The 55,316-nt window shown below is 64.4% G+C and carries 56 protein-coding genes and 1 riboswitch (1 of these 57 running past the window's edge); of the genes, 27 read left to right on the top strand and 29 right to left on the bottom strand.

Features of this window, described 5'->3' with window-relative positions; translation table 11 throughout:
- A protein-coding gene (locus FJ414_RS15210) for a threonine/serine dehydratase (RefSeq protein WP_140645191.1) crosses the window boundary here: on the top strand, positions 1–359 show its 3' end. Its footprint begins 583 nt before the window's first position; the window shows 359 of its 942 coding nt (coding positions 584–942); the start codon falls outside the window, past its left edge; its stop codon occupies positions 357–359.
- 114 nt (positions 360–473) lie between these two features.
- Positions 474–3,083, top strand: a complete 2,610-nt coding sequence (locus FJ414_RS15205; RefSeq protein ID WP_140645190.1) for a TIGR02302 family protein — start codon at positions 474–476, stop codon at positions 3,081–3,083.
- A gap of 136 nt (positions 3,084–3,219) precedes the next feature.
- Here FJ414_RS15205 and FJ414_RS15200 read toward each other — a convergent pair whose 3' ends face one another.
- On the bottom strand, positions 3,220–4,098 hold the full coding sequence (locus tag FJ414_RS15200) for a LysR family transcriptional regulator (protein WP_140645189.1): 879 nt from the start codon (positions 4,096–4,098) through the stop codon (positions 3,220–3,222).
- Between the two features lie 368 nt (positions 4,099–4,466).
- Between FJ414_RS15200 and FJ414_RS15195 the strand changes: the two genes are divergently transcribed.
- On the top strand, positions 4,467–5,420 hold the full coding sequence (locus FJ414_RS15195) for a DMT family transporter (protein WP_140645188.1): 954 nt from the start codon (positions 4,467–4,469) through the stop codon (positions 5,418–5,420).
- Here the strand turns inward: FJ414_RS15195 and FJ414_RS15190 are convergent.
- The 3 genes from FJ414_RS15190 to FJ414_RS15180 all read right to left on the bottom strand — a co-directional run bounded on the left by FJ414_RS15190 (position 5,403) and on the right by FJ414_RS15180 (position 7,187).
- Positions 5,403–5,774 (bottom strand): response regulator, encoded by a 372-nt coding sequence (locus FJ414_RS15190; RefSeq protein ID WP_140645187.1) that lies wholly within the window; start codon positions 5,772–5,774, stop codon positions 5,403–5,405. The two genes, FJ414_RS15195 and FJ414_RS15190, sit on opposite strands and share 18 nt — an antisense overlap.
- 83 nt (positions 5,775–5,857) lie before the next feature.
- Positions 5,858–6,400 (bottom strand): hypoxanthine phosphoribosyltransferase, encoded by a 543-nt coding sequence (gene hpt / locus FJ414_RS15185; protein ID WP_027167478.1) that lies wholly within the window; start codon positions 6,398–6,400, stop codon positions 5,858–5,860.
- Between the two features lie 157 nt (positions 6,401–6,557).
- Positions 6,558–7,187 (bottom strand): hypothetical protein, encoded by a 630-nt coding sequence (locus FJ414_RS15180; RefSeq protein ID WP_140645186.1) that lies wholly within the window; start codon positions 7,185–7,187, stop codon positions 6,558–6,560.
- Between the two features lie 180 nt (positions 7,188–7,367).
- On the opposite strand from FJ414_RS15180, the gene ftsE reads away from it, so the two are divergent.
- The 3 genes from ftsE (at position 7,368) to FJ414_RS15165 (ending at position 9,898) form a co-directional block, all read left to right on the top strand.
- Positions 7,368–8,027 carry a cell division ATP-binding protein FtsE gene (ftsE, locus tag FJ414_RS15175; RefSeq protein ID WP_140645185.1) on the top strand — a complete coding sequence of 220 codons (660 nt, stop codon included), beginning with the start codon at positions 7,368–7,370 and terminating at the stop codon, positions 8,025–8,027.
- Positions 8,020–9,012 carry an ABC transporter permease gene (locus FJ414_RS15170; RefSeq protein ID WP_140645184.1) on the top strand — a complete coding sequence of 331 codons (993 nt, stop codon included), beginning with the start codon at positions 8,020–8,022 and terminating at the stop codon, positions 9,010–9,012. The genes ftsE and FJ414_RS15170 overlap by 8 nt, the downstream gene beginning before the upstream one ends.
- Positions 9,013–9,169: 157 nt before the next feature.
- Positions 9,170–9,898, top strand: coding sequence for a YdcF family protein (locus tag FJ414_RS15165; protein WP_140645183.1), 729 nt, complete (start codon positions 9,170–9,172; stop codon positions 9,896–9,898).
- Here the strand turns inward: FJ414_RS15165 and FJ414_RS15160 are convergent.
- A complete protein-coding gene (locus FJ414_RS15160) occupies positions 9,895–10,515 on the bottom strand; it encodes a pyridoxamine 5'-phosphate oxidase family protein (RefSeq protein WP_140645182.1) in 621 nt (206 codons plus the stop codon). The genes FJ414_RS15165 and FJ414_RS15160 overlap by 4 nt on opposite strands.
- A gap of 101 nt (positions 10,516–10,616) precedes the next feature.
- Between FJ414_RS15160 and FJ414_RS15155 the strand changes: the two genes are divergently transcribed.
- Together FJ414_RS15155 and FJ414_RS15150 are read left to right on the top strand one after the other, a co-directional pair.
- Positions 10,617–11,519, top strand: coding sequence for a LysR family transcriptional regulator (locus FJ414_RS15155; RefSeq protein WP_140645181.1), 903 nt, complete (start codon positions 10,617–10,619; stop codon positions 11,517–11,519).
- 162 nt (positions 11,520–11,681) lie between these two features.
- Complete coding sequence (locus FJ414_RS15150; protein ID WP_140645180.1) at positions 11,682–12,476, top strand: 1-acyl-sn-glycerol-3-phosphate acyltransferase; 795 nt, start codon at positions 11,682–11,684, stop codon at positions 12,474–12,476.
- A 4-nt stretch (positions 12,477–12,480) separates the two neighbouring features.
- Here FJ414_RS15150 and FJ414_RS15145 read toward each other — a convergent pair whose 3' ends face one another.
- The 3 genes from FJ414_RS15145 to FJ414_RS15135 all read right to left on the bottom strand — a co-directional run bounded on the left by FJ414_RS15145 (position 12,481) and on the right by FJ414_RS15135 (position 14,764).
- Entirely contained in the window at positions 12,481–13,101 is a 621-nt protein-coding gene (locus FJ414_RS15145; RefSeq protein WP_140645179.1) for a LysE family translocator, read from the bottom strand.
- Positions 13,102–13,177: 76 nt separating this feature from the next.
- Positions 13,178–14,125: an aldo/keto reductase gene (locus FJ414_RS15140; RefSeq protein ID WP_140645178.1), complete on the bottom strand. Its 948-nt coding sequence runs from the start codon at positions 14,123–14,125 to the stop codon at positions 13,178–13,180.
- A gap of 117 nt (positions 14,126–14,242) precedes the next feature.
- Entirely contained in the window at positions 14,243–14,764 is a 522-nt protein-coding gene (locus FJ414_RS15135; RefSeq protein ID WP_140645177.1) for a gamma-glutamylcyclotransferase, read from the bottom strand.
- A 125-nt stretch (positions 14,765–14,889) separates the two neighbouring features.
- On the opposite strand from FJ414_RS15135, the gene FJ414_RS15130 reads away from it, so the two are divergent.
- Entirely contained in the window at positions 14,890–15,888 is a 999-nt protein-coding gene (locus FJ414_RS15130; protein WP_140645176.1) for a DUF2125 domain-containing protein, read from the top strand.
- A 7-nt stretch (positions 15,889–15,895) separates the two neighbouring features.
- Positions 15,896–16,840 carry a sugar kinase gene (locus tag FJ414_RS15125; RefSeq protein ID WP_140645175.1) on the top strand — a complete coding sequence of 315 codons (945 nt, stop codon included), beginning with the start codon at positions 15,896–15,898 and terminating at the stop codon, positions 16,838–16,840.
- Between the two features lie 120 nt (positions 16,841–16,960).
- On the opposite strand, the gene FJ414_RS15120 is transcribed toward FJ414_RS15125, so the two are convergent.
- From FJ414_RS15120 to FJ414_RS15090, 8 genes are all read right to left on the bottom strand, one after another.
- The gene (locus tag FJ414_RS15120) at positions 16,961–17,896 is read right to left on the bottom strand and encodes a prephenate/arogenate dehydrogenase family protein (RefSeq protein ID WP_181181626.1); all 936 of its coding nucleotides are present in this window, start codon (positions 17,894–17,896) and stop codon (positions 16,961–16,963) included.
- A gap of 6 nt (positions 17,897–17,902) precedes the next feature.
- Positions 17,903–19,006: a histidinol-phosphate transaminase gene (gene hisC / locus FJ414_RS15115; protein ID WP_140645173.1), complete on the bottom strand. Its 1,104-nt coding sequence runs from the start codon at positions 19,004–19,006 to the stop codon at positions 17,903–17,905.
- A 142-nt stretch (positions 19,007–19,148) separates the two neighbouring features.
- Positions 19,149–19,979, bottom strand: coding sequence for a 3-methyl-2-oxobutanoate hydroxymethyltransferase (locus FJ414_RS15110; protein WP_140645172.1), 831 nt, complete (start codon positions 19,977–19,979; stop codon positions 19,149–19,151).
- Positions 19,980–19,981: 2 nt separating this feature from the next.
- Positions 19,982–20,443 (bottom strand): D-ribose pyranase, encoded by a 462-nt coding sequence (gene rbsD / locus FJ414_RS15105; RefSeq protein ID WP_140645171.1) that lies wholly within the window; start codon positions 20,441–20,443, stop codon positions 19,982–19,984.
- Positions 20,440–21,390, bottom strand: a complete 951-nt coding sequence (locus FJ414_RS15100) for a ribokinase (protein WP_246672407.1) — start codon at positions 21,388–21,390, stop codon at positions 20,440–20,442. Before FJ414_RS15100 ends, rbsD begins: the two co-directional genes overlap by 4 nt.
- Before the next feature lie 13 nt (positions 21,391–21,403).
- Positions 21,404–22,324 carry an ATP-binding cassette domain-containing protein gene (locus tag FJ414_RS31805; protein ID WP_246672406.1) on the bottom strand — a complete coding sequence of 307 codons (921 nt, stop codon included), beginning with the start codon at positions 22,322–22,324 and terminating at the stop codon, positions 21,404–21,406.
- Positions 22,221–22,802 carry an ATP-binding cassette domain-containing protein gene (locus FJ414_RS31800; protein ID WP_246672405.1) on the bottom strand — a complete coding sequence of 194 codons (582 nt, stop codon included), beginning with the start codon at positions 22,800–22,802 and terminating at the stop codon, positions 22,221–22,223. The genes FJ414_RS31805 and FJ414_RS31800 overlap by 104 nt, the downstream gene beginning before the upstream one ends.
- A 179-nt stretch (positions 22,803–22,981) precedes the next feature.
- Positions 22,982–23,662 carry a sugar ABC transporter substrate-binding protein gene (locus tag FJ414_RS15090; protein ID WP_246672404.1) on the bottom strand — a complete coding sequence of 227 codons (681 nt, stop codon included), beginning with the start codon at positions 23,660–23,662 and terminating at the stop codon, positions 22,982–22,984.
- Between FJ414_RS15090 and FJ414_RS31795 the strand changes: the two genes are divergently transcribed.
- A complete protein-coding gene (locus FJ414_RS31795) occupies positions 23,655–23,957 on the top strand; it encodes a hypothetical protein (protein WP_246672403.1) in 303 nt (100 codons plus the stop codon). The two genes, FJ414_RS15090 and FJ414_RS31795, sit on opposite strands and share 8 nt — an antisense overlap.
- 146 nt (positions 23,958–24,103) lie before the next feature.
- On the opposite strand, the gene FJ414_RS15085 is transcribed toward FJ414_RS31795, so the two are convergent.
- Both FJ414_RS15085 and FJ414_RS15080 read right to left on the bottom strand, forming a co-directional pair.
- Positions 24,104–25,126 (bottom strand): ABC transporter permease, encoded by a 1,023-nt coding sequence (locus FJ414_RS15085; RefSeq protein ID WP_140645169.1) that lies wholly within the window; start codon positions 25,124–25,126, stop codon positions 24,104–24,106.
- A gap of 134 nt (positions 25,127–25,260) precedes the next feature.
- Positions 25,261–26,016 (bottom strand): phytanoyl-CoA dioxygenase family protein, encoded by a 756-nt coding sequence (locus FJ414_RS15080; RefSeq protein WP_226892106.1) that lies wholly within the window; start codon positions 26,014–26,016, stop codon positions 25,261–25,263.
- A 188-nt stretch (positions 26,017–26,204) separates the two neighbouring features.
- On the opposite strand from FJ414_RS15080, the gene FJ414_RS15075 reads away from it, so the two are divergent.
- From FJ414_RS15075 to FJ414_RS15060, 4 genes are all read left to right on the top strand, one after another.
- Complete coding sequence (locus tag FJ414_RS15075; protein WP_140645167.1) at positions 26,205–27,059, top strand: AraC family transcriptional regulator; 855 nt, start codon at positions 26,205–26,207, stop codon at positions 27,057–27,059.
- Between the two features lie 170 nt (positions 27,060–27,229).
- Positions 27,230–27,307, top strand: a riboswitch (SAM riboswitch).
- A gap of 96 nt (positions 27,308–27,403) precedes the next feature.
- Positions 27,404–28,573 (top strand): homoserine O-acetyltransferase, encoded by a 1,170-nt coding sequence (locus FJ414_RS15070; RefSeq protein WP_140645166.1) that lies wholly within the window; start codon positions 27,404–27,406, stop codon positions 28,571–28,573.
- Positions 28,574–28,652: 79 nt separating this feature from the next.
- Positions 28,653–29,267: a methionine biosynthesis protein MetW gene (metW, locus tag FJ414_RS15065; RefSeq protein WP_140645165.1), complete on the top strand. Its 615-nt coding sequence runs from the start codon at positions 28,653–28,655 to the stop codon at positions 29,265–29,267.
- 53 nt (positions 29,268–29,320) lie between these two features.
- Positions 29,321–30,313, top strand: coding sequence for a glycosyltransferase (locus tag FJ414_RS15060; protein ID WP_140645164.1), 993 nt, complete (start codon positions 29,321–29,323; stop codon positions 30,311–30,313).
- 129 nt (positions 30,314–30,442) lie between these two features.
- Here the strand turns inward: FJ414_RS15060 and FJ414_RS15055 are convergent, their stop codons facing one another.
- Entirely contained in the window at positions 30,443–30,685 is a 243-nt protein-coding gene (locus FJ414_RS15055; RefSeq protein WP_348640003.1) for a DUF1330 domain-containing protein, read from the bottom strand.
- Between the two features lie 418 nt (positions 30,686–31,103).
- Here FJ414_RS15055 and FJ414_RS15050 point away from each other — a divergent pair, with 418 nt between their 5' ends.
- A complete protein-coding gene (locus tag FJ414_RS15050) occupies positions 31,104–32,033 on the top strand; it encodes a glycosyltransferase family A protein (RefSeq protein WP_140645163.1) in 930 nt (309 codons plus the stop codon).
- A gap of 105 nt (positions 32,034–32,138) precedes the next feature.
- Here the strand turns inward: FJ414_RS15050 and FJ414_RS15045 are convergent, their stop codons facing one another.
- Positions 32,139–33,980: an ABC transporter ATP-binding protein/permease gene (locus tag FJ414_RS15045; RefSeq protein ID WP_140645162.1), complete on the bottom strand. Its 1,842-nt coding sequence runs from the start codon at positions 33,978–33,980 to the stop codon at positions 32,139–32,141.
- Between the two features lie 118 nt (positions 33,981–34,098).
- On the bottom strand, positions 34,099–34,875 hold the full coding sequence (locus FJ414_RS15040; RefSeq protein WP_140645161.1) for a methyltransferase domain-containing protein: 777 nt from the start codon (positions 34,873–34,875) through the stop codon (positions 34,099–34,101).
- A 152-nt stretch (positions 34,876–35,027) separates the two neighbouring features.
- Here FJ414_RS15040 and gloB point away from each other — a divergent pair, with 152 nt between their 5' ends.
- Both gloB and FJ414_RS15030 read left to right on the top strand, forming a co-directional pair.
- Positions 35,028–35,795, top strand: coding sequence for a hydroxyacylglutathione hydrolase (gloB, locus tag FJ414_RS15035; protein WP_140645160.1), 768 nt, complete (start codon positions 35,028–35,030; stop codon positions 35,793–35,795).
- A 65-nt stretch (positions 35,796–35,860) separates the two neighbouring features.
- The gene (locus FJ414_RS15030; RefSeq protein ID WP_140645159.1) at positions 35,861–36,295 is read left to right on the top strand and encodes a cupin domain-containing protein; all 435 of its coding nucleotides are present in this window, start codon (positions 35,861–35,863) and stop codon (positions 36,293–36,295) included.
- Positions 36,296–36,308: 13 nt separating this feature from the next.
- Here FJ414_RS15030 and FJ414_RS15025 read toward each other — a convergent pair whose 3' ends face one another.
- The 3 genes from FJ414_RS15025 to FJ414_RS15015 are packed head-to-tail and all read right to left on the bottom strand — an operon-like array spanning position 36,309 to position 38,689.
- Entirely contained in the window at positions 36,309–36,980 is a 672-nt protein-coding gene (locus FJ414_RS15025) for a lysoplasmalogenase family protein (protein ID WP_140645158.1), read from the bottom strand.
- Positions 36,977–37,864 (bottom strand): DMT family transporter, encoded by an 888-nt coding sequence (locus FJ414_RS15020; protein WP_140645157.1) that lies wholly within the window; start codon positions 37,862–37,864, stop codon positions 36,977–36,979. Before FJ414_RS15020 ends, FJ414_RS15025 begins: the two co-directional genes overlap by 4 nt.
- Positions 37,865–37,897: 33 nt before the next feature.
- Complete coding sequence (locus FJ414_RS15015; RefSeq protein WP_140645156.1) at positions 37,898–38,689, bottom strand: DUF3108 domain-containing protein; 792 nt, start codon at positions 38,687–38,689, stop codon at positions 37,898–37,900.
- A gap of 257 nt (positions 38,690–38,946) precedes the next feature.
- Here FJ414_RS15015 and rpmB point away from each other — a divergent pair, with 257 nt between their 5' ends.
- From rpmB to FJ414_RS14990, 5 genes are all read left to right on the top strand, one after another.
- Positions 38,947–39,243 carry a 50S ribosomal protein L28 gene (gene rpmB, locus FJ414_RS15010; RefSeq protein ID WP_027167505.1) on the top strand — a complete coding sequence of 99 codons (297 nt, stop codon included), beginning with the start codon at positions 38,947–38,949 and terminating at the stop codon, positions 39,241–39,243.
- A 111-nt stretch (positions 39,244–39,354) separates the two neighbouring features.
- Positions 39,355–40,041: a queuosine precursor transporter gene (locus FJ414_RS15005; RefSeq protein WP_140645155.1), complete on the top strand. Its 687-nt coding sequence runs from the start codon at positions 39,355–39,357 to the stop codon at positions 40,039–40,041.
- Positions 40,042–40,162: 121 nt separating this feature from the next.
- Complete coding sequence (locus FJ414_RS15000; RefSeq protein WP_140645154.1) at positions 40,163–40,837, top strand: hypothetical protein; 675 nt, start codon at positions 40,163–40,165, stop codon at positions 40,835–40,837.
- 133 nt (positions 40,838–40,970) lie between these two features.
- Positions 40,971–42,746 carry a GtrA family protein gene (locus tag FJ414_RS14995; RefSeq protein WP_140645153.1) on the top strand — a complete coding sequence of 592 codons (1,776 nt, stop codon included), beginning with the start codon at positions 40,971–40,973 and terminating at the stop codon, positions 42,744–42,746.
- A 221-nt stretch (positions 42,747–42,967) separates the two neighbouring features.
- A complete protein-coding gene (locus FJ414_RS14990; RefSeq protein ID WP_140645152.1) occupies positions 42,968–43,777 on the top strand; it encodes a hypothetical protein in 810 nt (269 codons plus the stop codon).
- 136 nt (positions 43,778–43,913) lie between these two features.
- Here the strand turns inward: FJ414_RS14990 and FJ414_RS14985 are convergent, their stop codons facing one another.
- From FJ414_RS14985 to FJ414_RS14970, 4 genes are all read right to left on the bottom strand, one after another.
- Positions 43,914–44,930 carry an esterase-like activity of phytase family protein gene (locus FJ414_RS14985; RefSeq protein ID WP_140645151.1) on the bottom strand — a complete coding sequence of 339 codons (1,017 nt, stop codon included), beginning with the start codon at positions 44,928–44,930 and terminating at the stop codon, positions 43,914–43,916.
- Positions 44,927–46,825, bottom strand: a complete 1,899-nt coding sequence (cobT, locus tag FJ414_RS14980; protein WP_140645150.1) for a cobaltochelatase subunit CobT — start codon at positions 46,823–46,825, stop codon at positions 44,927–44,929. Before cobT ends, FJ414_RS14985 begins: the two co-directional genes overlap by 4 nt.
- A gap of 54 nt (positions 46,826–46,879) precedes the next feature.
- Complete coding sequence (gene cobS / locus FJ414_RS14975) at positions 46,880–47,866, bottom strand: cobaltochelatase subunit CobS (RefSeq protein WP_140633012.1); 987 nt, start codon at positions 47,864–47,866, stop codon at positions 46,880–46,882.
- Positions 47,867–47,990: 124 nt separating this feature from the next.
- Positions 47,991–48,614, bottom strand: coding sequence for a J domain-containing protein (locus FJ414_RS14970; RefSeq protein ID WP_140645149.1), 624 nt, complete (start codon positions 48,612–48,614; stop codon positions 47,991–47,993).
- 136 nt (positions 48,615–48,750) lie between these two features.
- Between FJ414_RS14970 and FJ414_RS14965 the strand changes: the two genes are divergently transcribed.
- Positions 48,751–49,053, top strand: a complete 303-nt coding sequence (locus tag FJ414_RS14965; protein WP_140645148.1) for a BolA family protein — start codon at positions 48,751–48,753, stop codon at positions 49,051–49,053.
- Here the strand turns inward: FJ414_RS14965 and FJ414_RS14960 are convergent, their stop codons facing one another.
- Complete coding sequence (locus FJ414_RS14960; RefSeq protein ID WP_140645147.1) at positions 49,054–49,860, bottom strand: alpha/beta hydrolase; 807 nt, start codon at positions 49,858–49,860, stop codon at positions 49,054–49,056. It abuts the gene before it with no gap.
- Positions 49,861–50,149: 289 nt separating this feature from the next.
- On the opposite strand from FJ414_RS14960, the gene FJ414_RS14955 reads away from it, so the two are divergent.
- The 3 genes from FJ414_RS14955 to FJ414_RS14945 are packed head-to-tail and all read left to right on the top strand — an operon-like array spanning position 50,150 to position 54,985.
- The gene (locus FJ414_RS14955) at positions 50,150–52,099 is read left to right on the top strand and encodes a PrkA family serine protein kinase (protein WP_140645146.1); all 1,950 of its coding nucleotides are present in this window, start codon (positions 50,150–50,152) and stop codon (positions 52,097–52,099) included.
- A gap of 19 nt (positions 52,100–52,118) precedes the next feature.
- Positions 52,119–53,429, top strand: coding sequence for a YeaH/YhbH family protein (locus FJ414_RS14950; RefSeq protein ID WP_140645145.1), 1,311 nt, complete (start codon positions 52,119–52,121; stop codon positions 53,427–53,429).
- 11 nt (positions 53,430–53,440) lie between these two features.
- Positions 53,441–54,985, top strand: a complete 1,545-nt coding sequence (locus tag FJ414_RS14945; protein ID WP_140645266.1) for a SpoVR family protein — start codon at positions 53,441–53,443, stop codon at positions 54,983–54,985.
- Positions 54,986–55,316: the final 331 nt, after the last annotated feature.

Here is a 55,316-nt window from a genome sequence, read left to right as displayed (position 1 = left end):
GACGCATCCGCATCGTCGCCATCGAGCCCGAGGGGGCGCCGACGCTTTACCGCGCTTTGGAGGCCGGCCAGCCGGTCGATGCGCCCGCCGAAGGCATTGCCGCCGATTCGCTGGCGCCGAAGCGCGTCGGCGAAATGATGTTCCCGATCGCCGAGGCCTTCGTCGAACGCTCGATCCTGGTCAGCGACGACGACATCGTCGCGGCGCAGAAAGCGCTGTGGGACCGCGTGCGAATCATCGCCGAGCCCGGTGGCGCCGCGGCCTTCGCCGCCATGCTTTCCGGGCGCTATGTGCCGGCGGAGGGCGAGCGCGTGGCGATCCTCGTCTGCGGTTCCAACACGAATCCCGCCAATTTCTGATCATAACCCGGCCAAACCGCTTCACGTTTTTGGAACCCGCCTCGCCTTTGCCGTGTTTGCTGGTATCCTTCTGGTGATGACGTCCGGGCTATTGTGGCCGGGCAGGAAGGGCCGATGACCGAACGACCCATTTCCAGCGGCAAACGCGGCCTGGCCGGGCGCTTGGCGCTCAGCCGGTTGGCGACGCGAGCCTCGATGACCTTCGAGCGCGCCTGGCCGCTCGTGCTGCCGCTGCTGGTCGTCGCCAGCCTGTTTTTCAGCTTTTCGTGGTTCGGCCTTTTCCCGCGCCTGCCGGACTCGGCGCGCATCGGCCTTCTGATCCTGTTCGCGCTGGCGGCGGTCGCGGCGCTCTATCCGCTGCGTTTCTTCCGCATGCCCTCGGCCGCCGAGGTCGACAGGCGCATCGAGGCGGCGAACGAATTGCTGCACAGCCCGGTGCAGGTGCAGACCGACCGGCCAAGCGGCGCCGACAGCATCTTCTCGCAGGCGCTGTGGCGCGAGCACCAGAAGCGCATGGCCGAGCGGCTTTCGAGCCTCGGCGCCGACCGGCCGCGCACCGGCGTGCCGGACCATGACCGCTGGGGCCTGCGCGCCGTGGCGGGGCTGCTGTTCGTCACGGCTTTGGCCTTCTCCTTCGGACCCTTTGGCGGCAGGATCAGCGACGCTTTTGTCGCCCGCGCCGCGCACGACGCCGTGCCGCCGCGCATCGACGCCTGGGTGACGCCGCCCGCCTATACCGGCAAGGCGCCGCTGTTCCTGACCGCCGATGCCAACCAGGCCGTCCAGACCTTTTCCGTTCCGCAAGGCAGCGACGTTTCGCTGCGCGTCACTGGCGGCTCGGGCGAGGAAACGCTGAGCTATGCCGATCAAGGCGGCAATGACCGCGCCATCGAGCCCGCGGCGCCCCCCGGAGCAGCCGAGGGGACCGCGCCCGCCGCCGCCAGCCAGACGGCGCCAAAGGTGCGACAGTTCTCCGGCAAGCTGAACACCAACGGCACGCTGACGCTGAAATCCGGCGAGGGCGATCTCGGCCATTGGGCCTTTGCCGTCATTCCCGACAAGCCGCCGACGATCCGCTTCGTCGGCGAGCCGAAGCGCGCGGTCAACGGCGCCATCGAGCTGAGCTACCAGATCGACGACGACTACGGCGCCGCCTCCGCCAAGGCCGTTTTCGAGCCGTCGAACCCGCCGGCCGCCAACGCCCATCCGCTCTACGGCGCGCCCGACATGCCGCTGACGCTGCCGCGCCGCGGCGGCAAGGCGAACGCGGCCAAGACGACCAAGGACCTGACCGAGCATGTCTGGGCCGGCACCAACATCAAGCTGACGCTGAGCGTCACCGACGATGCCGGCCACACCGCGACCAGCGAAACCAAGACAATGGTGATGCCGGAGCGGCCTTTCGCCAATCCGCTCGCCCGCGCGGTGATCGAGCAGCGCCGGCTGCTGGCGCTCGACACCAATGCCAAGCCGCGCGTCCTCGACCTGATGGACGCGATCACGCTGCGTCCCGAGGACACGTTCGACAACATGTCGAACTATCTCGCCATCATGAGCGCGAGGAGCCGGCTGAAGCTCTCCGAGAGCGACGACCAGCTGCGCAACGTCGTGTCCTATCTGTGGGAGATCGCGCTCGGCATCGAGGAAGGCAATCTGTCGGCCGCCGAGCGGCGGCTGCGCCAGGCGCAGCAGGCGTTGCAGGATGCCATCAAGAACGGCGCCAGCGATCAGGAGATCGAGAAGGCGATGAAGGAACTGCGCGAGGCGATGAACCAGTTCCTGCAGGAATTCGCCCAGCGCGCGCAACAGAACCCGAACGCGCCGCAGATGCAGCAGAACGGCCGCGAGCTGCGCCAGAGCGATATCGACCGCATGATGGACCAGATCGAGAATCTGGCCAAATCGGGCGATCGCGACAAGGCCCAGCAGCTTCTCTCCGAGCTGCAGGACATGATGAACAACCTGCAGGCCGGCCGCCAGCAGCAGGGCGGCGAGCAGGACAGCGAGCTGCGACAGCAGATGGACAAGCTCGGCGACATCATGCGCCGCCAGCAGGAAATGATGAACGACACCTTCCGGCTGGACCAGATGCAGCGCGGGCAGCGTGGCGAAGGCGGCGAGCAACAGCAGCTTGGCGAGGACGGCGAACAGGGCCAGTTCGACGACCAGCAGCAGCGGCCCGGCCCCGGCCAGGACCGCGATCCGCTCGGACGTCCGAAAATGTCGCCGAAGGATTTGGCCGATGCGCTGAAGCAGTTGCAGGAAGGCCAGGGCCAGCTGCAGAGCGAGCTCGACCAGCTGAAGAAGGGACTCGAGGGCATGGGCATGGAGCCCAATGAGGGCTTCGGCGAGGCCGGCAAATCGATGGGCAATGCCGAACAATCGCTGGGCCAAGGCGACGGCGACCAGGCCGTCGGCCACCAGGGCCGCGCGCTGGAAGCGCTGCGCCGTGGCGCCAAGGACATGATGAAACAGATGCAGGCCATGCAGGGCGATCAGGGCGGCAGCGAACAGGGCGGCCGCCAGCAGGACGCCGACCGCGATCCGCTGGGGCGGCCGCGCGCCACCAACGGCCCCGATGACGGCACCTCGGTCAAGGTTCCCGACGAGATCGACGTGCAGCGCGCGCGCCAGATCCTCGACGCGATCCGCAAGCGGCTTGGCAATGCGCTCAGCCCCGATATCGAGCGCAGCTATCTCGAGCGGCTGCTGGAGCTGAAGTAAGCTCGCTACGCCTTTCGGATTTCCGTCACCTACGCCGAAACTTGGATCCGTCACCCCGATCCTGCGCATGTTCGACATCGCCAAGGCGCGCGAATTCTATCGGCAAACCGCTCCAAACCGGACACAGTTGCAGAATTCAAAGACCGGCCGGTATCTGCCGGGTCAGCATGAAGGCCTCGCGGATCGCATTCTCCATGCCGTCGATCGCCTCGCCGGTCGCCAGCGGATTGCGGTGCAGGACCACGTTGGAGGAATCGATGTCGCCGAAGCCGTCGGCGACCGTCAGCTCGCGGCAATCGTCCGGGATGTTGCTGCGCGAGATCGGCGCGATCGCTAGGCCGGAAGTGACGGCGAGCGTCAGGCCGCCATTGGTGTCGCTCGTATAAGCGACCCGGTAGTCGAGGCCGCGCTGCTGCAGCGACTTGATGGCGAAGTCGCGGCACCAGCCGTTGCGGCTGTAAAGCGCGATCGGCACCGGCCGTTCCTCATGCATGTGGTGCAGCGTCGACGTCACCCACACCGTGGGGTCGTGCATCAGCACCTCGCCGCCGGAAGAGCCCTCCCATTCGAACACCACCGCGAGATCGAGCTCGCCCGCCGCGAGCGCCCTCACCTGCGAATCAGAATGCGCGTAGCGCACCGTGACCTCGACGCGCGGATGGCGCTTGGCGAATTCGCCGAGTGCCCGCGACAGGATCGACCGGCCATATTCGGCCGGGATGCCAATGCGCACCAGCCCGCCGAGCGGCGGCGCCACCAGCGAGGCGGCCGTCTCGTCGAGCAGCGAGACGATCCGCCGGGCGTTCGAGATCAATTCGCTGCCGCGGCGTGTCAACGCCACGCCGCGCGAGCCGCGCTCGAACAGATCGTCGCCGACCATGTCCTCCAGCTTCTTCATCTGCATCGACACGGCTGATTGCGTGCGCCCGGCTTTCTCCGCCGCGCGGGTGAAATTGCCGGTTTCGGCCACCGCCACGAAAGTGCGCAGGAGGTCGCTGTCGAGCACGGGTTTCATCGATTTCCGCCATAAGAAAATTTGATTGCTGGCATCATTCCAATTCGTTTGCAAGATGTCAAACGCCGCAGGATAGTCGCCATACCCATTGGATATGCGACCGCGAAATCGGCCGCGGACCAATCGAAGAGTCCTCACTCGTACCCGCTGCCTGAAAATGGTAGCGGGTTCTTTTTACGAGCATGATGCCGAAAAGTGGGAACCGGTTTTCGGACAAGATCATGCTCAAACGACAACAGTTGGAGCAGGATGGCGGTTCAACGAAGCGTCATCCTGCTCTACGAGCAATTCCAGGAAAAGTGTCCAGCGGTTTTCCGTCCGGAATTGTTTGAATTGAATAACCAACGGCTCGCGGGGGGCCGACATTGATGCAGAACCGGATGGTGCTAGGCATTCTGAGCCTCTGCCTCGGCGTGCTGGTCTTTTCGCTGCAGGATCCGCTGGTGAAGGCGGTGTCGAGCGGCTATCCGGTGACCGAGGTGATGGCGATCCGCGCCATCGTCGCGCTGCCGATCCTGATCGTGCTCGTCCAGGCCGATGTCGGCCTGAAGGCGGTACTGTCGAAGCGCTTCGGCATGCTGACGCTGCGCGCCTTCATCCAGTTCTCGTCCTACACGGTCTATTATCTGGCGATCGCCGCCCTGCCTCTGGCCGACGCGGTGGCGCTCTATTTCATGGCGCCGCTGTTCATCATGGCGATGGCCGGTCCGTATCTCGGCGAGCGCGTCTCCTGGAAGACGCTGGCGACCGTGCTGATCGGCCTGGTCGGCGTGCTGGTGATGGTGCGTCCAGGCGCCGGCGTGTTCGACTGGGCGGCGCTGCTGTCGCTGGGCTCGGCCTTCCTCTACGGCTTTTCGCAGTTGATGGCGCGCCGCATCGGCGACACCGAATCATCGACTGTGATGGCCTTCTACCAGAACGGCGCCTACCTCAGCGGCGCCATTGCCGTCGCGGCCGTCTTTCATCTCGCCGGTATCACCCACGCGGCGCATCCGAGCGTCGAGTTCCTGGTGCGGCCATGGGTGTGGCCGACGATGCCGGATTTCCTCAAGATGGCCGCCTGCGGCTTCGTCGCTTCCGCCGGCATGATCCTGCTGTCGCAGGCCTACCGCATGGCGCCGGCCAACCGCGTCGCCACGTTCGAATACACCGGCATTCTCTGGTCGCCGCTGTGGGGCTTCCTGTTCTTCGCCGAGGTGCCGCGCGAAACGACCGTGCTCGGCGCGGCGCTGATCATCGGCGCCGGCCTGCTTGCGCTCGGCGGCGGACGTCGGCGAAGGGCCGCGCCGGCGGCCGGCGCGGTCTCAAGCGAAGCAGCTTAATGCCTTGCCGACACGGGCGCGGATCTCGGCCAGCGTGAACGGCTTTTGCACGACATCGAGGATGATGCCGTTGAGTTCCTCGGCGCGCTCGCGCTGATCGGCATAGCCGGTCATCAGCACGATCCTCATCGTCGGGAATTCTCTCGCGGCCGCCGTCGCCATCTCGATGCCGTCCATCTCCGGCATGCGGATGTCGGACACCACCAGATCGTAGCCGCCACGGGCCTGCCGGATCATGTCCAGGCCCTGCGCCCCGTCGGTGGCAATGGTGACATTGTGGCCGTCGCGCTCCAGGGCACGGGCGGCGAGGGTGCGGACGGACTCATCGTCCTCGACGATCAGAAGCTTTGCCATGCCGAGATAGATGCCGCCGAAACGTTGACGTTTTCTGAAAATTCTAACGAACGGCGGCTTTTCGGAACGACTCCTGCGCCTCCTCAGGCGTCGCCCTTGACCACTCCGACAAACGGCAGTTCGCGGAAGGCATGGGCGACATCCATGCCGTAGCCGACGACGAAATAGTCCGGGCAGTCGAAGCCGACATAGTCGGCGTTGAGCGAGGTCTGGCGGCGCATGCGCTTGTCGAGCAGCACGGCAATGGCGCAGCTCTTGGCGCCGCGCGAAAGCATCAGGTCGCGGGTGAACGAAAGCGTCTTGCCGGATTCCAGTATGTCGTCGATCAACAGCACATCGCGGCCGGCGACCTCATTGTCGATGTCGCGCAGCACCCTGACCTCGCCGCTCGTGGTGCCGGCGCCGTAGCTGGAAATGAAGATGAACTCGACTTCCGGCGACAGGCCGACATCGTGCATGGCGCGGATGAGATCGGCGGCGAAGACGAACGAGCCCTTGAGGATCGAGATCACCAGCAGGTCGTGATAGTCGCGCCCGGCGATTTCCTTGGCGAGCTCGAGATTGCGGCGCGCGATCGCCGACGCCGAAAACAGGACCTCAATGTCCTTGCCACGCACAACTGGCATAGTTTTTCCTTCAAAAATCGGCGTACGTGAGCACCGACCTGCGCCGGCCGTAGCCTCAATTTAACTGCTACGCCACTCCTAAGTGCTTCGGCCGGCGAAGGCCGGAAGCGCAGGAAGCCGCTATTTGCAGGCCGGCCTCACCTGAATATCGACCCGTCTAGCCGGCGAAGATTACGGAGACGGTTCTTACGCCGTCTTTAGGCACATCGAAGCGGCTGGAAAAGCCGAATCTTTCGCCGGGCGCCAGCGAGCGGTTGGATGTCCCCAGCCTGTAGCGGATGATGTTGGAATTGTTGTCGGTGACGCGGATTTCGAGCGGCGGCAGCGTTTGCGGCCTCGTCCCGTCATTGGCCGCCTCGCCATCCACGAACAGCACCGGCTTCAAGCCCGATTCATCGATGCGCGACGTTACGCCGGAAATGGTGAGCGCGCTTGCCGGCGCCGCGGCTGCCCAAAAGGGGCTCTGCCGGACCAGCGCATGACCGCCCGACACCCAGAAGGAGATCAGCGCTATGCCGACGCCGGCAATCCAGAACGTCGGGCCGCCGCGCGAGGATCGCGACGGCGCGGCTTCCGGTTTGCGCAGCATGCCCATGCCTTTGATCGGCGGCGTCGGAGGGATCTGCGGCGGGGGCGCCGACGGCGCCGCGGCAAAACGCGGCAGCACCACATAATCGGCATCGACGATATCGGCTGCATCGAACATGACGCGCTCCGGCGCGGCATTTGTTGCCGTGCCGGTCATGATTTCGCCGGAAACAGGGCGCGCGGTTCTCTCGTCAGCCATTACGGCACCAGTGCAGTCTTCGTTTCTTTTGCGTAAACGGAATTGGTTAACGCTTCCCCACCGGAATGGCTTTGATGCGCGCTGAACGTTGCAAAATTAACCGCCGGTTAACCATGCCGGCCGATGGTCTGTTAAAGTAGATTGTGGCGCGTCGCCGCCGAAAGTTTCAGGTCGCCGAACGTGATCCGCTTCGAAAATGTCGGCCTCCGCTATGGCATGGGTCCGGAGATCCTCCGCGACATCTCCCTGCACATTCCGGAGCGCTCCTTTCAGTTCCTGAGCGGCCCCTCGGGTGCCGGCAAGACGACCTTGCTGCGCCTTTTGTTCATGTCGCTGAAGCCGACGCGCGGCCTGATCACCATCTTCGGCAAGGACCGCTCGCGCATCCCGCGCGGCGAACTGCCGCTGCTGCGCCGCCGCATCGGCGTGGTGTTCCAGGATTTCCGCCTGCTCGACCACATGACCACCTACGAGAATGTCGCGCTGCCGTTGCGCGTGCGCGGGCGCGAGGAAGCGAGCTATCGCACCGACGTGACCGAGCTTCTGAAGTGGGTCGGCCTCGGCGACCGCATGCATGTCCTGCCGCCGGTGCTTTCGGGCGGCGAGAAGCAGCGCGCCGCGATTGCCCGGGCCTTGATCGAGCAGCCGGAGATCCTGCTTGCCGACGAGCCTACCGGCAATGTCGATCCGCCGCTGGCGCGTCGGCTGCTCAGGCTGTTCATCGAGCTTAACCGGCTGGGCACAGCCGTGGTCATCGCCACCCACGACCTCGGCCTGATGGAGCAGGTCGATGCGCGCCGCATGATTCTGGCCGGCGGAAGGCTGGACGTCTATGACTGACTTTCCGGCCGATCGCCTGCAGGATGAAGCCGACGCCGAGGCGCCGGTGACGGTCCGGCGTGTGCAGCGCAAGACGGCGCCGATCGTGCCGGCGCAGAACATCGCCGGGCGGGCGCTGGTGCTGGTCATCGCCATCATGACCTTCCTGTCCTGCCTCACCTTCGGCGCGGTGACGCTGGTGCGCGATACCGCCTCCGTCTGGGAGAACCAGATCTCGCGCGAGGCGACGATCCAGATCAAGCCGGCCGACGGCCTCGACATGGAGGCGGCCCTTGCGCAGGCCTCGCAGATCGCCGGCGAGTTCCCCGGCGTGAAGGGCACCAGGATCATCGACCGCGAGGCGACGGCGCGCCTTCTGGAGCCATGGCTGGGCAGCGGCCTCAACATCGATGAACTGCCGGTGCCGCGCCTTATCATCGTCACCATCGACGAGGCCAGCCCGCCGGACTTTGCCGCCATGCGCGCCGCCATCACACCCAAGATCCCGACCGCCGCGCTCGACGATCATCGTACCTGGGTCGACCGTCTGGTCGCCATGGCGCACACGACGGTGACGATCGGCATCGCCGTGCTGGTGCTGATGCTGTCGGCGACCGTGCTGACGGTGGTGTTCGCAACACGCGGCGCCATGGCCGGCAATGGCCATATCATCGAGGTGCTGCATTTCGTCGGCGCCGAGGCGCGCTTCATCGCGCGCGAATTCCGCTGGCACTTCCTGGTCACCGGCATGAAGGGCGCGGCTGCCGGCGGCGCTCTGGCGATCGCCGTCTTCATCGTCTTTTCCTGGTGGTCGTCGCGCAACATGGCCACGCCCCAGGCCGACCAGGCGACCGCTTTGTTCGGCAATTTCGCCATCGGTTCCGCCGGCTATTTCGGCGTCGGCCTGATGGTGCTGGTGATCGGCGCGCTGACAGCGGCGACCTCGCACGCGACCGTCGTCACCTATCTCAGCGACATCGAGGTTCGCCAACCGGATGCGGGCTGACCCATGAGTTCAGACCGAAAATCGGCGCAAAGCGTTATATCCAAACAGGACAACGATCACAGATGAGACACTTGCCGTAACGCAATGTGCGCCGTCTTACCTATCAAAGGCCGCATTTCGGAGTTAACCATGGGATGCTTTCGGGATTAACCTGGGGATGATGGAAGCGCGGGAGTCGATCGGGACAACTGGACGGATGCCGGTGGTGCATGCACGCGCCGCTGCTTCCGCCACGTGCGGCCGTTTGAGGTTTGCCCTGCGCGTCTGCGGTTTCATCGTTCTCGCCGCGCTGGTGCTTTTTGCCGGCGGCTTCGGCTGGTTCGCCGACAAGGTCAGCCACATGACCACCCCGCTCAACCCGGCCAGGGCCGACGCCATCATCGTGCTCACCGGCGGTCAGTCGCGGCTCGACGCGGCGATGGACCTGCTGGCCTCCGGCAAAGGCGAACGCCTGCTGATCAGCGGCGTCCATCCATCGGCCACCAAGCGCCAGCTGCAGGCGGCAATGGGCGGCGACAAGCAGCTCTTCTCCTGCTGCGTCGATATCGACCGCGCCGCGCTCGACACCATCGGCAATGCCGAGGAAAGCGCCAAATGGGTGGAGAACCACGCCTATGGCAGCATCATCATCGTCACCAACAATTACCACATGCCGCGCAGCCTGCTCGAAATGGGCCGGCTGCTGCATGGCGCGCGCCTCGAGCCCTATCCGGTGGTCAACACCAATCTCGGCAATGGCGGCTGGCTGACCAAGCCGGAAGCACTGCGCGTGCTGGTGACCGAATACAGCAAATATGTACTGTCGCTGGCGCGCGGCTTCCTGCCGCTCCGCGCGGCGCCCGAGGGCGTCACGCTGGCGGAAGCATCGACTGTGGCGAAGAACTAAACCTTAGCCGCCGCATTCTCGCGCAGGCGCGCAATCTCCTGCTCCAGGCTTGCGATGCGCCGGTCGCGCTCGGCCAGCGCCGCCGCGACATCCGCCGCCTCGAAACGCTGCGGGATGTGCTGCGGGCAATTGGCGTCCCAGGCCGTGACCGTGAACAGGATCGCCTGCTCCGGCCGCGCCTTGTAATCCGACGGCATCAGCCTCGCGGTCAGCTCCGGGTCATTTTCGACGACACCCGCCCTGCCCCAGATCTTGATGCGCTGCCTGAGCATGTAGTCGATCAGGAACAGGAAAGCCTGGTCGTTGTCCTCGAGATTGCCCTGGGTGATGAACTGCCGGTTGCCGGAAAAGTCGGCAAAGCCGATCCTGTGCTCGTCGAGCACCTTGAGGAAGCCAGCAGGCCCGCCGCGATGCTGGATGTAGGGCTGGCCTTCGGCGTTTGCCGTCGCCAGGAACACGCTGGTCTGCGCTTCGATGAAGGCGGCGAGGTCGGCAGTGATCGTCGCCCGCCAGCCGCCGCGCTGCTCGACGCGCGCATAGGAGTCGCGTGACCCCTTGCGGGACTGGATGGCCTTGACGGTCGGCGTGAAGGCGACGTCGCTGGTGAATTCATTCATGCTGGCGCTCCTCAGACAGGATCGCACATCAATTAGCCACTTTCGAAAATCGGATGTAGAGGGCATATTCGCAATCTATCTTTCCAGATTTCGGAAGAATAATGGATCGCCTCGACGCCATGTCCCTGTTCGTCGCCACGGTTGAGGCCGGCAGCCTGTCCGCCGCGGCGCGCCGCGCCGGGGTGCCGCTGCCGACCGTCAGCCGCAAGCTCTCCGAACTGGAGAAGCACTTAGGGACGCGCCTGCTCAACCGCTCGACGCGGCGACTGACGCTGACCGATCCCGGCCAGTCATATCTCATCGCCTGCCGCCGCATTCTCGACGAGGTGAGCGAGGCCGAGCGCTCTGCTGCCGGCGAATACCTCAATCCAACCGGTGAGTTGGCCATCACCGCGCCGGTCGTCTTCGGCCGCTTGCACGTGCTGCCGGTAATCACCGGCTTTCTCGCCGTCTATCCGCAAGTGGACGTCCGCCTGACCTTGTCGGACCGGATCACCCAACTGGCCGAGGAGCATATCGATCTGGCGGTGCGCATCAGCGAGCTGCCGGATTCGGCCATGGTTGCAATCCGCGTCGGCTCGATCCGCCGCATCGTCTGCGCAAGTCCCGCCTATCTCGCCCTACATGGCACGCCGGAGAAACCATCAGAGCTCGCGGGCTACAACTGCGTCACCTTCGAAGGTCTCGCCGCGCCCGCGACCTGGACTTTCGGCACGGGCAAGACGGAGATCGTGGTGCCGGTCCGCTCGCGGCTGCAGGTCAACACCGCCGAGGCGGCGATCGATGCCGCGATTGCAGGCTTGGGCCTGACCAGGGTTCTGTCCTACCAGGCCGACGCTGCCGTGCGCGCCGGCGCGCTGCGGGTGGTGCTGGAGCCGTTCGAGCCGCCGCCCTGGCCAGTCAGCCTCGTTCATGCCGGCCAGGGCCGGCTGCCGGTGAAGCTGCGCGCCTTCCTCGATTTTGCGGCACCGCGCCTGAAGGAGCGGCTGGCGCGGTCGCTTTAAGCAATTCCAGGAAAAATGCATCGCGGTTTGGTTCGGCGACTTCGCCGTAACCCTCCGTCCGGAATTGCGGCAAACAAGAGTGGCCGGCATTCGACCCCCGTGCCGTTTCCTTTTTGCCGCCGCTTGGTGTAACCAACGCACACTTCCTCACGGGCCCCTTGCATGCTCATCATCCGCTCGCTGGCGTTCAACCTCGTCTTCTATCTCAACCTGATCGTCCAGATGATCTTCTGGACGCCCTATTATTTCCTGTCGCCGCGCCACCGCGCCTGGTTCGTGCCGAAATTCTGGTCGCGCACCTCGATGTGGCTCTATGACAAGATCGCCGCGACGACGAGTGAGATCACGGGTGTCGAGAACCTGCCCGAAGGCTCCTTCATCCTGGCGCCGAAGCACCAGTCCTTCTGGGACGCGATCGCCTTCTTCCCCCATCTCGACGATGCCCTCTACATCCTGAAGCGCGAGCTGACCTGGATCCCCTTCTTCGGCTGGTACATCATGAAGATGCGCATGATCCCGGTCGATCGGGGCAGCCGCTCGAAGGCGCTGAAGGCGGTCGTTGCCGCCACCAGGCAGGAAATGGATCGCAATCCGCGCCAGCTCATCATCTACCCCGAAGGCACGCGCCGCCCGCCGGGCGCCGAGCCGTCCTACAAATACGGCATTGTCGAGATCTATTCGCAACTGGGCGTGCCGGTGGTGCCGGTCGCCCATGTCGCCGGCCTCTACTGGCCGCGCCGCAAGTTCCTGCGCTATCCCGGCACCATCAAGGCCCGCTTCCTGCCGCCGATCCCGCCCGGTCTCGGCAGGGACGAATTCATGCAGCGGCTGATCGGCGAGACCGAAGCCGCCTGCGACCAGATGCTCGTCGAGGCGGCGCAAGCGCCGAACCCGCCGCCCATGCCGCCGACGGCGCTGAAGCGGCTGGCGGAGCTCGGCGCGACCGCCAAGACCTGATCGGCTACCGCAACGCCGCCAGCGCGGTCGTCAGCACGAGCGTGGCGGCAAACGCCAGATTGATGATCCGCGAGGCCAGCGGATGGCGCAGGAAGCGCGCGAAAGCCGTTCCGGCAAGCAGCCACGCCACATGGATCGCGACGATCATCGCGGCAAGCACCACTAGCCTGGTGGAGACGCCGAGCGTATCGGCCCGCGACGCTGCGCCGGCGAACACGGCGCCGATCGCCACATAGGCTTTCGGATTGGCGATGGCGAGCATGAAGCCGCCGACAAAATCAGGTTTCGTCGCCATGCTGCCGCGCTCGGCCAATGGCGGCGCGGTCGCGATCTTGAAAGCGAGATAAAGGATGTAGGCCGCCGAGGCGGTCGCCAGCACCGGCGCCAGAACCGGCAGCGAGGTCAGCATGCCGAAAATCCCGGCCGCCACCGCCAGAAGCACGGCGATCGTGCCGAGCGCCACGCCAGACGTGTAACGCAGGGAAGGGCGCAGGCCGAACGCCGCGCCAATGGCGGTGACGCTGATCGTCGCCGGTCCCGGACTGCCCATCACGACCGTCGCGGCCACGATAAGCGCCACCACTTGCTGCCAGGGCTGCGCTTCGCCCAAGATGCCGTCGGCCATGCCGTACCTCCTCCTGCCGCGATGCGACAGGATTTACGAGGGATCGTCATGGCCGTCTTGGACGATCGTGCGAATGCTATGAGCTGGCGCGGTCCAGCGCCCCGATATCGTCGGCTGAAAGCTTGAGCGACGCGGCGCGGATCAGACTGTCCATCTGGGCGGGCGTCGTGGCGCTGGCGATCGGCGCGGTGACGCCCGGTCGCGCGATGATCCAGGCCAGCGCCACTTCCGCCTGCTTGGCCGAATGGCGCTCGGCCACGGCATCGAGGGCGGAAAGGATGCGCATGCCGCGCTCGTTGAGGTAGCCGGCAACGCCCTCGCCGCGCGCGCTTTTCCCGAGATCGGCCTTGCTGCGGTATTTGCCGCTCAAAAATCCTTTGGCCAGGCTGAAATAGGTGATGACGCCGATATCCTCTGCCTTGCAGAGGTCGAGCAGCGGTCCGTCGAGCGACGAGCGGTCGTACAAATTGTATTCAGGCTGCAGCACCTCGTAGCGCGGCAGGCTGCGCAGGCTGGCGACGTCGAGCGCCGCGCGCAACTGCCCGGCATCGAGATTGGAACAGCCGGCATAGCGGATCTTGCCCTTTTCGAGCAGGCGCTGATAGGCGCCGAGCGTTTCCTCGTAAGGCGTCGCCGGATCCGGCCAATGCGACAGATAGAGGTCGATGACATCGACCTGAAGCCGCTTCAGTGACGCGTCGACCGCCTTTTCGATATAGGCGGCGGAGAGGTCCTTCTTGCCTTGCCCCATGTCGGAGCCGACCTTGGTGATGACGACGACATGATCGCGGTTGCCGCGGCTTTTCATCCAGTTGCCGATGATGGTTTCCGATTCGCCGCCCTTGTTGCCCGGAACCCAGCGCGAATAGGCATCGGCCGTATCGACGGCATTCAGGCCGGCGCCCACGAACCGGTCGAGCAGGTCGAAGGAGGTCTTCTCGTCGGCGGTCCAGCCGAAGACGTTGCCGCCCAGGACCAGCGGCGCGATGGAAAGGTCGGTGCGACCGAGACGGCGTTTCTGCAAGACTGATCTCCGTGATGCTGGAAAGGGCTTGATGCCCAAGGATGGGGTTGCCGCTAAGCTAGGTCGTGCCCGGCGGAGGTCAAAGGCATGGTTTTGCTTTTTGATCGGACCAGACCCTCACGAACGCGCGATCTGCCGACCCACCTCCTCCAGCCAGTGATCGCGGATGCCGAGCGCCTTGAGATGCTCGAGCGTGCTCAAGACATAGTCCTCGTTCCGGCCTGACTGGCCGACGGCGCCGCGAACGACCTCTGCGGCGTGATCGGCATCGAGCCCGCCGGCATATTGCTCATGCTCCCGGTCGACAGTGTAGGCGACCGCCTCGACCGAACCGCCGCCATCCAGCCGGACATCGAGCATGCGTTCGAGATAGACGCTGGTCACCAGCTCACGTTCGCGCAGGTAGGAAAGCACCTCGTCGCGCAAATTGCCGGGAACACGGTATGCCAGGCCGATGCAGGAGCCGCCCCGGTCGAGGCCGAGCACCAGGCCCGGCCGGGTGCGTGTGCCGCGATGCACGAAGGAATAGACGCAAAGCGAGCGGCGATAGCCGTAAAGCCGGGCGCGGCGCGTCTCGACATGGGCAAATCCGGGCCGCCAGATCAGCGACCCATAGCCAAAAACCCAAAAATCGCCCATATCGCCAAGCCTGATCGCATTCGAGTGAACGACACCGCACCGCCAAGGTGCTTCTTCTGTCCCCCGCTTGTTTGCGTGAGAGTGAATGCCCGCTCGCTGGATGAGGGGTTAACGAGAGCCGCAGCATGACGTCAAGTGACGAGCGATCGCCCAAACCTCGCCGCCGGCTGTTCTGGCTTGCCGCGTTCATCCTTGTGCTATTCGCCATTTACAGCGGCGGCTGGTTCTATCTCGCCGACAGGCTCAAGGCCGAGGCTGACCAGACGGTGGCGAGGCTGGGCAGCGAGGGGATCGCCGCCGGCTGCGCCAACCTCGCCGTCAGCGGCTATCCGATGAGCTTCACGGTCTCCTGCGACAACCTCGCCTATGAGGACGACGCCCGGAAGGTCGCCGCCTCCACCGGAAGCTTCAATGCCGTCGCCGGGATCACCGGGCCTTTGTCGCCGGTCGCCGACCTGCGCGGGCCGCTGCGGACGATGGCGCCCGGCATGCCGCCGCTCTGGATCGACTGGGACCAGTTGCAGGCCAATGTCAAAGTGTGGTGGCCGCTGCCACGGAGCGTTTCGCTGCAGGCTGAAGGCTTGAACGGTCAGACCGATCCGCAGGACGACACAGACCCGATGCAGTTGTTCAGCGCCGGCAAAGCGGCCGGCCAGTTGCAGCCGGCCGGCCAGGACATCAACTATGTCGGCAGCTTCGGCGATCTGGAGATCAATGCGGATGCCATCGACGGACGCGTGCTGCCGGCGTTGGACGGCAGTGGCGACGTAATGCTGAAGAACGGCGTGGCGCTGATCGCCGCGCCGCCGAAAAGCCTGCGCGGCCAGTCGATCGACATCGCCAAGCTCGACCTGTCGTCGGGAACCGCGCGCATCACCGTGTCCGGGCCGGTCTCCGTCGACGCGGAAGGCCTGATCGACGCAAGCCTGACGATCAAGCTCAAGGACCCCAAGGCGGTGGCGGCCATCCTTGGCGGTGCCATGCCGGAGCACAAAAGCGAAATCGACCAGGGCTTTGCCGCCATTGCCATGCTTGGCAAGGAACCGTCCTTGCCGCTCAAGATCGTCAAGGGCAAGGCCTCGCTGGGCTTCATCCCGCTTGGCAAGATCAAGCCGTTAGAGTAGCGCAGCGATGGCGCGGCCGGTCAGACTGCTCAGCGTCGGCGCCTTCACCCTCGACACGATCCTTCGCGTCGAGGCGCTGCCCGCGCATCAAGGCAAGTTCATCGCCAGCGACGGTGTCCAGATCGCCTCCGGCATGGCGACGAGCGCCGCCTGCGCAGCGCGGCGCCTCGGCGCCGAGGTCTCGCTATGGGCTAGCGCGGGCGACGATCCGGTCGGCGACCAGTTGATCGCCGACATAGAGGCCGAACACGTCGACTGCAGCCTCATCCGCCGCGTCGCCGGCGCGCGGTCGGCGCTGGCCGCGATCCTGGTGGATGCGCATGGCGAGCGTGTCATCGTGCCCTTCTACGACAAAAAGGCGCAAGCCGATCCGGAGGCGCTGCCGCTCGCCGACCTTTCCGCCTTCGACGCCGTGCTGGTGGATGTCCGCTGGCCGGGCGCCGCGGCGCTTGCTCTGAGCGCGGCCAGATCGATCGGCCGCCCGGCGATCCTGGATGCCGACACCGCGCCCGTCGAGGTGCTGGAGCGGCTGCTGCCCTTGGCCTCGCACATCGTCGCCTCGGAGCCGGCGGCGCGCATCGTCTGCGGCCACGCGCTCGACCCCGAAGGCGCCTGCGCCGACCTTGCCTCGCGCACCGACGCCTTCGTCGCGGTGACCGGCGGCGCGGCAGGCACATGGTGGCATGACCGGGCGACCGGGCGCGTGCGCCATGTCGAGGCGCCGAAGGTCAAGGCTGTCGACACGCTCGCCGCCGGCGACGTCTTCCATGGCGCCTTCGCCGTCGGCCTCGCCGAGGCCATGCCCATGGAAGACGCCTTGCGCTTCGCCAGCGCCGCCGCCGCGCTCAAATGCCTGCGCTTCGGCGGCCGCCTCGGCGCGCCGGATCGAGACGAAACGCTAGCGATGATGGCGGCGCACTGGCCACCAGCCCGAGAAGGCAAAGGGAGCTGAGATTCAGGTCAGGCCGAGTCGAAAATGGTGGGTCCCGAGAACCGGAGCGGAGCGTACTTGAAGTAGGTGAGCACCGGAAGCGCAGGGAGCCGCCATTTGCAGGCCGGCCTCACCTGAACATCAGTTCCCTTTGGGATGCTCGACGGCCTGCCGACCGAAGTCCGGCACATCGATGTCTTGTCCGGCCTCGATGATCGAGCGGCGGACGGCGCGGGTGCGGGTGAAGAGATCGAAGAGCTTTTCGCCGTCGCCCCAGCGGATCGCCCGCTGCAGCGACGCCAGATCCTCCGAGAAACGCGCCAGCATCTCCAGAATGGCATCCTTGTTGTGCAGGCACACGTCCCGCCACATGGTGGGATCGGAGGCTGCAAGACGCGTGAAGTCGCGAAAGCCGGAGGCGGAATATTTGATGACTTCGCTCTTGGTCACCGCTTCCAAATCGTCCGCCGTGCCAACGATGTTGTAGGCGATGATGTGCGGCAGATGCGAAACGATCGCGAGCGTCATGTCGTGGTGCTGCGGGTCCATCGTATCGATGTTGGAGCCGCAACGCCGCCAGAATTCCGAAAGCTTCTCGAGCGCCGCGGGATCGGTGCCCGGCAGCGGCGTGAAGATGCACCAGCGGTTCTCGAAGAGGTCGGCGAAGCCGGCATCGGGTCCGGACTTTTCCGTGCCGGCCAGCGGATGGCCGGGGATGAAGTGCACGCCTTCCGGCACATGCGGCTGCATTTGCGCGATGACCGAGGCCTTGGTCGAGCCGACATCGGTAAGGATGGCGCCTTTCTTCAGCGTCGGCGCGATCTCGGCCGCGACTTCGCCGGACGAGCCGACCGGCACCGAGACGACGACGAGGTCGGCGTCACGCACCGCTTCGCTGGCATCCGTCGTGTAGGAATCGCCAAGACTTAGCTCCTCGGCGCGCTTCAGCGTCGATGCGCTGCGCGTCGCGATGGCGATATGGCGCGCCAGGTCCTCGCGGCGGATGACGCGGGCGAGCGACGAGCCGATCAGGCCGATGCCGACCAGCGCTATTTTCTCGAACATCGGTGATGCCATGGTGTTCTAGCTTTTCAGGAAGGTCTTGAGCGCGTCGATGACGCCGCGATTGGCCTCTTCTGTGCCGATGCTCATGCGCAGCGCATTGGGAAAGCCGTAGCCGGTCACGCGGCGCAGGATGTAACCGCGCGCACTGAGATAATCGTCCGCCGCCGCCGCCGAATGCTTCTTGCAGTCGGGAAAATGGATCAGCACGAAATTGCCGACGCTGGGCGTGACGCGCAGGCCGAGCCCGGTCAGCTCCGCGCTGAGCCAGGCCAGCCATTTCTCGTTATGCGTCGCGCTGCGCTCGATATGGGCGCGGTCGCGGATCGCGGCGATGCCGGCCTCGATCGCGGTGGCATTGACGTTGAACGGGCCGCGGATGCGGTTGATCGCATCGACGATATGCGCCGGCCCGTACATCCAGCCGATGCGCGCGCCGCCAAGGCCGAGCTTGGAGAAGGTGCGGGTCATCACCACGTTCTCGGAGCTGCCCGCCAGCTCGATGCCAGCTTCATAGTCGTTGCGCCGCACATATTCGGCATAGGCCGCGTCGAGCACCAGGAGCACGTCCTTCGGCAATGCCGCGTGCAGCCGGCGCACTTCCTGGAACGGCACATAGGTGCCGGTCGGATTGTTCGGATTGGCGAGGAACACGATCCGCGTCGCCGGCGTCACCGCAGCCAAAATCGCATCGATGTCGGCGCGCTCGTCGGTTTCCTTGACCGCCACCGGCTTGGCGCCCGCCGCCTGGATGTAGATCTTGTAGACCATGAAGGCGTGCTCGGTGAACACCGCCTCGTCGCCCGGCGCGAGATAGGTCTGCGCCAGAAGCCCGAGGATCTCGTCGGAGCCGTTGGAGCAGATGATGTTTGCCGGGTTCAGCCCATGCACTTCGGCGATCGCCTCGCGCAGCCGGCGGGCGGTGCCATCGGGATAGACGTCGAGCTTCGCCGCCACTTCGCGTGCGGCCTCGATCGCCTTCGGCGAGGGCCCGAGCGGATTTTCGTTCGACGACAGCTTGTAGACTTTCGTCACGCCGGCGGGCGCGGTGCTTTTTCCCGGCACATAGGCCTCGATGTCCATGATGCCCGCGCGGGGCGTCGGACGGGGCTGATCCTGCTTCATGTCACAAATCCGTCGAGAAGGCCTTCAAGGCCGCAGCGGAAATACAGGCCACGGGCTGGAATGTCGAGTGCCGGCGCCTGATGCATGCGGACCGCCCGCGAGGATCAGGGCCTTGAAATCACACCGGGCCCTCAGGAGCCAGTCATGACTTCGTCGAATCGACGAGGGCGCGGAACCCCTCCAACTCCTCTTCGGCAATGGCCGCGATCTCGGCCTTGCCGGGGTAGCTGCCGCCGTCGACCTCCTTGCGGAAGGCGGTGAGCGCGTCGATCCGGGCGTCGCGTACCTGCTGGTGCAACGCGGCCAGCTTGCCCCAGGCCCGCGCGTGGCGAGGGAGACGGGTCGACTCACCGCAGATGTCCGACGTGAACAGGAAGATGACGTCCGGCTCGGCGCCCGAGCCGAGCGACACGGTCACCAGCGAGGTGCGGCGGTGGATTTCCGCCATCAACACCGCCGGTATGATCTCGCACTCGACCGCGAAGGCGCCGGCATCCTCCAGTCGCCGGAACTGGTCCCAGAGCTCGACCGCCTCGGCCGCAGTCTTGCCGACCGCCCGGATGCCGCCGACCCAGGTCGATTTGCGCGGCACGAAACCGAGATGGCCCATGACCGGTATCCGTTCATTGGCCAGAATGCGGACCGTGTCGAAGCCGCGTCCGGTGATGACGGCGTCCGCGCCGGAGGTGATTGCCGAAAAAGCAGTGCGCAGGATCTCGTCGCCGGTCACCGCGTCGGCGAAGCCGAGCGCGGCCGTTACGAAGACGCGGCGCGACCCCTCGCGGACGCGGGCCACATTGGCCGCCCGGCAGACGACCATCTCGATGCCGGCCGCCTCGGCCGCGGCGGCCTCGTCCGCCGTCTCGGCGGTCACCTGGGCGACGCGGTGGCCAGCCTGCCGCAATGCGCGCAGGCCGGCCACCGTGATGCTCCGCTCGACCTCGCGGCCGCCGAAATCGAAGATCTTCGGCACGCTCAGCCCTTGAGTTTCTTGGCGTAGTAGTCGGGCGCGACAACGCCGGGCTTGGAGAACCAGGCCGGAACGTCGACACCGGAATAGAGCAGGATGTTGCCCCAGGGGTCGAAGGCGCCGGTGCGCACGATCACCTTGGCCTTGGCGGCCATCTCGCCGAGGATGGCCTCGTGCTTGACGGTTTCATGGTCGGCGTCCGGGAACAGGCGCTTCACCTTCGCGAGCAGCGGCGCGTTGTACACGGGCAGCGTGTCGGCATAGGCGACGCGTTCGGCGATCAAGTTGGCCGCGATCGGCGTCAGCACGGTCTCGAGATCGGGAACGTCGGGCGTGATGGCGAGGTCGATGCGCCATGCGCTCGACGGAATGGGAAAACCCGCGTCGCAGACGATCATCAGGTCGCCATGCCCCATGGAGGCGATGGCGTGAGCGAGTTCGGCGTTAAGCAGTCGGTTGCGGTTCACGGTTGCTCCTTCCATACGGTTTTCATGGCTTCGGCATAAAGCGCGTCGGCCTGGGCGCGCTGGGGCAGGCCGGGAATGACGCCGAGCCTGGTGCAGGCGATCGCGCCGCAGACGACGCCGAAACGCACGGCGTCGACGATGCCGCGGCCTTCGGCCAGCGCCATGGCGAAGCCCGAATTGAAGGCATCGCCCGCGCCGGTCGTGTCGGTGACCTCCACCGGCACCGCCGGCACCATGACGTCGATCTCGTCGGTCAGGATCAGCGCGCCGCTGCGGCCGAGTGTGACGACGACGTTGCGCACGCCGCGCCGCCGCAATTCCCGAGCGAGTTCGCGCGAGGACCTTGGGTCGTCGGCGGGCAGGCCGAGCAGGATGCGCAGTTCGCTTTCATTCGGAGTGAGGTAATCGACCCAGGCGAAGATCGTGTCCGGCAGCTGGCGCGCCGGCGCCGGGTTGAGGATCGTCCTTGCGCCATGCTTGCGGCCAAGCTCCATCGCCCGCGTGGCGGCGGCCGTCGGCACCTCCAGCACGGTCATGACGACATCGCTTTCGGCGATGCGCGCCTCGGCCGTGTCGACCGTGGCTGCGTCCATCAACTCGTTGGCGCCCATGTCGAGGATGATGAAGTTCTCGCCCTTGTCGTTGAGGATGATGAAGCCGACGCCGGTCGCCCGCTCCGTCCGCGTGCTCACAAGGCCGGTGTCGACGCCTTCGATTGCATAGAGATCGGTGGCGATGCTGGCGAGCTTGTCGGTGCCGAGGATGGCGAGCAGCGACGACGAAGCGCCCAGACGCGCCGTTGCGACGGCCTGGTTGGACCCCTTGCCGCCCGGACCCATGTCGAAATCGGTGCCGAGCATGGTTTCGCCGAAAATGGGCAGCTTGGGCGCCCGCATGGTCAGCCCGACCGCGAAGCTGCCGACGATGGTTATCTTTGGCTTGGTCATCCGCATTCCCGTCTCACGATGTCATGGCGCATGCGAGGATCGCCGTCTCGGTGATAGCCTGGCCGGTGAGTTCGCCCGACAGGCGGCCGTCGCGCAGCACAAGCACTCGTTCGGCATTCATGATCAACTCCGGTATCTCCGAAGAGATCATGACGATCGCCATGCCTTCGCCGGCGATGCCGCGTAGGATCGAGTAGATTTCCGCCTTGGCGCCGACATCGATGCCGCGTGTCGGCTCGTGCAGCACCAGCACGCGCGGATTGGTGACGAGGCTGCGGCCGAGGATGATCTTCTGCTGGTTGCCGCCCGAAAGCGTTCCCAGTTTCTGGCCGAGATGTGAAATCCGCGCATCGAGCCGCGCGACCTGGGCGCGGGCCTCGCGTTTCACCGCGCCGCGCCGCACGAAGCCGGCCAGCGAAAAGCGCGGCAGCGAGGCGGAGACGACATTGTCGGCCACGCTCATCTGCAGAAGGCCGCCGGAACCGCGCCGGTCGGCCGGAACGAAGGACATGCCGAGGCGGATCGCGGCAAGTGGATCGGCGCCGCGCAGTTCCTTGCCGTCGATGGTGACCTTGCCGCGCCGGGCGCAGAGCCCGAAAAGCGCGTCGCCAAGTCCGTCCTTGCCGGAATCGGGAAGTCCGCCGATGCCGAGGATCTCGCCGGCGCGCACGCTGAAGCTGACGTCCTCCAGCCCCGCCGCCTCGAGCTTCTCGACTGTCAGCACGGTGTCCTCGTCTTCAGGCCTGGGTTCGACCTGAAGCGACCATTGCATGGCGGCGTCGAGGTCGCGGCCGACCATGGCCCGGATGAGCTGGTCCTCCGACAGGCCTTCATTGTCCATCGTCACGATCGTGCGGCCATCGCGCATCACCGTGACGCGGTCTGCGATATCCAGCACCTCGCGCAGATGGTGCGATACGTAGATGATGGTCACGCCCTCGGCGCGGAGTTGCCTGACGACCTCGAACAGCCTTTCCGCTTTCGCGTTTGGAAAGCGCCGAATTCGGCTCGTCGAGCACGAGCACGCGGGCATTCTGGCGGATGGCGCCGGCGATTTCGACCAATTGCATCTCGGCGACCGAGAGGCGGCCGACCTTGGTGTCGGGGTCGAGGCCGCCCATGCCGAGCCGGGTGAGCGCATCGCGCGCCTCCCGCCGCATCATGTCGCGCGGCAGCAACGAAACGGCAGAGCGCGCCGCCATGTCCGACATCATGATGTTTTCGGCCACGCTCATCGTCGGGCAGAGCGCCAACTCCTGATAGACGACAGTGATGCCGTGGGCGCGGCTGTCGAGCGGGGAGGAAAGTTTCACTTCCCTGCCCTCGACCAGAAGCTTGCCACCATCGGGGCGCAGGTCCCCGGCCAGGATGTTCATCAGCGTCGACTTGCCGGCGCCGTTCTCGCCGATCACGGCGTGAACCTCGCCGGCCCGGAAGCCGACGGAAATACGGTCAAGCGCGAGCACACCGGGAAACCGCTTGGTTACGCCGGCGATCTCGACGATGTTTGCGAGGGAGGGGGCGGCCGTCATCGAGCTGGCTCGACGGGCCGGCGGGACCTGTGGCCCGCCGGCCCGTCACGCTGGCATTGTTACTTCTTGGCCACCTCGGCAATGTTCTCCTTGGTGTAGACGCCGACGCCGGTGTCGAGGTTCTCGATCGTCTGGCCCTTGAGGAACTGGACGAGGAGGTCGACCGCCGCGAAGCCCTGCTTTTCCGGAGCCTGGTCGATCGTGGCCTGCACATCGCCGCTCTGCACGAGCTGCACGGTCTGGTCGAGCAGGTCGAAGCCGACCACCTTCACCTTGTCGGCCGCCTTGTTGCGCTCGACCCAGGTGCCGGCGGCGGGAGTGGAGCAACACTCCAGCGACAGGACGCCGGAGATCGAGGGGTTCGCCAGCATGGCGTTCTCGATCGCCGAATAGATCTTCTGCGGATCGGTGCCGGTGTTCAGCGTGCTGACCACCTCTAAGCCGGGCTCGGCCTTCAGCGCCTCGCGCGCGCCTTTTTCACGGTCGAGCGACCACTGGGCGGCGGCGTCGATGGTGGTGATCATCACCTTGCCCTTGCCGCCGAGGACCTTGGCCATCAGTTTGCCGGCCTCACGGCCCGACTGCACGAGATCCTGCCCGGCGAAAGCCAGGCGCTTGCTTTCGGGATTGTCGGTGTTGAAGGTGACGACCGGGATACCGGCGGCGATCACCTTGTCGATCAGCGGCGCCAGCGCGTCGGTCGACACCGATGAAATCGCCAGGCCGTCCATCTTGCCCATCAGCGTCTCGATCTCGCTGATCTGGCCGTCGGCATCCGGCGCCGACCGGGCCGATGAACTGCGCGCTGACCTTGTCCTCGGTCGCCGCCCGCTGCACGCCGGCCTTCATGAACGGCGCGAATTCGTTCGAGACGTCATGGTAGGAAACGTAGATGTCGAGCGGCTGGCCTGCGGCGATCTTGGCCTTGATGCGATCGGCGAGCGAGAAATCGGCGAGCTTGGCCTCGGCATGCGCGAGCGTGGGCAGCAGGCTGAGCGCCGCCGCGAGAATGACGTGTCTGATTTTCATGGATAGTCCTCCCTTTTTTGTTTGGCTTGATTGCCCTCAGAGCATGATGCCGAAAGTGTGCAGCGGTTTTCGGACGACATCATGCTCTATCTCCCTGATTTGGAACCGGATTCAGATTTCAGGTTGATGCGGCCTGAAACCCGAATCCGGTTCTAGGCCGCGCGGCGCGTTGTCCATTTGTCGATGCCGACGGCGATGATGATGACGAGGCCGATCATCAGCTCCTGCACGAAGGGCGACACGCCCATCAGCACAAGGCCGTTGCGCATCACGCCGATGATCAGCACGCCGAGTATGGTTCCAAGGATGGTGCCTTCGCCGCCCGACAGCGAGGCGCCGCCGACGATGGCCGCGGCGATGACGTCGAGCTCCAGCCCGAGGCCGGTGCGGCCGGCCTGCCCGCTGGGCAGGAAGGCGAGGCTGAGGATGCCGGCGAAGGCGGCGAGCAGCCCCATCAGCACGAAAGCCCAGATCTTCACGGTGTTGACGGAAATGCCCGACACGCGCGCCGCTTTGGCGCTGCCGCCCACTGCATACACCCTGAAACCGAAGTTCGAATAGGAAAGCACCAGCCATGCCAGCACGGCGATGATGGCGAAGAACACGAGCTGCATCGGAATGATGCTGAACAGATAGCCCTGACCCATGAAGTTGAAGGTGTCGAGAACGTCGGGAAGCGCGCCGTTGCGCGCGTTGACGGTGACGGGCTGGCCGTTGGTCAGGATGAGCGCGGCGCCGCGGACGATGCTGAGCATGCCGAGCGTGGCGATGAGCGAGGGCAGGCGGCCGTAGGTGGACAGGGTACCGTTGATGACGCCGATGACGGCGCCGGCGAAGAGGCCGACCGCGAGCGCCGGCAACAACCCCCAGCCAGCGACGATCAGCATGCCGGTGGCAAGCCCCGAAAAGGCGTAGGTCGATCCGACGGACAGATCCACCTCGCCGGAGATCAGCACGAATGTCATGCCGACCGCCATGATCCCGAGCAGCGAAACCTGTCGGCCTATGTTCAAGAGGTTCAGCGACGTGAGGAAGCTGTCGGTCGCGAAGGTCAGGAACAAGCAGATCACGACCAGCGCGATGAACACGCCAGCCTCACGGACCCGCAAGAGTCGCGACAATTCAAACCGGCCTGCGGCTGCCGCGCGCGCGCCGCTCCTGACCGTATCGGCCATCCCATTCCTCCCTCGACGGCGGCGCGACGGCTGCAGCCGTCCGTCACTGTTCTTCATCTCCCCATCGATCCGCAGCCTGGGCCCAAGCCCGGTTCGATGTCCTCAAGGCCGGGCTTCTGCCCGGTCGTGCCTGCTCATGAAGCCTGCTGGAAAGAACCGGCAGGCACCTTGCGCAATTGTTCGTAGTTGCCGTATTCGCGCACCTTCTTGAAGGGCGCGTTCTCGACCGCGTTGTAGGAGCAGATATAGCCCCAACGATACGTGTCCGAGCGGTTCGCGTCCGAACGGTGCAGCAGGTTGCCGTCGAAGACCAGGGCGTCGCCCGCCTCCATCTCGACATAGATGTGCTCGAAGCGCTTCAGGGCAGCTTCCAGGTGCTCATGCTCGACATTGGTCTGCTCGTTCTCGCGGATATGATTGAGGCGGCCGAGCTTGTGCGTGCCCTTGAGCACCTGAAGGCAGCCGTTTTCGCGGGTCGCCTTGTCGAGCGCGACGTAGATGCTCATCATTTCCGGTGCCAGGCAGCCGTAATTGTACCAGTAGCCGAAGTCCTGGTGCCATTCCCATGCGCCGCCTTCGTTGGGCTGCTTCATCGTCATCTTGTGGCTGTAGAGGTAGATCGGCTTGCCGACGGCGTCCTCGGCCAGATCGACCATGCGTTCGTCGCGGGCCAGCAGGCCGTATTTGTCGTCCTCGGCCTTGGTCCACATCTTCAGCAGCGTGGTCTTGCCCTCCTTGTCGCCCTTGGACATCACGCCGCCCTTGCTCTGCTCCTCCGCGAGTTGCTTGCGGGCGTGGTCGCGAAAGTTGGCGACTTCACCGGCGCCCAGCAGGCCACGGCGAATGATGTAGCCGTCGCGCGCGTAAAGCTCGGCTTCATGTCTGGTCATCGCGAGCATCGATATTCTCCCTGGAACCCCAAAGCGTCCCGCGATGCGGCACGGGCGCCCCTGAACCTTTTTGAAGGCCTGGTTCCGATCCGTTTCCGGCCGGAAATCCCAGGCTCTTGAGGAGAATTTAGCCCCTCCGCCGCGGAACAAAATGGACAAAGGGAACGTATTTTTTGTATAAAACGCGCATGCACAAAAGAACGTCCGTAATTGAGAGTTTCCACTATGTGCCAGCCCCGGCCTGGACCCGCGCCGCGTTCAGCGTGCTGCGCGCCGGAAAAGTCGCCGCCGGACCGGATTACCGGATAGAACGCGCCGTCTATCCCGGACAGGACATCATCTACTGTCTTGCCGGCGCCGGCTATGTCGAAACGCTTGGGCAAAGGATAGACGTCGGGGCTGGTCAATTGGTCTGGATGGCGAACGAGGCTCCGCACGTCCATTCCGCCGATCCCCGGGATCCTTGGACGGTGCTTTGGTTCAGGCTGGACGGCCCGGAGCCCGCCATGCTGCGGCGCAAGCTGTTCGGAGAGGGCACGCCGCGCGCCAGCTTCGCCGAGGGAACAACTCCAGTCCCGTGGTTCGAGCGCCTGTTTGCCGCGTTGCGCCGCCGCGACGCCAGCCTCGATCTGCGCCTTTCGCAACTGGTTGCCGAATTCCTGCTCCTGATCGATCGCGCGTTGGCGGGGCCGGATAGCGACGACCTGCCGAAACCGCTCGCTTCCGGTATCGAAGCGATGCGCGGGGCGCTCGGTTTCGCATGGACCGCGTCGGCCCTGTCGGCCGTCACCGGGCTCGGGCCGTCGCAGACCCGGCGGATGTTTCAGCGCTATCTTCGCACCAGCCCGCATCAGTGGCTGATGCGCGAGCGGTTGATGCACGCGCAGTCGCTGCTTGTGCAGGACGACCAGCCGATCGCCGAGATTGCCGAGACATGCGGCTTTTGCGACGTCTATCATTTCGGTCGCGAATTCAGGCGATCCGTTGGCATTTCGCCTTCGGCCTGGCGGCGCAGCGAATTAGGTGTTGCGTCGAAGCGCTGAACAGATTCCGTGAAGGCGTCACACGGCTTTCCGGCAAGAAACTGCGACAAGACAAGGCAGGCCATGTGTTGGCTTGGCAGGAAATGGCCTGCTTGGGTGCGGTGAACCGACTGGAGCGCCGCGAGGGCTACCCGTTGACGAAGCGCTGCGCTGGTCCTAGAAGAACTGCCAGACTTCTCCGTGGTGATTTGGCCGGTCGGCTTGCAGCCACGTTAAACAACTCGCTAAAGGGCCGTTTGCAACCTGTAACCGGCTTTGCGACGGCAATGCCGGTTTTTTGTTGTCCGCCGCCGGCCGGACACCGCATCGGGACGAGACCGATGCGGGACAGGATGAGGATGGACATGGCCGCTCAGCGCGCTGCAAGGACCAAGGACGAGGCCGACCATCCGTCGAGCCCGGTGCTGCAGTTCGGCCTCGATAAGCCGCTGAAGCTCGACGCCGGCACCATCCTCTCGCCTTTCCAGATCGCCTACCAGACCTATGGCACGCTCAACGCCGCGCGCTCCAACGCCATCCTCGTCTGCCACGCGCTGACGGGCGACCAGCACGTCGCCAATACCAATCCGGTGACCGGCAAGCCTGGCTGGTGGGAAGTGCTGATCGGCCCAGGCAAGATCATCGACACCAACCGCTTCTTCGTCATCTGCGCAAACGTCATCGGCGGCTGTCTCGGCTCGACCGGCCCGGCCTCGACCAATCCGGCGACGGGCAAGCCTTATGGGCTCGACCTGCCGATCATCACCATCCGCGACATGGTGCGCGCGCAGGCGATGCTGGTCGATCATTTCGGCATCGAAAAGCTGTTCTGCGTGCTTGGCGGCTCGATGGGCGGCATGCAGGTGCTGGAATGGGCGGCGAGCTATTCGGAGCGTGTGTTCTGCGCCCTGCCGATCGCCAGCGGCGCCCGCCATTCCTCGCAGAACATCGCCTTCCATGAAGTCGGCCGACAGGCCGTCATGGCCGATCCGGAATGGCATGGCGGCAAATATCTCGATTTCGGCAAGCGGCCGGAAAAGGGGCTCGCCGTCGCGCGCATGGCCGCTCACATCACCTACCTTTCGGAAGCAGCGCTCCACCGCAAGTTCGGCCGCAATCTGCAGGACCGCGAGGCGCTGACCTTCGGCTTCGACGCCGATTTCCAGATCGAAAGCTATCTGCGCCACCAGGGCATGACCTTCGTCGACCGCTTCGACGCCAACTCCTACCTCTATCTGACCCGCGCGATGGACTATTTCGACCTTGCCGCCGATCACGGCGGGCGCCTCGCCGACGCCTTCGCCGGCACCAAGACGCGCTTTTGCCTGGTCTCCTTCACCAGCGACTGGCTGTTCCCGACCGAGGAGAGCCGGTCGATCGTGCATGCCTTGAACGCGGCGGGCGCTTCCGTCTCCTTCGTCGAGATCGAGACCGATCGCGGCCACGACGCCTTCCTGCTCGACGAGCCGGAACTGTTCGCGGCCATCAACGGCTTCATCGCGTCGGCCGCCCGCGCCAGGGGGCTCGGCGCATGACCCCGAACCGAAGGTCAGCGAACGCAGAAAGTTGCAGACTTTTCGGAGCCGGATCGCGCGCCATGCAGGAGGCAAGGCCATGAGCGTCAATCGCGCCCAGCGTGTCGACCTCGAGGTCGTCACCGATCTCATTCCGGCCAATTCGCGCGTCCTCGACGTCGGCTCGGGCGACGGCGTGCTTCTGGAACTCCTGCAGGAGACCAAGCAGGTCGACGGCCGCGGGCTGGAACTGTCGCAGCGCGGCGTCAATGAATGCGTGGCGCGCGGGCTATCGGTTATCCAGGGCGACGCCGACACGGATCTGAAATTCTACGCCGACAAGGGCTTCGACTTCGTCGTGCTGTCGCAGACGCTGCAGGCGACGCGCAACCCGAAGGTCGTGCTCGACGAGCTGCTTCGGATCGGCAACCGCGCCATCGTCTCCTTCCCCAATTTCGGCCACTGGCGCGTGCGCTTTTCGCTGCTGATCAAGGGCAGAATGCCGGTCACCAAGGACCTGCCCTACTCCTGGTACGACACGCCCAACATCCATTTCTGCACCATTCGCGACTTCGTCAACCTGTGCGAGGAACTCGGCGCGACGGTCGAGAAAGCGACCGCGCTCGACGCCAACGGCCAGAAGATCGGCCTGTCGATGCCCTGGTGGTTCTGGAACTTCTTCGGCCAGCAGGCGGTGTTTTTGTTGAGGCGCTGACGATGGCTTCGCCCCGGGCTTTTTGCTAAGCCTCGTGCCGGGCGGAGTGGAACATGATGGCGGAACGACCAACCTATTCGGTTGTCCTCGAGATGGAGAATGCCAACTTCATCGACTGGGCTGAGGTCAGCGTAGGGTTGAACGCGCTCGCACGCGAGATTGCCTCGGTTTCCGAAGCCGGCATGGCCAGGCCCACGGTCATCTTATCGCATGCCGGAGAGCCATCCGACGGCGATTTGCTGCGCAGCAGCTTCGAGGCCGAAGCACCCTACTTGGGTCAAGCCGCCGAGCTGGTCTTCGCGGCCTGTGCCGGTGGCCGCTACTACGATCTCAAGAACAATGGCGTCCTTTTGACCGAAGCCGACATCGTGGTTTTCGTCGACTCGGATTCGGTTGCCGAACCAGGTTGGCTTTCAGGCCTGTTGACGCCCTTCAAACGGCCGGAAACCGTCTGCGTGAACGGCTACACCTATCTTTTGCACGACGATTTCTTCTCGCGGACCTTTGCTTTGCTCTGGTTCTTTCCCCTGGCCGAAGGGGACAAAAAATTTGCAGCCAAACGCGCGCTGAACGCCAACAACATCGCCTTTCGGCACGACTGGATATCCAGCCACCCATTTCCAGCACACAACGGCTTCAAGGTCTCCTGCACGCTGCTGATGCATGAGCTTTGGAGCGAAGGCCACAAGATAGTCAATGTGGACGCGCGCGTTCACCACTATTCCCCGCGCGGCTGGCGGTTCTTCTTTTGGCGCGCTCTGGTGACCGGCAGGGACGCCGATCGAAAATTCGTCGAGCTTCACGCGCCTGGCAGGGTTCAGCGTATCGTCAAATCATTCACGCGCTGGGGGACAATGTCGTGGCGCACGCTGCGGCGCGTGGTCAACTTCGCACCGCAGACCGGCATGCCGGCCTGGCAAATTCCCTTCGCGGCGATTGTTGGCCTGACGTTCTACACTTTCGCGTTTCTCGGCCATTTCAGCCTGGCGGTGGGGCTCGTTCGCGACGAGCCTGAAATCGTGCCCGACTATGTCGTGCACAGTTAGAGCAATTCCAGGAAAAGTGTGAGCGGTTTTCCGTCCGGAATTGCGTAGAAACAAAGAATAGAGCGGTTCGCCGTTTCCGTGAAACGGTGAAACGCGCTAGGGCAATTCCAGGAAAGGCGCGCTGTTCTGCTAGCCAAGCACATCCATAGCCTTGTGCGGATGCTCGACGCCGTCGACGAAGATCACGTCGGATTCAGAATTGTGGGTGCGCAACTCGAGGTTCTGTTGATACTGATACGCGCGCGACCGGTACCAGTCCCGCACATGCTGGCTGTCGGGGAATTCGATGACGATCAGATGCCCGGGCCAGTTGTTTTCGACGACCTCGACATCGCCGCCATGGACGACGAAGCGTCCGCCGAACGGCGCCAGCGTGGCGTCGATCTACTCCAGATACTCGATCATCCAGGGACCCGGCGTGACTTGGCGCATGTGGGCAACGGCGTAGGCGGTGATGAGCCTGCTCCTTCATGGGACTGAAGCCGATCGGCCGGCCTCGTGGGGTCATCATGCAAAAGTCAGGTGGTCCGGTCGATTACCTTGGACGTCATCGAGACAACGCCGACCCCTTAGCCATCGCCCGGCGGGCTGTCGCATAGCCAGAACGTCGATTGTGTTGCCATCAAACCGCAATGTTGCGGAAAAGCCACTAATTCGGCGTTTCTCGGATAGCTTTGCGTGACACAAGCGTGGCTTTTCTGTAGCGTCTGTCGCAAATCAGAGGTGGGACGCGAGGATAGCCATCAGACCCATCCGACAAACGCTAGATCCGACCGGCAGTGGCAGCCCGATGTCGAACCAGGACGCTCCGCTGATCTCTGTGATCACGCCGACCCACAACCGGCGCAGCCAGGTCGTGCGCGCGGTGGAAAGCGTTCTGGCGCAGACACTTACCCGCTTCGAGCACATCGTGGTCGACGACGGTTCGACCGACGGGACGGCCGCCGCGTTGGCCGAAATCCGCGACCCGAGGCTGATCTATGTCGGCGCCAAATGGCGCGGCGCCAATGCCGCGCGCAATGCGGGCATTGAGCGCGCCCGGGCGCCGGTCGTGACCTTCCTCGATTCGGACGACGTCTATCTGCCCGATCGGCTGGAGCGGACGCTGGCGCGCTTCGACCAGAATCCCTCGCTCGAAGTTCTCATCAGCTCGTTCTTGTCGCTGAAAGGCAGCCGCAGCACCAAATGCATCAATCGCGACGCTTTCCTCGATAAGAGCACGCTGCAGCGTGCCCTGGTCTCGCAGACCATCTTCATTGCCGGCTCGGCGATCACCGCAAGGCACGAGTCGCTGCTCGCGATCGGCGGCTATGACAGCGACATCACGCGCATGCAGGATCGCGAATTGCTGCTGCGCTTTGCCCAGCGCAGCGGCGCCTTGCTGTCCGAGGATATCGACTGGAAGAAGTACAATTCGGAGAATTCCATCTCCGGCCGCCGCGACGGCTATGTCGAGGCCTACGCCAGTCTGATCGACAAGCATCCTTATATCGCCGACCGCTATCCCGACGTTCCGCCTTACATGATTGCGCGCCAGATCATCGCCGATATCCTCAAGGGCAGGTTGCCGCAGGCGTTTTCGGGCTATCACGCCAACCGGTCGTCCAAGTCGCTCGGCTACTCGCCCGCCGAACTCTTGCGCGGCTATGTCGTCGGCCGCCGCTGGCGGCGCGACTGCTACGACGAGTTCCGCGCCAAATATGGCGCCCGGGCGGTCTGATTGCCTCCTTGACGCGACGCCGACGAAAACCGCTGCACACTTTTCCGTCAGGAACTGCGTGAAAACAAAGAGATAGAGCCGTTTTCCGCGGAACGGTGAAACGCCCTATGCTTCAGTGGTTTCCTTCTTGCGGCGAGCCGCCGGAGGCGGTGGTTCGATCGCCCCGGCCCTGACTCGCGCGGGTTTCAGCGCCGGCGCGCCGGTATCCTTGACGATGTTCAGCGAGCGCGGAAAAAACTGATTGTTGTGCTGACCACGTCCGATATTGACGATCGCGGTTTCGGGCAGGCGCTTCTGAAGCATGGCCAGAACCCGCCGCAACGTCGGCCCGTCGAACGCGTCAAGCGCCTCGTCGATGATCACCCATTTCGGCTTGCGCAAGGCGAGCCTGGCGAAGGCCAGCGCCCGTTGTTCGTCGTCGCTGAGCTCGCGTTCCCAGCGCCCGGGATGATCAAGGGCGGTTGCCAGCCGGTCGAGGCCGACCTCGGCAAGCACCGCCGCGATCTCGGCATCGCCGGCCGGGGCTTCGCCGTTCGGATGATCGAGCACCTCGCGCAGCGTGCCGGCCGGGAAATAAGGCACGCGCGGCACGAAGATGGGGGTCTCGCCGGCCGGCAGGCCGATCCGGCCGCTCCCCCATGGCCACAGGCCGGCGATGGCCCGGAAGAACAATGTCTTGCCGGCGCCCGGCTCGCCGGTGATCATGACGCGCTCGCCGGCGTGGATCTCGACGTCCGTCTGGGCAAGCTTGGTGCAGCCTTCCGGCGAAGCCACCTCAAGCGTGTCGAAGGTCAGGCTGCCATTGGCGTTTTCGCCGAACCGGATGCGTTTTTCCGTGTCATGCAGCGCGTCGGTTTCGGTGAGCGCGATGCGGAAGTCGGCCACCCGCATCAGCGTCGCGCGCCAGTCGGCGATGCTGCCGATATTGTTGATGAACCAGCGCAGGGACGAATGAACCTGGTTGAAGGCGCCGACCGCCATCATCAGCCCGCCGAACGAGATGTCGCCCGAGAAATAGACCGGCGAAGCCACCAGGATGGGCGCCACCACCGTTATCCAGCCATAGGTGTCGGTCACCCAGGATAGGTTGATCTGCGCGGTGAAGATGCGCCGCATGGCGCCCAGCACCGTGCCGAGGTCGAGCTCGAGCCGGCGCCGGGCATCGGGCTCGCCATGATAGAGCGCGATCGCGTCGACATTCTCATTCACCCGCACCATGGAGGAGCGCAGCTCCGCTTCGCGGGTGTAGCGCTCGCTGTTGAGACTGATCAGCGGACGCCCGACCAGCCAGCTCAGCCACGAGGCGATGCCGGCATAGAGGAACGCGGCCCACACCATGTAGCCCGGTATCGCCAACGAATAGCCGCCGACGTGGAAGATGAAGCCGGAAGACAGCTGCCACAGCACGCCGATGAAGGAAACAAGCAGGATGAACGACTGCAGCAGGCCGACGCCGAGATCCGTCGACAGGTCCGACAAGTGAGCGGCATCCTGCTGCATGCGCTGGTCGGGATTGACCCCGATGGCGCCAGCATTGGCCAGCCGGAAGGCACGCGCCGGTCGCATCCATTGATCGATCAGGTCCAGCGTCAGCGCCTCGCGCAGCCGCAGGCGGATCATCTGGTTGAGCCAGGTCTGGCCGATATTGAGCACCAGAAGCCCGCCGGCGATCATCGCGAAGATCAGAAGCTGGTGCAGGAAAGCAGCCATGTCGCGCCGGGCCAGCGCATCGTAGAAAGGCTGGTTCCAGCGGTTGAGCAGAACCTGTCCGATCGAGGTTGCGATGATGACCGCGACGATGCCTATGGAGACCCAGGCAAGTTGCCTGCGCACCGGCGAGGCCTTCAACCCCAGCTTGATCGTCGCCACCTGGTCGGCGAGGCTGCTCGCCTCGACCGAGACGGCGGCCTTTTTTGGGCCTGGTTTTTTATCGGTCTGGTTGTCCATGAAGGATATTCCTGGTTTCCTCGGCGGTCACGAACACCGCGCCAAGCGAGCATTCCTCAGATCGAGCATGCCCTCAGATAGGGTGACGATCGCTGCGCGATGCAAGGCGCGGCGGCGATCACGAACGCGTCACAGGGCCAGGCGCGCCATCGGCCGCGTGCCGGCCAAGCCGCGTTGCCCCCTGCGGCGAGAAGACCGGCACGAAGACGCGGCGCGAAGCGCGCTGCGCGACCGGCACGCCCTGATAGAGCCGCTTCTGCGCCTCGACGACGATGACGCCGGAAAAAATCGGCCAGAACCGCCGGCCGGCTCTCTCCAGCACATTGTGGAAACGCATCATGAAACGCCGCGGCGACGGCGGGAAGAACAGCGCGTCGCTCCATGTCGCCGGGGTGAAATTCGCCTCGCGCAGCAATTCGGTCAACTGGCCGCGCGAGAACGGCCGGCCATTGCCGAAGGGCGTGTGCTCGAACCGCGCCCAGACACCGCGCCGGTTGGGCACGACAATGACGACCCTGCCCGCCGGCGACAGCACGCGCCAGATCTCGTTCAGCGTCTCGCGCGGGTTTTCGGCATGTTCGAGCGAGTGCACCAGGAGCACGCGGTCGATGCAGGAATCGACCAGCGGCAGCTCCTCGTCGAAGACCAGCGCCGTCGCCGCCGGTCCGTTGGCCGGCCACACCACCGCGCCCTGCGTCGCCGGCATGAAGGCGAAGACGCGCTCGGCATCGGCGCCGAAGCGTTCCAGCCATGGCAGCGTATAGCCGAGGCCGACCAGCCGCTCATTGGGCACGGTTGCCCATATGGACGACAACGCCATGGTGATCGAATGCTCGGCCAGGCGGCCGAGCGTGGACGAGTAGAAGGAGCGCAGGTCGACGATATCCGAATGCATGCGCGGGACGGTAGCCGTGAAGCCTGCCAAGTTCAACAAAGGCACCCGGTTCAACAAACGCACCCGGTTCAACAAACGCGCCAGACTCAACAAACGCGGATGACATCGGCGCCCGCCCGCCCTATGTCTGCGACGACAAAGGGAGACATGCGATGCCGGTCGAAATCGAGCAGTTCATGTGCCGCACCGACAATTTCGGCGTGCTGGTCCACGATTCGAAGAGCGGTGAGACGGCGATCATCGACGCGCCGGAAGAGGCGCCGATCCTGGCCGCGATCAAGCGCACCGGCTGGACGCCGACATTGATCCTCACCACGCACCATCATGCCGACCATGTCGAAGCCAATCTGGCGCTGAAGGAGCGCTTCAAATTGCGCATCGTCGGCCCGGAAGCCGAAAAGGCGAAAATCCCCGGCATCGACGAGACGGTTGGCCAGGGTTCGGTCGTGCGCCTTGGCGAGGAAAGGATCGAGGTCATCGAGACGCCCGGCCATACCGCTGGCCATGTCTCTTATTATTTGCCGGCCTCGAAGGTGGCCTTCACCGCCGACACGCTGTTTGCGCTGGGTTGCGGCCGCCTGTTCGAATGCAAGCCGCCGGTCATGTATGAATCGCTGAAGAAACTGGCGGCGCTGCCGGCGCAAACCGCCATCTATTGCGGCCACGAATACACCTTGGCCAATGCCCGCTTCGCGGTGACGGTCGACCCGGGCAATCCGCTGCTGAAGCAGCGCGCGGCTAAGATCGAAGCGCTGCGCGCCGACAACAAGCCGACGCTGCCGACGACAATCGGCGAGGAACTGTCGACCAATCCGTTCCTGCGCTGGCACGACCCGGGGATCCGCAAGCATCTCGGCATGGAGAAAGCCTCGGACGCCGAGGTCTTTGCCGAGATCCGCAAGCGCAAGGATAATTTTTGAGGCATGTCGCCCAAAAGTGTGCGGCGGTTTTGGGATAACGACATGCATCAAGACAAAGGATGCCAATGACCACCAGTGCCGCCGAGATCATCGCAACGTTAGGCCTCAAGCCGCATCCCGAGGGCGGCTGGTATGCCGAGACCTTTCGCGACGCCGCGGGCGGCTCGCGCGGTCATTCGACCGCGATCTATTTCCTGCTCGAGCAGGGCCAGCTTTCGGCCTGGCACCGGGTGAAGGACGCGGCCGAGGTCTGGCACTTTTATGCCGGCGCGCCGCTGGCGCTGTCGATGCATGAGAAAGGCACGGGCGTGGTCATCGAGCAGGTGCTGGGCACGGCCCTTGCCGCCGGCGAACGGCCGCAGATCGTCGTGCCGGCCGGCTGGTGGCAATCGGCGCGCAGCCTCGGCGAATGGACGCTGGTCGGCTGCACCGTGGCGCCGGGCTTCGATTTCGCCGCCTTCGAGCTGGCCGAGCCGGGCTGGCAGCCGAAGATCGCCTAGCTGAGAAGATCGCCTAACTGAGAAGAAATCCCAGCGTGATCGCCAGCTGTGCCGCGTAATAAAGCACCCAGACCGCGTAGCGCATCCACATGCGATGCGGCGAGATCGCCGCAAGCAGGAAGCGCTCGGTTGCCAGCAACCCATCCGACGCGATGAACAGCACCGCGCCGGCCATCACCCAGGGATAATTCGTCGTGAGCGCCGAAATGCCCATGGCGAGGATCGCCGCGACATAGACGGCGACCGGGATACGCAGCTGCGGGCCGACGCGGCGCCAGAGCGCGGCAAGCATGACGATGCTGAATGTGGCTATGGCGAGCGCAATCGCGCCCCGCCAGGATTCGGCGCTCAACAGGCCGAGCCCGCCGCCCGCCTGCAAAAACAGCGCGGCATAAGCGATGTGGCCGGCGAGAAAGCTCGCCAGCCCGCCGAGAAAAGCCTTTTCGCCGTCGCGCGACAGGAAGGCGTCGCCGACGGCGCTCAAGCCCAGCGCCGCGACGAGCAGCAGCGGACCGCCCTGCATGGCGGCAAGCACGGCCAGCAAAGCCACGGCCAGCGTCTTTGCCGCGCTGCGCGTCCATTTCGGCGGCATGTCGAGCGCAAAGGCGTAGATCACGGCCGCGACGAATGAGAACAGCAGCGTCGCATTGGCGTTGGCCTCGATGCCGCCGGGAAACGGCATCATGCGTTGACCTCTGTGGCCGCTGGCTTGCGCATCAGCAGCGACTTCGCCGCCAGCGCGGCGCCGGCGGTGATGAGCACGCAGGCGGCGAGGATGCGCAGCGACGGCGCGGCGACGCCGGCAGCGATCAGCACCAACGTCGACAAAAGCGGCGCCGCGTAGCTCGCGGCGCCCAGCACCTGGATGTTGCCGCGCTTGACGCCGATATCCCAGGCATAGAAGGCTGCGCCCACCGGCATCAGGCCGAGCCCGATGACGGCCAGCCACTGTCCAGGGCCATCCGGCAGCACCGTCTTCTCAAGCAGAAAATGGCAGATAAGCGACAGCACCGACGTCGCCGCGCAGAACCAGGTGACGATCGAGGTCGGCACCGACGGGAAGCGCCGCGACAGGAGCGAATAGGACGACCACAACAGCGCGCAGACGGCGGCCATCGCATAGCCGAAGGCGTAGCGCGCGTCGAAGGCGAGCGCGCCGCCCTTGGTGACGATCAGGAAGGTGCCGGCAAGGCCGAGCAGCGCGCCGACGACATGGTTCCAGGCAAGCCGCTCGCCCGGCATCAGCGCCGAGCCGAGCACGATCAGCAGCGGCCACAGATAGGCGATCAGGCTCGCCTCGACCGCCGGCGCGTTGCGCAGCGCCGTGAAGTAGAAGAAGTGGTAGCCGAACAGGCCGGCAATTCCGATCACCCAGACCTGCGGCGGAATCTTCTGGCTCCGGTCGGGCGCCGGCATCAACAGCCGCGCCGCCAGGCCGACGCAGGTCCCGATGGCGAAGGTGATGGCCGACAGCAGGAACGGCGGCACCCGCCCCGAGGCGTCGGTGAGCAGCGCCAGCAGCGCCCACATGGCGACCGCCGAGAACCCGATCAATGTTGCGCGCGCCATTCGTTCCCCCGCCGGCGCGCGGTGGCGCCTGACCTAATTTACCGCCTCGAACCGTCTCGCGCTGATGGTCAGCGGACCGATCTGGGTCCCGACCGTGGCGCGGATCGGCGCATATACGCCGGATTGGCCGAGCGGTGCAAACGTCACCAGCATGCGGCTCTTGTTCTTCAGGAAATTCAACGCCTTGCGGCCCTTGCGATAGCCCGCCACCGGCTCGAAGCCCATCTTGCAGGTCACCGTGTCGCCCTTGTAGCCCGGCACCGAGATCGAACCCTTGGACGCATAGGTCAAGGTCAGGTCGGCGCGCATCTCGCCGTCGTAAAATTTGACCGTCCGTCCGCAGACCTTGTCCAGGCTGTCGGCGTGGATGACGGTCGCGGCCATCGGATCGAGCACCGATTTCAAGTCGCTATCGCCGAGCGGCACCCAGCTCTTCGAATCGCGCTTCTTCGGCGCGGGAACGACCTGCGTGGAGGTGACCGCACCGTTGTTGAAGCGGATCTCGACCATCGAGGCCTTTTTGCCGGATGTATAGTCGGCCCGGAAGGCATGCGGCTGCATCTGCTTGCCGGAAATCGTGCCTTTCGACGAAATCGTGCCTTTCGTGTCGTCGAAGAGCTTGCCGAGGCCGGCGGCCGAGACGGTGCCGTCGATGGCATAGCTGTCGCCTTCGTAGCGGCTGGAAAAAGTCGCCCTGGCGATCGAAAGGCCGAGATAGGACACCGTGTACTCGCCCTTGAAGGACTGCGGCGCCGCGGCGGCGAAGCTCGTTGCCGGCACGGCAAGGGCAAGCAGGCTGGCAAATGCATGAGATGGACGGAGCATGGCGGCTGGCGAATCCCTAGCGGTTCGGCCGGAACGCAGCGGCTCCAGCCTGGCATATCCCTTCGCGACGGGCTTATACTGTGAAATCCGGCCTTTATATGGAGCGCGCCTGACGACGGGCCGCGTGCCGGAGCTTGACGCAGTGGTGAAATGCCACTATGGAACGCCAACTTTTCCAAAGGCCGCCTGACCGAGACCGCGCGCCGCCCGGCGCGGGCAGAATGGTTTGGCAGGTTTAGAAACTGAAGGTTAGACAAATGTCCCGCACCTGCGAACTCACTGCCAAGGCAGTTCAGACTGGCAACAATGTGAGCCACGCCAACAACAAGACCAAGCGTCGCTTCCTGCCGAACCTGGTCAATGTGACGCTTATTTCCGAAGCGCTGAACCAGAATGTTCGCCTGCGCATTTCGGCCAACGCGCTGCGTTCGGTCGAGCACCGCGGCGGCCTCGACGCCTTCCTGGCCAAGGCCGACGTCAAGGAATTGTCGCAACGCGCGCGTCTGCTCAAGAAGCAGATCGCCAAGAAGCTGGCCGAGCAGCCGGCCGCTTAAAGCAGCTTTCAGGCGGGGGACGACCGCCTCGAGCCCCGGCCAGATGGGTGCTCGAAACAGAAGCGGGCGTCGGAATGGCGCTCGGCTGGTTCCATTACCCAGGATAAAAAAATGAATTTCCTGACGCGATATTTGCCCTTCGTGGCTGCCATGGCGCTTGTCGTCGTGGCCTCCAACATCCTTGTCCAGTTCCCGATGCAGGGCAAGGTCGGCGGTCTGGCGCTGGCGGACGTGCTCACCTGGGGCGCCTTCACCTATCCTTTCTCCTTCCTGGTCACCGACCTCGCCAACCGCCGCTACGGTCCGGCCGTGGCGCGCAAAGTGGTGTTCGTCGGCTTCATGACGGCGGTGACCTGCTCGATCCTGATCCCGCCTTTCCTGTTCCGCCACGGCCTGATCGAGTTCGAGACCGCCGCCGACCGGCTGGTGCGCATCGCGGCCGCCTCGGGTGCCGCCTTCCTCACAGCGCAATTGCTCGATGTCACCGTCTTCAACCGGCTGCGCCGGCAGAGCTGGTGGCGCGCGCCTATCGTCGGCACGCTGGTCGGCTCGGTGTTCGACACCATCGTCTTCTTCGGCGTCGCCTTCTCCGCCGCCTTCGCCTTTGCCGGCCCCAGTGACAGCTTCGCGCTGGAGACCGCGCCGCTGATGGGCGTGCTGCCGGTCGAGACGATGCGCTGGGTGTCCTGGGCGCTTGGCGACCTTTCGGTCAAGCTGATCATTGCCGTCGTGGCGCTGATCCCCTACCGGCTGCTCGCCGCGCGCTGGAGCCAGCCAGCGGTCGCGGTCAGAGCATGATCCCAAAAAGTGGGATCCGGTTTTTGGAAAAGATCATGCTCCAAACAAAAAGAGAGAGCATGATCCCAAAAAGTGGGACTCGGTTTTTGGAAAAGATCGTGCTCCAACCAAAAGAGAGACCGTGATCCCTTGGGCTCAGCTTGATTCCGCCCGCACGCCTGATGGCGCGCAGGAACTTCGCCTGAAGCGGCGCGGGGATGAATTCTCGATCATGCTCGGCACCAACGAGCTGATGAACAGCCGCCTCAGCGGCTCCGAGGAGGCCCTCGCCAGGCTTTCCTGCGAGCGGATCGCCGGCCGCAAGCGGCCAAGCATCCTCATCGGCGGGCTCGGCATGGGCTTCACCTTGCGCGCCGCCCTCGCCGCGCTCGATCGCGACGCCGCCGTCACCGTCGCCGAACTGGTTCCCGCGGTCGTCGCCTGGGCGCGGGGGCCCATGTCCGGGATATTCGACGGCTGCCTCGACGACCCGCGCGTCACCCTTCGCGAGACCGATGTCGGCCAGTTGATAGGGGCGGAGACAGCCGCCTGGGACGCCATCCTGCTCGACGTCGACAACGGCCCCGAAGGCATCGTCTACAAGGGCAACGATGCGCTCTATGACACCGCCGGCCTCGCGGCCGCGCGCGCCGCCTTGAAGCCCGGCGGCGTTCTGGCGGTCTGGTCGCAGGGACCGGACAGCGGCTTCACCCGGCGGCTGAAACAGGCCGGCTTCGCGGTCGAGGAGATCAACACGCGGGCCCGCGGCAAGCGCGGCGCCCGCCACGTGATCTGGATTGCAGCCAAAAGCCTATAATCTGGATTGCAGCCAAAAGGCTGTAATCTGGATCGCGGCCAGAACGCCGTAATCCGGATTCCCGTGCGGCTTTACGCTTTGTTACGCCCGATGATGCAGGATCGCGAAAATTCTCCAGGGCATTGCGACCAGCATGACCGTGCAAGGCACCGGTTGGAAAAACGATCTCCTGCTTGCGTTGTGCGCCACCCTGGTGGTGCTGACGATCAACGCGGTTTCCGGCTTCCCCACCCTTGCCAACTACGGCGCCGACAATGACAGCATGCTGCGGCTGGTCGAGGTCCGCGACCTGCTCGGCGGCCAGGGCTGGTTCGACCTCCATCAATACAGGATGGGCGCCTCGGGCGGCTTCGTCATGCACTGGTCGCGGCTTGTGGACACGCCGCTCGCGCTGATCATCATGGCCTTCGATGCGCTCGGCGCCAGCCCCGCCACCGCCGAACGCGCCGCGCAGATCATCTGGCCGACCCTGCTCTACGGGCTGACCATATTCGTGCTGATGCGCGCCGCGCAGCGCTTCGCCGGCGCGAATGTCGCGATGCCGGCGCTCATCCTGTCGACGGCGGGCCTTTTCTTCTTGGTGATCTACAGCCCGGGCGTGATCGATCACCACAATGTCCAGCTGTTGCTGACGGCGGCCAGCCTCTGGCTCCTTATGGAAGCGCCCTCCTGGCGGCCCGCGGCCCTTCTGTCGGGCATTTGCGCCGGCCTGACGCTGGCTGTCGGCATGGAGACCGCTCCCTATGTGGCGGTGCTCGGCATCTGTGCCGCTGTCCTGTTCATCCTCGACGACAAGGAGCGCGTCACGGCACGAGGCTTTGGCCTCGGATTTGCCGGCATCGCCTCGCTGGTCTTCGTGGTTACCATCCGCCCGGCCGACTGGGGCGTGGCCCAATGCGACGCCTTCTCGTCCTTCCAGTTCGCGATTGCCGCGCTGTCCGGCTTCGGCCTGGCGATCGCCGCTGCATCGACCGGGCCGACAACCCGGGCGCGGCTCGGCTCCACGCTGGCGCTGGCGGTGGTGGTCGCGGCCGCCGCGATGCTGTTCTTCCCGCAATGCCTGGCGTCGCCCTATGCGGGCATGGACGAGCGTATCCGCACCTATTGGCTGGCCGACGTGGTCGAAGCGCAGCCCTTCTGGAGCGTCGCCGTCCACCAGCCGAAGCTGATGGCGGCGCGCTATGTGACGCCCTTCATCGCCATCCTGCTGATCGGCTTTCAACTCCGAACGCGTCGCCTGCGCCGCGAGGAGATGCTCGCCGCCATTCTGCTTGTCGTCGCCTTCGGCGTCAGTCTCTGGCAGGTGCGCGGCTCGACCTTTTCCGTCGCCTTCGCCGTATTGCCGCTCTCGGCCTGGATTGCGAAAATCCGGCTGCGGGCGGACGCCGCGCCCTCATGGCGCCTTTCCACCGGCATCGTCATGGCGTGGCTGGTCTCGCTCAACGCGACTTGGGCCGGGGTCGCGGTGGCGGCGCAGTCCGTGGTCCAGAAAGCGCCGCAGCGGATCAATTCCGATCCCGATCACGCCGTGACCTGCGGCAAGCCAAGCGACTTCCACGATCTTGCCGTCATGCCGGCGACGACGGTGCTTGCCTCGTCCAATCTCGGCTCGGGAATACTGATGTTCACCCGCCACCGGGCGCTGGCCGGCCCTTACCACCGCAATGTCGGCGGTAACCTTGCCATGCTCGACGCTTTCATGGGAACACCCGACGCCGCGCGCGCCGTCATCGAGCGCGAGCATGTGGGGCTGGTCGCGATCTGCCGCGGCAACACGGAAGAGATATCGCTGGGCCTGGATGCTCCGAAGGGCCTTGCCGCGGCGCTGCTGCGGGGCGACCTGCCGGCATGGCTGGAACTGGACCAGTCTACCGCGGGAAAACCGATCGAGATCTACAAGGTCCGTTGAATATCGGCCTGCGGCCATGTCAGCATCGTCGACCGCGCTCCTCGCAACGCGCTCGTTTCGCGCTGATGCGGCATCCCTCCGTGATTTAGAAAACCCCGATTTAAGTCAGTCCCGTGGATCATTGCAATCCAGCCTGTGCTTTGGTTAGCATTTCGCCGGGGCGGCGATATATGTATTCAGGAAATTTGGATTCGGGGCTTTAGATTGGGGAAAGGGTATCCATGTCGGCCATAGACGGCGCGGTGGCGCCAGCATCAGCCAAACGAACGCTGCAGCATGTTGTCTCCCACATGGTGGACGCCGTGGACCGCGCCGCATTTGTGGAAACGCCTTTCTGGCATCTGGAAATGACCGATGTTTTCCCCGCGGACCTTTATCTGCGCATGCGTGCCGCCATGCCGGAGGCGCGCGAGTATCGGGCGCTCAAGGGGCGCAACAAGGTCAACATTCAGGCCGACGGCACTGCGACGCGGGTCAAGATCGACCTCTACCCCGAATATATCCGCCATCTACCGGACGAGAAACGGGGGGTCTGGTCCCTGGTCGGAAAGGCACTGCATGCGCCGCAACTGAAGGACGCATTCATGCGCCGCCTTGCCCGGGGCCTGGAACGCCGGTTCGGGTCGGATTTCATGAAGGTCGGCATGTATCCGGTGCCGATGCTGACGCGCGACGTGGCGGGCTACAAGATCGGTTTCCACACCGACACGAAATGGAAGGGCATCACGGTCCAGTTCTACCTGCCGGAGGACGACTCGATCAACCACATCGGCACCCGATTCGCCGAACGCAAGCCGGACGGGCGTTTCGAGAATTCGCACCGGATGTCGTTTTCCCCGAACACCGGCTACGCCTTTGCGGTCGGCACCGACACGTGGCACGCGGTCGATACCGTCGGGCCGGAGGTCCGCACCCGCGACAGCATCCTTCACACCTATTTCGTGGACAACACCGCGACGCTCAAGATCCGCAACCGGAGCAAGCGCGCCGCCAATTTCGTGATGAACGAAGTCCGCCACGTCGGCCGCTAGAGCATGATCCCGAAAAGTGGGAACCGCTTTTCGGAGAAAGACCATGCTCCAACAAAGAGTTAGATCGTGACGGCGATTCAACGAAACGCCATCACGATCTAGAGCCAGGGCGGCTGGATTCTGCCAGCGATCCTGCTCAATCCTGGTGCAGGATGAACTCCAAATAGAGGTTGCGCTGCAGGATCGAATGGTTGTCGTCGGAGATCAGCGACACCATCAGCGCGCCGTCGTCGCGGGTCCAGACGTCGAGCCCTTCCATGTTGTCGATCTGGTAGCCCATGTCGGCCTCCATCAGCACCGGCCCGTCGGCGACCGCGCCCTTCGCGACGCTTTCGCCATAGATGCGTCGCAGCCGCATCTTCACCCCGCGCGCGATCGAAAAACTGCGCTCCAGCAGCAGCAGGTCACCGTCCGGCAGGAAGGCGCCGTCGGTTATGTCGAATTCGCCGTCGCGCCTGACGGTGAAGACGCCCTTATGCGCCCCCTCGATGATGGCGGCATAGACGTTGCCGGCTTCGTCGAGGCTCCTCTCCGAGACCACGACCAGGCCGCCCGCGTGCTGCCCGTAAGGATTGGCGTGGGTGACGGTCTCGAAGCCGCGATTCTGGCGCAGCTCCTTGGCGGGAACCAGGTAATCGAGCTGCCGGATCGGCGCCTTCATATCGTCGGGATCGATCTTGAACTGGGCGACACGCTGGTCGCGCTCGAAGCCGACGGTGGCGATACCGTCCTTGACCGCGAGCCCTTCCGCGTCGACCTCCCACTTCCGGTCGCTCGGCTGGCCCGAAGCGTCGACCATCTGCTGCATGCGGAAATTAGAAACGCCCGATGGGCGCCTGCCGGCGTCATGCGTGATCGCGCCGAAGAACCAGAAGCCGGTGTCGGCGACACCGATGAAGTCGCTGCCCGGCTTCAGGAAGCGAAAGGCCGACAGCGCGCCGAAATCACGTGCCGGCGACGTCATCTCCAGTCCGCCGACGAATTCGAGCGGCCCGAACCGCGTCTCGTCGTGGCCGACATGGAACTGGCTGATCGGCCGCGCCGAAATCTCGACGGTCTCGGCGGGAGCGCCCGACGCGGCAATTGTCGGCAAGGCGCAGGCCAGCACGCAGGCGAAAAGCGTCCGCCGCGCGCGCCGCCCCGAAAAGATCATCCGGCGCGCCGCAATCCGCCGCGCCGCGTGTCGCGCGCGCTTTCCTCGCCAAACAGCGAGGCGAGCTGCTCGGTCATGGCGCCGGCCAGTTCCTCGGCATCGACGATGGTGACGGCGCGGCGATAATAGCGCGTGACGTCGTGGCCGATACCGATCGCGAGCAGCTCGACCGGCGAGCGCGTCTCGATCAGCTCGATGACCGCCCGCAGATGCCGCTCCAGATAATTGCCCGGATTGACCGAGAGCGTGGAATCGTCGACCGGCGCGCCGTCCGAGATCATCATCAGGATCTTGCGCTGCTCGGGCCGGCCGATGAGCCGGTTATGCGCCCAAAGCAGCGCCTCGCCGTCGATGTTTTCCTTGAGCAGGCCCTCGCGCATCATCAGCCCGAGATTGCGTCGCGCGCGCCGCCACGGATGGTCGGCGGATTTGTAGATGATGTGGCGCAGGTCATTGAGGCGGCCGGGGTTCGGCGGCTTGCCGTCCTTCAGCCATCTCTCGCGCGCCTGTCCACCTTTCCAGGCGCGGGTGGTGAAGCCGAGGATCTCCACCGAAACGCCGCAGCGCTCCAGCGTGCGCGCCAGAATGTCGGCGCAGGTCGCGGCCACCGTGATCGGCCGGCCGCGCATCGAGCCCGAATTGTCGAGCACCAGCGACACGACGGTGTCGCGGAATTTCGTGTCGCGCTCCTGCTTGAAGGACAGCGGCTGCATCGGGTCGATGACGACGCGCACCAGCCGGGCCGGATCGAGATAGCCTTCCTCCAGGTCGAAGTCCCAGGAGCGGTTCTGCTGCGCCATCAGCCGGCGTTGCAGCCGGTTGGCGAGCCGCCCGACGACGCCGGAGAGATTGGCGAGCTGCTTGTCGAGGAAGGCGCGCAGCCGGTCGAGCTCCTCCTCCTCGCACAGGTCCTCGGCGCCCACCGTCTCGTCGAAGGCGGTGGTGAACACCTTGTAGTCGATCTCTTTCGGCAGGTTCAGGAACGGATTGTCGTTGCGCTTGGCCTCGCCCGGCGTCTCGGCGTCGGAATCGTCCTCGTCGGAAAGGTCGTCGGAAGTGGCGTCGGTCGCTTCCGTCTCGGCCGATTCTTCCTCGTCCGCGGAAGCTTCGGCATCTTCAGACTGCGACTGCTCGGAGCCTGAATCCTCCTCGCCGCCTTCCTCGCTCTGTTCCTCGCCCTGCTGCTCGTTCTCTTCGTTTTCCTCCGAGTCGTCGGTTTCCTGGTCGTCGCCGAGCTCCTCGGCCATCTCCATGGAAACCAGCATGTCGCGCACGACGCGGGCAAAGGCCTGCTGGTCCTCGAGCTTGGCCGACAGGCCGTCGAGGTCGCCGCTCGCCTTCTCCTCGACCCAGGGGCGCCACAGATCGACCAGCCGCTCGCCGCTCTTCGGCACGGGACGTCCGGTGAGCTTTTCGCGCACCATCAGCGCAATCGCTTCCTCGAGCGGCGCGTCCGCCTTGTCCCTGACGTCGACGAGGTTCGCCTTGGCGTATTTGTCCTCGAGCATCGAGCCGATATTGTCGGCCACGCCCTGCATGGCGCGGCTGCCGATCGCCTCGACGCGCGCCTGTTCGACCGCGTCGAAGATAGACCGCGCCAGCTTGCCTTCCGGCGCCAGTTTGTTGTGGACGCGCTGATCGTGGCAGGCGCGCTTCAGCGCCATGGAATCGCCCAAGCCGCGCGTGATCGCGATGTCGTTGCGGGAGGCTTTCTTTGGCAGCTCGGGCAGGCGCGCGCGGTTGCCGGCCAAGGCCGGACGGTCCTTGGCGAAGCCGACCTCGAGGTCCTTGTCGCCGGCGACGGCGCGCATGCACACGGTGACGGCGCGCTTGAAGCTGTCGGCTTCAGACCCGTTCTTCGGCTTGTTGCGCGTGTTGTCGCCCGGACCCGCCATGATCATTCCTTGCGCGATTGGTGCTGAAAGGCTGGAGGCCTTTCGGCTGCGCGCCTAGCCCAGCACCACGTTGGCGGCGCTCTCCGGCAGATCCTCGCCGAAGGCGCGCTGGTAGAACTCCGCCACCACCGAACGCTCCAGCTCGTCGCACTTGTTGAGGAAGGTCAGCCGGAACGCCATGCCGATGTCGCCGAAGATTTCGGCGTTTTCGGCCCAGGTGATGACGGTACGCGGGCTCATCACGGTGGACAGGTCGCCATTGATGAAGGCCGAGCGCGTCATGTCGGCGACGCGCACCATCTTGTTGACGATGTCCTTGCCCTTGCTGTCGCGATAGTGCTTGGCCTTGGCCAGCACGATGTTCACTTCATTGTCGTGCGGCAGGTAGTTGAGCGTGGTGACGATCGACCAGCGGTCCATCTGCGCCTGGTTGATCTGCTGCGTGCCGTGATAGAGGCCGGTGGTGTCGCCAAGGCCGACCGTGTTGGCGGTGGCGAACAGCCGGAACGCCGGATGCGGGCGGATGACCCGGCTCTGGTCGAGCAGCGTCAGCCGGCCCGACGATTCCAGCACGCGCTGGATGACGAACATCACGTCCGGGCGGCCGGCATCGTACTCGTCGAAGCAGAGCGCGACATTGTGCTGATAGGCCCAGGGCAGGATGCCGTCGCGGAATTCGGTGACCTGCAGGCCTTCCTTGACGACGATGGCGTCCTTGCCGACGAGGTCGATACGGCTGACATGGCTGTCGAGGTTGACGCGCACGCAAGGCCAGTTGAGCCGCGCCGCCACCTGCTCGATATGCGTCGACTTGCCGGTGCCGTGATAGCCCGACACCATGACGCGGCGGTTGTAGGCAAAGCCGGCGAGGATCGCCAATGTCGTCGCCTTGTCGAACAGATAATCCGGGTCGATGTCCGGCACATGCTCGGTCGCCGCCGAATAGGCGGGCACGACCATCTTGGAATCGAAACCGAATTTCTCCTTCACCGACACCGTCGTGTCGGGCAGGTTGGCGATGTCGCGATCGACCTTGTTCATCTCTATCAACGTCTCCACGGGCGAAACGCCGCGTTTCGCCGGCAATCGATTTTGTCCGGGGGCGGTCTTAGAGCGTTTTCCAACCTTATGAAAGTTGGAAAACGACATGGGACCGTAGGGCCGCTCAGCACAATCCTGCTTGCTTGAGCACGCGATAGGCCTGCAGCACATCGCGGAACCGGTCTTCCGAACCCCTGTCGCCGCCATTCGCATCCGGATGGTGGCGCTTAACGAGTTCCTTATAGCGTGCCTTGATGTCCTGACCAGTCGCCTTTGTATCAAGGCCAAGCGTTTCCAGCGCCTTGGCCTCAAGCGGCTTTGCCTTGCGCTCGCGGGGCTCGCGCGCGCCTGAACCGAACAGATTGAACGGGTCGCGCATGCGGTTGTGGTAGCCGGCGCGGCCCGAACGCTGTTGCGCGAAATCCGGCGCCGAGCGCATTCCGCCGACATTGGCGCCCATGCGCCAAGTCGGCCTGTGGCCGGTCAGCGCCTCCTTCTGGAAGCGGGCGATCTCTGTATCCGACACGCCGGAGAAGTAGTTGAAGCCCTTGTTGTATTCGCGCACATGGTCGAAGCAGAAGCGGAAATACTCGCCCTCCTTGAGGCGCCCGACCGGCGCGCGATGCGTTCCCGCCTCGTTGCAGCCATCCCACTGGCAGATCGGCGCGCGCGACTTAAGCTCCGCGTCCTTCTCCGGCCGGATTCGAATTTTCTCGAAATATTTGGGATACGCTTTCATCTCACCCATTTATGGGCTGTTCGCACGTGCGAAACAAGAATTGACATTTCGCCGATGATCGCCCTAACCGCTGAATCGCGGCTTAAAAGCGGTCGAAATTCAAGATTTTGCGGCTGTTCCGCAGATGTGGGGAAGGGAACCCAGGATGTCCATACAGTCGACGATGGAAAACAAGCTGAAGGCGGCGTTTTCGCCCGAAAGGCTCGCCGTCATCAACGAAAGCCACCTTCACGCCGGCCATCACCATGTCGAGTCAGGCCACCATGCGACGTTCGACGGCGCCGGCGAAACACATTTCCGCGTCCGCGTCGTCTCTGCCGCCTTTGCCGGCATGGGTCGCGTCGAGCGCCATCGCGCCGTCAACGAACTGCTCGCCGACGAATTGAAAGCCGGCGTGCATGCGCTGGCGATCGAGCCGGCCGCGCCCGGCGAGAAGACGCGCTGGTAGTCAGCCGACGGTCGCCTTGAGGAAGGCCAGCGCGGCCGCGGTCAGGGCATCGCCGTCCTCGCCGAAATCGCGGTTGATCGACATATGTGTGTAGGCGCTGCCGTCGAACAGCGTGACCTTAGTGCCGGTGGCGCGCAGGCGTTCCGCGAAAGCTTTCGATTCTTCGCCTCGCCCGGATGCCCGCGAATAGGCGATGAAGGTCGGCGGATGCTTTCGGCCGTCGACATAGCTCGCCGGCGACAGCGCCGCCCACTGTGCCGGGTCGGAAAAGGCACGCGCATAAGCCCGAACCATACCGCCATTCCTGGAAAGCGCGGCAAGATCATAGGCCCTGGTGTCGTCGAGGATCAGCGCGGCGACACCGGGCAATCCGCCGCGCATGCCGGTCAGCGCAATCAGATGGCAGCCGGCCGAATGGCCCATGCCGACGATGCGGTCCGGATCGCCGCCATGCCGGGCGATGTTGGCGCGCACATAGGCGTAGGCCTTTTCGACATCACCGGCCTGGGTGGCGACATCCGCTTGCGGCAGCATGCGGTAATCGATCGAGACGAACACGAAGCCATTGGCGAGCAGGAAGCCCGGCTTGGCGCCGACCTGGCTGCGTTTGCCGAACCGCCAGGCGCCGCCATGGACGAAGAAGACCACCGGCAGCTTGTTCGCGTCGTCGCCTGCATGGACATCGAGCTTGGCCGGACCGTAATCGAGGGTTTGCGGTTCCGGCTGGCCCGGACGCCCGGTCGCCGACGCACCTGGCGGCAACAGTGCCGCCAGCGATGCCACGATAAGCCTGCGTCGATTGATCATCGTCATCTCCAGTCAGGTTGCGGCGACAGCGCACGGACCCTGGCCACGCACCTCATTTACTGACCAAAAATGACAACTTTCGGTGCGAAAACAAATCCAGTCCTTGACGGTCCGCCGGCAATCACCACGTATCTTACTAGGCGAGCATTTTCGGCCGAATCGGGAACTCCGGGGGGCCGATGTCGGAGTGCGGAGAGCTCCCCTTCATGTGAAGGGAACCACAATGCTTTCCGGCAGTTGATGAAGCGATGAGCCGATTGGCAGCCTGTCGGCTCCGAGGCAAAGCATCATGCGCGAGAATCAAACAGACGTCTTCGATCTGTTTTCGGAGATTTATTCCAACGCGGCTCAGGAGGAGATAAGCCTCCAGCAATACCTGCTAGCCTGCCGCGAGGACAAATCCATGTATGCCTCGGCGCCCGAACGCATGGTTGCGGCAATCGGCGAGCCGAACCTGATCGACACCAGCAAGGACGAGCGGCTCGGCCGCATTTTTTCCAACCGCACCGTCAAGGTCTATCCCTCCTTTTCCGATTTCTACGGAATGGAGGACACGATCGAGCGCATCGCCGGATATTTCCGCTATGCCTCGCAGGGCCTCGAGGAGCGCAAGCAGATCCTCTATCTCCTCGGTCCGGTTGGCGGCGGCAAATCCTCGCTGGCCGAACGGCTGAAGAAGCTGATGGAGGAGCGCCCGATCTACACGCTCAAGGTCGGCAACAAGATCAGCCCGGTCTTCGAATCGCCGCTCGGCCTTTTCCATCCCGACCGCATGGGCGATCTGCTGGAGGATAAATACGGCATCGCCCGCCGCCGCCTGAACGGACTGATTTCGCCCTGGGCGGCCAAGCGCCTCGACGAACTGTCGGGCGACATCTCCAAATTCAGCGTCGTCAAGCTGATGCCGTCGCGGCTGCGCCAGATTGCCATCGCCAAGACCGAGCCCGGCGACGAGAACAACCAGGACGTCTCGGCGCTGGTCGGCAAGGTCGACATCAGGCAATTGGAGCACTTCAGCCAGTCCGACCCGGACGCCTATTCCTACAGCGGCGGCCTGAACCGGACGACGCAGGGCCTGCTCGAATTCGTCGAGATGTTCAAGGCGCCCATCAAGGTCCTGCACCCGTTGCTGACGGCAACCCAGGAAGGCAGCTACAACGGCACCGAAAATTTCGGCGCCTTCCCCTATCAGGGCATCGTCGTTGCCCATTCCAACGAATCGGAATGGCAGCAGTTCAAGAACAACAAGAACAACGAGGCCTTCCTCGACCGCATCCTCGTGGTCAAGGTTCCCTATTGCCTGCGCATCACCGAGGAAAGGCACATCTACGAGAAGCTGTTGCGCGAAAGCGAATTGGCAAGCAGTCCCTGCGCGCCAGAGGTGCTGGACATTCTCAGCCGTTTCACCGTTTCGACCCGCCTTGCCGAACATGAGAACTCGCCGCTCTACACCAAGATGCGCGCCTATGACGGCGAGAACCTCAAGGAGGTCGATCCGAAGGCGAAGTCCGTCCAGGAATATCGCGACGCCGCCGGCGTCGACGAAGGCATGACCGGAGTCAGCACGCGCTTCGCCTTCAAGATCCTGTCGCAGACGTTCAACTACGACACCAAGGAGGTGGCGGCCGATCCCGTGCACCTGATGTACATCCTCGAGGAGGCGATCAAGCGCGAGCAATTCCCGAAGGAAACGGAGGCCGCCTATCTCGAATTCATCAAGTCGGAACTCGCGGCGCGCTATGCCGAGTTCATCGGTCACGAGATCCAGAAGGCCTATCTGGAATCCTACAGCGAGTACGGTCAGAACCTCTTCGACCGTTACATCGCCTATGCCGATGCCTGGATCGAGGATCAGGACTACAAGGACCCCGACACCGGCCAGATCCTCAACCGCGAGGTCCTGGACAAGGAGTTGTCGCAGGTCGAGAAGCCGGCTGGCATCGCCAATCCCAAGGACTTCCGCAACGAAGTGGTCAAATTCACCTTGCGCGCCCGGGCGCGCAACCATGGCCGCAACCCGTCCTGGACGAGCTACGAAAAGCTTCGCGAGGTCATCGAGAAGCGCATGTTCGGCCAGGTCGAGGACCTGCTGCCGGTGATCAGCTTCGGCTCCAAGCAGGACAGCGTCACGGAGAAACGGCACAACGAATTCGTGCAGCGCATGGTGGAACGCGGCTATACCCAGCGGCAGGTGCGCCGGCTGGTCGACTGGTATATGCGCGTGAACAAGGCGGGCTGATCAAAGCCGGGACGGTTCCATGCCGATCTTCATCGACCGCCGCCTGAATCCGAAGGACAAAAGCCTTGGCAATCGCCAGCGCTTCCTCAGGCGTGCCCGCGAAGAGCTCAAGCGCTCCATCCGCGACAAGGTCCGCGCCGGCGGGATCGCCGAGCTCGACCGCGAGCACGCCGTGCCGATGCCTCGCAAGGGCACCGGCGAACCGACCTTCGGCGAAGACAAGGAAAGCGGCCGGCGCCAGCACATCCTGCCCGGCAACCGGACGTTCAGCCCTGGCGATCTTATCGACAAGCCTGGCGGCGGCGGAGGCTACGGCTCGGCTCCGGGGACCACGGAATCCGAGGACGACTTCCGCTTCGTGCTGTCACGCGAGGAAGTGCTCGACCTTTTCTTCGAGGACCTCGAACTGCCGGATCTGGTCAAGCTCAGTCTAAAGCAGATACTCAGCTTCAAGCCGAAGCGGGCGGGTTTCGCCGCAAGCGGCGCGCCGACCAACATCAATGTCGGGCGCACGATGCGAAACAGCCACGGGCGCCGCATCGCGCTCAGGCGTCCGAAGCAGGCTGACGTGGACGCCATCGCCGGGCAGATCGCCGAGCTGGAATCCAGGCCGCCGGATGCAAAGACACGCGAACGCATCGAGGCTCTGCGCGACGAGTTCGATCGGCTGGAGCGCCGGCGCAGGCGGATTGCCTATGTCGATCCGGTCGACATCCGCTTCAATCGCTTCGACCCGCAGCCGCGGCCGAATGCCAGTGCCGTCATGTTCTGCCTGATGGACGTCTCCGGATCGATGGGCGAGCGAGAGAAGGATCTGGCCAAACGCTTCTTCGTGCTGCTTCATCTGTTCCTGACGCGACGATACGAGCGCACCGAAATCGTCTTCATTCGCCACACCCACGAGGCCAAGGAGGTGGACGAGCACACGTTCTTCTACCACACGCAAAGCGGCGGCACCGTCGTTTCCACGGCGCTCGAGGAGATGCATCGCATCATCGAAGAGCGATATCCGGCCTCTGAATGGAACATCTACGCCGCCCAGGCCTCCGACGGCGACAATTTCGCCACCGACTCCGAACGCTGCATAGAACTGCTGGACCGCAAACTCATGGGGCTTTGCCAGTATTTCGCCTATGTGGAGATCATCGATGAGCGGGAAAGCCACATTTTCGGCTCGACCGAGAACGGCACGTCGCTCTGGCGCGCCTACAACGCCGTCGACGGCAAATGGCCGAACTTCCAGATGAGGCGCATTGCCGCGCCGGCCGACATATACCCGGTCTTCCGCGAGCTCTTCGCCAGGCAGCCCGGCTTGCGCAAGAGCGCTTGAGGGCTTCGGCGATGGTCAGCCAGGCGCGCAAGTCCGAACTGCTGTTTTCCGGGTCCGACTGGGATTTCAACAAGCTGTCCCGGGTCTATGACGAGATCGAAGCGATCGGCTGCGAAGTGCTTCACCTCGACATCTACCCGGTGCAGATGGAGGTCATTTCCTCCGAGCAGATGCTCGACGCCTATTCGTCGATCGGCATGCCGCTGATGTACCGGCACTGGTCGTTCGGCAAACGTTTTCTTTACGACGAGCTTCTCTACCGCAAGGGCGCTCGCGGTCTGGCCTACGAGATCGTCATCAACTCCAACCCCTGCATCGTCTACCTCATGGAGGAAAACACCATGGCCCTGCAGGCCTTGGTGACCGCCCATGCCGCGCTCGGGCACAATCATTTCTTCAAGAACAATCATCTCTTCCGGCAATGGACGGATGCCGGCGGCATCCTGAGCTACCTGGATTTCGCCAAGAGCTACATAGCCCGATGCGAGGAACGGCATGGCCTGGCCGCCGTGGAGGCGATCCTGGATTCGGCCCATGCGCTGATGGAGCAAGGCGTGTTCCGTTACCGTCGCCCGCCGAAACTGTCATCGGAGCAACAGCGCGAGGGGTTGCGCGAGCGCCTCGAATACGAGGAACGCTCCTTCAACGATCTGTGGCGAACGCTGCCGCCCCCGCAGGGAAAGAACAAGCCGGAAGCAGGGGACGAAATCCTTGCCGAGCGCAAGAAATCGCTCAATCTGCCGGAGGAAAACCTGCTCTATTTCCTCGAGAAGAACAGCCTGGTGCTAGAGCCCTGGCAGCGCGAGATCGTCAGGATCGTGCGTGTCATCGCGCAATATTTCTACCCGCAGCGGCAAACCCAGGTGATGAACGAAGGTTGCGCCACCTTCGTGCATTACACGCTCATGAACACGCTGTTCGACCGTGGCCGCATCGGCGAAGGCGCCATGCTGGAGATCCTGCGCAACCACTCGAACGTCATCTTCCAGCCGGCCTATGACGATCCGCGCTTTTCCGGCATCAATCCCTATGCACTGGGTCTCGACATGATGCAGGACATCCAGCGCATCTCGACCGCGCCGACCGCCGAGGACCGCGACTGGTTTCCCGACATCGCCGGCCGCGGCGACTGGCGCGACACCCTGCTCGACGCCTGGGCCAACCACCGCGACGAATCCTTCATCCGCCAATATCTGAGCCCGACGCTGATCCGCAAATGGCGACTCTTCGTGCTCGCCGACGGCGCCGACGAGCCGCACTATGAGGTGGCCTCGATCCACAATGAGCGCGGCTATGCCAAGATACGGTCGGCGCTCGCACAAAGCTACGATGTCGGCGCCAGCCGTCCCGACATCCAGGTGGTTGACGTCGACCTGCTGGGCGACCGGCATCTGCGGCTCCAGCACAAGATCAAGGACGGCGTCATGCTCGAGGCCCAGAGCCGCGACGCAACCCTGCGCCATATCCGCAGGCTTTGGGGCTATGACGTCAGCCTGGCGGCAATCGATGCTGGAACCGGCGCGATGCTCAGCGAGCGTTCGACCAAGGAACTTTGAGCCGGGGCTCTGAGACGCCTGGTTTCTTCGGCGTAGGGATTTTGAAAGGTTGCAGGGTTGTCGGGCGCCAAGATTTTCACCATTCGCTTCGGTGAAATCAGCGCAGACGTTGGGGGTTGGCTGAAGCCTCTCAACCTCGTCATCCACGGGCGGAGCAAGGAGCGTAGCGACGGGCGCAGACCCGAGGATCCATTCCGTGACCCTGATCGAAGAACGCAGCGAAGCAGAATTCTGCACCGCAGCAGCGCTCATGCGTCACGGAATGGATCCTCGGGTCTGCGCCCGTCGCTACGCTCCTTGCTCCGCCCGTGGATGACGAGGTTGAGAGGCT

The organism is Mesorhizobium sp. B3-1-6 (genome assembly GCF_006439555.1).
GTDB lineage: Bacteria > Pseudomonadota > Alphaproteobacteria > Rhizobiales > Rhizobiaceae > Mesorhizobium.
The sequence above is the reverse complement of the archived record's forward strand: the minus strand, read 5'-3'. Positions and strand labels throughout refer to the sequence as shown.

What these genes read in the sequence shown, in the direction of transcription:
- FJ414_RS15070 (WP_140645166.1), top strand. Translation starts at nt 27,404, where the DNA reads ATGGCCGCTCAGCGCGCTGCAAGGACCAAGGACGAGGCCGACCATCCG.
- cobS (WP_140633012.1), bottom strand. Translation starts at nt 47,866, where the DNA reads ATGAACAAGGTCGATCGCGACATCGCCAACCTGCCCGACACGACGGTG.
- hisC (WP_140645173.1), bottom strand. Translation starts at nt 19,006, where the DNA reads ATGAAGCAGGATCAGCCCCGTCCGACGCCCCGCGCGGGCATCATGGAC.
- FJ414_RS14985 (WP_140645151.1), bottom strand. Translation starts at nt 44,930, where the DNA reads ATGATCTTTTCGGGGCGGCGCGCGCGGCGGACGCTTTTCGCCTGCGTG.
- FJ414_RS15195 (WP_140645188.1), top strand. Translation starts at nt 4,467, where the DNA reads ATGCAGAACCGGATGGTGCTAGGCATTCTGAGCCTCTGCCTCGGCGTG.
- FJ414_RS15020 (WP_140645157.1), bottom strand. Translation starts at nt 37,864, where the DNA reads ATGGCGCGCGCAACATTGATCGGGTTCTCGGCGGTCGCCATGTGGGCG.
- FJ414_RS15150 (WP_140645180.1), top strand. Translation starts at nt 11,682, where the DNA reads ATGCTCATCATCCGCTCGCTGGCGTTCAACCTCGTCTTCTATCTCAAC.
- FJ414_RS15075 (WP_140645167.1), top strand. Translation starts at nt 26,205, where the DNA reads ATGCACAAAAGAACGTCCGTAATTGAGAGTTTCCACTATGTGCCAGCC.
- FJ414_RS15060 (WP_140645164.1), top strand. Translation starts at nt 29,321, where the DNA reads ATGATGGCGGAACGACCAACCTATTCGGTTGTCCTCGAGATGGAGAAT.
- FJ414_RS14945 (WP_140645266.1), top strand. Translation starts at nt 53,441, where the DNA reads ATGGTCAGCCAGGCGCGCAAGTCCGAACTGCTGTTTTCCGGGTCCGAC.
- FJ414_RS15205 (WP_140645190.1), top strand. Translation starts at nt 474, where the DNA reads ATGACCGAACGACCCATTTCCAGCGGCAAACGCGGCCTGGCCGGGCGC.
- FJ414_RS14995 (WP_140645153.1), top strand. Translation starts at nt 40,971, where the DNA reads ATGACCGTGCAAGGCACCGGTTGGAAAAACGATCTCCTGCTTGCGTTG.
- FJ414_RS15015 (WP_140645156.1), bottom strand. Translation starts at nt 38,689, where the DNA reads ATGCTCCGTCCATCTCATGCATTTGCCAGCCTGCTTGCCCTTGCCGTG.
- FJ414_RS15040 (WP_140645161.1), bottom strand. Translation starts at nt 34,875, where the DNA reads ATGCATTCGGATATCGTCGACCTGCGCTCCTTCTACTCGTCCACGCTC.
- hpt (WP_027167478.1), bottom strand. Translation starts at nt 6,400, where the DNA reads ATGCCAGTTGTGCGTGGCAAGGACATTGAGGTCCTGTTTTCGGCGTCG.
- FJ414_RS15180 (WP_140645186.1), bottom strand. Translation starts at nt 7,187, where the DNA reads ATGGCTGACGAGAGAACCGCGCGCCCTGTTTCCGGCGAAATCATGACC.
- rpmB (WP_027167505.1), top strand. Translation starts at nt 38,947, where the DNA reads ATGTCCCGCACCTGCGAACTCACTGCCAAGGCAGTTCAGACTGGCAAC.
- FJ414_RS14950 (WP_140645145.1), top strand. Translation starts at nt 52,119, where the DNA reads ATGCCGATCTTCATCGACCGCCGCCTGAATCCGAAGGACAAAAGCCTT.
- FJ414_RS15145 (WP_140645179.1), bottom strand. Translation starts at nt 13,101, where the DNA reads ATGGCCGACGGCATCTTGGGCGAAGCGCAGCCCTGGCAGCAAGTGGTG.
- gloB (WP_140645160.1), top strand. Translation starts at nt 35,028, where the DNA reads ATGCCGGTCGAAATCGAGCAGTTCATGTGCCGCACCGACAATTTCGGC.
- FJ414_RS15200 (WP_140645189.1), bottom strand. Translation starts at nt 4,098, where the DNA reads ATGAAACCCGTGCTCGACAGCGACCTCCTGCGCACTTTCGTGGCGGTG.
- FJ414_RS15160 (WP_140645182.1), bottom strand. Translation starts at nt 10,515, where the DNA reads ATGAATGAATTCACCAGCGACGTCGCCTTCACGCCGACCGTCAAGGCC.
- FJ414_RS15050 (WP_140645163.1), top strand. Translation starts at nt 31,104, where the DNA reads ATGTCGAACCAGGACGCTCCGCTGATCTCTGTGATCACGCCGACCCAC.
- FJ414_RS15090 (WP_246672404.1), bottom strand. Translation starts at nt 23,662, where the DNA reads ATGGGCAAGATGGACGGCCTGGCGATTTCATCGGTGTCGACCGACGCG.
- FJ414_RS15190 (WP_140645187.1), bottom strand. Translation starts at nt 5,774, where the DNA reads ATGGCAAAGCTTCTGATCGTCGAGGACGATGAGTCCGTCCGCACCCTC.
- FJ414_RS15085 (WP_140645169.1), bottom strand. Translation starts at nt 25,126, where the DNA reads ATGGCCGATACGGTCAGGAGCGGCGCGCGCGCGGCAGCCGCAGGCCGG.
- FJ414_RS15100 (WP_246672407.1), bottom strand. Translation starts at nt 21,390, where the DNA reads ATGACCAAGCCAAAGATAACCATCGTCGGCAGCTTCGCGGTCGGGCTG.
- FJ414_RS14970 (WP_140645149.1), bottom strand. Translation starts at nt 48,614, where the DNA reads ATGGGTGAGATGAAAGCGTATCCCAAATATTTCGAGAAAATTCGAATC.
- FJ414_RS15135 (WP_140645177.1), bottom strand. Translation starts at nt 14,764, where the DNA reads ATGGGCGATTTTTGGGTTTTTGGCTATGGGTCGCTGATCTGGCGGCCC.
- cobT (WP_140645150.1), bottom strand. Translation starts at nt 46,825, where the DNA reads ATGGCGGGTCCGGGCGACAACACGCGCAACAAGCCGAAGAACGGGTCT.
- FJ414_RS15080 (WP_226892106.1), bottom strand. Translation starts at nt 26,016, where the DNA reads ATGACCAGACATGAAGCCGAGCTTTACGCGCGCGACGGCTACATCATT.
- FJ414_RS15125 (WP_140645175.1), top strand. Translation starts at nt 15,896, where the DNA reads ATGGCGCGGCCGGTCAGACTGCTCAGCGTCGGCGCCTTCACCCTCGAC.
- FJ414_RS15155 (WP_140645181.1), top strand. Translation starts at nt 10,617, where the DNA reads ATGGATCGCCTCGACGCCATGTCCCTGTTCGTCGCCACGGTTGAGGCC.
- FJ414_RS14965 (WP_140645148.1), top strand. Translation starts at nt 48,751, where the DNA reads ATGTCCATACAGTCGACGATGGAAAACAAGCTGAAGGCGGCGTTTTCG.
- FJ414_RS15120 (WP_181181626.1), bottom strand. Translation starts at nt 17,896, where the DNA reads ATGGCATCACCGATGTTCGAGAAAATAGCGCTGGTCGGCATCGGCCTG.
- FJ414_RS14990 (WP_140645152.1), top strand. Translation starts at nt 42,968, where the DNA reads ATGTCGGCCATAGACGGCGCGGTGGCGCCAGCATCAGCCAAACGAACG.
- FJ414_RS14955 (WP_140645146.1), top strand. Translation starts at nt 50,150, where the DNA reads ATGCGCGAGAATCAAACAGACGTCTTCGATCTGTTTTCGGAGATTTAT.
- FJ414_RS15005 (WP_140645155.1), top strand. Translation starts at nt 39,355, where the DNA reads ATGAATTTCCTGACGCGATATTTGCCCTTCGTGGCTGCCATGGCGCTT.
- FJ414_RS15130 (WP_140645176.1), top strand. Translation starts at nt 14,890, where the DNA reads ATGACGTCAAGTGACGAGCGATCGCCCAAACCTCGCCGCCGGCTGTTC.
- FJ414_RS15170 (WP_140645184.1), top strand. Translation starts at nt 8,020, where the DNA reads ATGACTGACTTTCCGGCCGATCGCCTGCAGGATGAAGCCGACGCCGAG.
- FJ414_RS15165 (WP_140645183.1), top strand. Translation starts at nt 9,170, where the DNA reads ATGATGGAAGCGCGGGAGTCGATCGGGACAACTGGACGGATGCCGGTG.
- FJ414_RS15045 (WP_140645162.1), bottom strand. Translation starts at nt 33,980, where the DNA reads ATGGACAACCAGACCGATAAAAAACCAGGCCCAAAAAAGGCCGCCGTC.
- metW (WP_140645165.1), top strand. Translation starts at nt 28,653, where the DNA reads ATGAGCGTCAATCGCGCCCAGCGTGTCGACCTCGAGGTCGTCACCGAT.
- FJ414_RS15030 (WP_140645159.1), top strand. Translation starts at nt 35,861, where the DNA reads ATGACCACCAGTGCCGCCGAGATCATCGCAACGTTAGGCCTCAAGCCG.
- FJ414_RS15025 (WP_140645158.1), bottom strand. Translation starts at nt 36,980, where the DNA reads ATGATGCCGTTTCCCGGCGGCATCGAGGCCAACGCCAATGCGACGCTG.
- FJ414_RS14960 (WP_140645147.1), bottom strand. Translation starts at nt 49,860, where the DNA reads ATGATCAATCGACGCAGGCTTATCGTGGCATCGCTGGCGGCACTGTTG.